This window comes from Pseudomonas delhiensis (genome assembly GCF_900187975.1).
GTDB classification, from domain to species: domain Bacteria; phylum Pseudomonadota; class Gammaproteobacteria; order Pseudomonadales; family Pseudomonadaceae; genus Pseudomonas; species Pseudomonas delhiensis.
Window position 1 is genome coordinate 1 of record NZ_FZPC01000019.1, and the last position, 54,065, is coordinate 54,065.

Here is a 54,065-nt window from a genome sequence, read left to right on the forward strand (position 1 = left end):
GCTTTTTCATGGCCTCACCCTCACTGTCGCTGGCCTCTTAGAATGCCACCGTGGCGCCTCGACGCCTCGGTGAGGGTGAGTCCATCCAATTACAGGGGGCGGCGGGTTCAGCCGCCCTTGGCCTTGTCCAGCTTGCGCAGGAACACGGTCATTTCCTTCTCCGCCTGCTTGTCGCCGTGGGCCTGGGCCGCGGCCAGGCCGTCGGTCCAGGCGGCGCGGGCGCCGTCCAGGTCGCCCTGGGCCTGCAGGGCCTTGCCCAGCAGCTTCCAGGCGGCGGAATACTTCGCGTCCTGCTCCACGCAGCGGCGCAGGTGTTCCGCCGCCTTGGCGGCATCGCCGGCGTCCAGGTAACCCTTGCCCAGGCCGAAGCGCAGCAGCGGGTTGTCCATGCCTTTGGCGAGCATTTTTTCCAGGCCTTCGAGCATCGCCCGGCCTCCTTCAGAAGAACGTCAGACCGGCCTGGAACAGCCGTTCGACGTCGCGGATTCGCTTCTTGTCGACCACGAAGAGGATCACGTGGTCGCCGGATTCCACCACCGTCTCGCCGTGGGCGATCAGCACTTCCTCGTCGCGGATCACCGCGCCTATGGTGGTGCCCGGCGGCAGGTGCACGTCGCTGATGCGCTTGCCGATCACCTTGCTCGACTTGGCGTCGCCGTGGGCCACCACCTCGATGGCCTCGGCCGCGCCGCGGCGCAGCGAGTGCACGCTCTCGATATCGCCGCGGCGCACGTGGGTCAGCAGGGTGCCGATGGTGGCCAGCTGCGGGCTGATGGCGATGTCGATCTCGCCGCCCTGCACCAGGTCGACGTAGGCCGGGTTGTTGATGAGGGTCATCACCTTGCGCGCGCCCAGGCGCTTGGCCAGCAGCGAGGACATGATGTTGGCTTCGTCGTCGTTGGTCAGGGCCAGGAACAGGTCGGTCTCGTTGATGTTCTCTTCCAGCAGCAGGTCGCGGTCCGAGGCGCTGCCCTGGAGCACGATGGTGCTGTCGAGGTTGTCCGACAGGTGCCGGCAGCGCGCCGGGTTCATCTCGATGATCTTCACCTGGTAGCGGTTCTCGATGGCCTCGGCCAGGCGTTCGCCGATGTTGCCGCCACCGGCGATGATGATCCGCTTGTAGTTCTCCTCCAGCCGGCGCATCTCGCCCATCACCGCGCGGATGTGGGCCTTGGCGGCGATGAAGAACACCTCGTCGTCGGCCTCGATCACGGTGTCGCCCTGGGGGATGATCGGCCGGTTGCGCCGGTAGATCGCCGCCACCCGGGTGTCCGCGTTGGGCATGTGCTCGCGCAGCTGGCGCAGCTCCTGGCCCACCAGCGGGCCGCCGTAGTGGGCCTTGATGCCCACCAGCTGGGCCTTGCCCTCGGCGAAGTCGATCACCTGCAGCGAGCCGGGGTACTCGACCAGGCGCTTGATGTAGTTGGTCACCACCTGTTCCGGGCTGATCAGCACGTCCACCGGAATGGCCTCGTTGTCGAACAGGCCGGTGCGCGTCAGGTAGGCCGCCTCGCGCACCCGGGCGATGCGCGTCGGGGTGTTGAACAGGGTGTAGGCCACCTGGCAGGCGACCATGTTCACCTCGTCGCTGTTGGTCACCGCCACCAGCATGTCGGCGTCGTCGGCGCCGGCCTGGCGCAGCACCGTGGGGAACGAGGCCTTGCCGTGCACGGTGCGGATGTCCAGGCGGTCGTTGAGGTCGCGCAGGCGCTGGCCGTCGGTGTCGACCACGGTGATGTCGTTGGCTTCGCTGGCCAGGTGCTCGGCCAGGGTGCCGCCGACCTGGCCGGCACCGAGGATGATGATCTTCATGGGGTCGCGCTCGTCCGGGCTCTAGCGGGCGGATATCTTGATGAGCTTGGCATAGTAGAAGCCGTCGTGTCCGCCTTCTTGCGGCAGCAGCTGGCGCCCGTGGTCCTGCTTCAGGCCCCAGGGCCCGGCCAGGTCCAGTTCGCGGGCGCCGGGGGTGCGGGCGAGGAAGGCGGCGATCGACTCGCGGTTCTCCTGTGGCATCACCGAGCAGGTGGCGTAGAGCAGGATGCCGCCGACCTCCAGGGTCGGCCACAGCGCGTCGAGCAGTTCGCCCTGCAGCTGCGCCAGCGCCGGGATGTCCTCGGCGGCGCGGGTCAGCTTGATGTCCGGGTGCCGGCGGATCACCCCGGTGGCCGAGCAGGGCGCGTCCAGCAGGATGCGCTGGAACGGCTTGCCGTCCCACCAGGCGGCGGTATCGCGGCCGTCGGCGGCGACCAGGCTGGCGTCCAGCCGCAGGCGCTGCAGGTTCTCGCGCACGCGCACCAGGCGCGTTTCTTCCAGGTCCACGCCGAGCACGCCGGCCAGGCCGGGTTCGGCCTCCAGCAGGTGGCAGGTCTTGCCGCCAGGGGCGCAGCAGGCGTCGAGCACGCGTTGGCCGGGGGCCAGTTCGAGCAGGTCGGCGGCCAGTTGCGCGGCCTCGTCCTGCACGCTCACGCGGCCTTCGGCGAAGCCGGGCAGCTCGCGCACGTCGCAGGGCTGGGCGAGCTGGATGCCGTCGCGGCTGTAGGTGCAGGGCACGGCCTCGATGCCGGCGGCCTGCAGTTCGGCCAGGTAGGCGTCGCGGCTGCCCTGGCGGCGGTTCACCCGCAGGGTCATCGGCGGGTGGGCGTTGTTCGCCGCGCAGATGGCCTCGAACTGCTCCGGCCAGGCCTGCTTCAGGGCCTTCTGCAGCCAGCGCGGGTGGGCCAGGCGCGCCGCCGGGTCGCGGTCGACGTCGGCCAGCAGCACCTCGCCCTCGCGCTGGGCGCGGCGCAGCACGGCGTTGAGCAGGCCCTTGGCCCAGGTCTTCTTCAGCTTGTCGGCGCAGCCAACGGTCTCGCCGATGGCTGCGTGCGGCGGAATACGGGTGTAGAGCAACTGGTACAGGCCGACCAGCAGCAGCGCCTCGACGTCGCGGTCGCCGGCCTTGAACGGCTTCTGCAGCAGGCGCGCGGCCAGGGCTGCCAGGCGCGGCTGCCAGCGCGCGGCGCCGAAGGCCAGTTCCTGGGTCAGGCCGCGGTCGCGCGGGGCGACCAGCTCCAGTTGCGGCGGCAGCGAACTGCCCAGCGAGGCGCGGCCGGCGAGCACCGCGGCCAATGCACGGGCCGCGGCGAGGCGCGGGCTGGTGCTCATTGGCCGAGCACCAGGCCGGCGGCGAACTGCTCGCGGCGGCTGTTGAACAGGTCGGCGAAGGCCAGCGGCTTGCCGCCGGGCAACTGCACGCGGGTCAGCAGCAGGCTGCCTTCGCCGCAGCCGACCAGCAGGCCGTCGCGGCTGGCGCCGAGGACCTTGCCCGGCTCGCCCCCGCCCTCGCCCAGGCGCGCGGCCCAGACCTTCAGCGGCTCGCCGTTCAGCGTGGTGTGGCACACCGGCCAGGGATCGAAGGCGCGCACGGCGCGCTCCAGTTCCACGGCCGGGAGGCTCCAGTCCAGGCGCGCCTCATCCTTGCTCAGCTTGTGCGCGTAAGTGGCCAGGGCGTCGTCCTGCACCTCGCCCTCCAGCGTGCCGGCGGCCAGCCCGGCGATGGCCTCGACCACCGCCGGCGGGCCCAGGCGCGCCAGGCGGTCGTGCAGGCTGCCGCCGGTGTCTTCGCTGGAAATCGGCGTGCTCACCTTGAGCAGCATCGGCCCGGTATCCAGGCCCGCTTCCATCTGCATCACGGTCACCCCGCTTTCCGCGTCGCCGGCCTGCACCGCGCGCTGGATCGGCGCGGCGCCGCGCCAGCGCGGCAGCAGCGAGGCGTGGCTGTTGATGCAGCCCAGGCGCGGGATGTCCAGCACCGCCTGGGGCAGGATCAGGCCGTAGGCGACCACCACCATCAGGTCCGGCCGCAGCGCCGCCAGTTCGGCCTGGGCCGCGGCGTCGCGCAGCGTCGGCGGCTGCAGCACCGGCAGGCCGTGCTGCGCGGCGAGCTGCTTGACCGGGCTGGGCATCAGCTTCTGGCCGCGGCCGGCCGGGCGGTCCGGCTGGGTGTAGACGGCGACGATCTCATGCGGCGTGTCGAGCAGGGCCTTGAGGTGCTCGGCGGCGAATTCCGGGGTCCCGGCGAAGACGATGCGCAATGCTTGGCTCATGGGTGGGCTCGCTAAAGAAAAAAGGCTTGCCGGGGCAAGCCTTTGGGGAGGAGGGTGTCAGGCGCGCTGGCGGTGCTGCTTTTCCAGCTTCTTCTTGATCCGGTCGCGCTTGAGGTTGGACAGGTAGTCGACGAACAGCTTGCCGTTGAGGTGGTCGCATTCGTGCTGGATGCACACCGCCAGCAGGCCCTCGGCGATTTCCTCGAAGGCCTTGCCGTCGCGGTCCAGCGCCTTGACGCGCACCCGCAGCGGGCGGTCGACGTTCTCGTAGAAGCCGGGCACCGACAGGCAACCTTCCTGGTACTCGCCCATTTCGTCGGTGAGGGTTTCCAGTTCCGGGTTGATGAACACGCGCGGCTCGGACTTGTCCTCGGACAGGTCCATCACCACGATGCGCTGGTGCACGTTGATCTGGGTGGCGGCCAGGCCGATGCCGGGGGCCTCGTACATGGTTTCGAACATGTCGTCGACCAGTTGGCGCACGCTATCGTCGACCACCTCGACCGGCTTGGCGATCGTGCGCAGGCGCGGATCGGGGAATTCGAGGATGTTCAGAATGGCCATATGCGTTTGTGATGCACTTGTGGAATAAAGTAAAAATCGGCTGCTAATATGCTGAGCAGCATCGAAAAACGCTGGAAAGCCCGGTAGGGGCGGCTTTCCGGTGTTTCATGTGTATACATAATAAAGGGATTCACCGCATGAGGAAAACACTACTCGCCGTGCTGCTGCTGGCGGCAGGAAGCATGGCGCAGGGTGCCGTGGAACTCAGGGATGGCCACCCCGACCGCTATACGGTGGTCAAGGGCGACACCCTCTGGGACATCTCCGGCAAGTTCCTGAGCAAGCCCTGGAAGTGGCCGGAGATCTGGCAGGTGAATCCGCAGATCCGCAACCCGCACCTGATCTACCCCGGCGACGTCCTGAGCCTGGTGTACGTCGACGGCCAGCCGCGCCTGGTGCTCAACCGCGGCGCCTCCCACGGCACCATCAAGCTGTCGCCCAAGGTGCGCAGCACGCCGATGGCCGAGGCGGTGCCGACCATCCCGCTGGACAAGATCAACGCCTTCCTGCTGTCCAACCGCATCGTCGACAGCGAGGGCGACTTCAGCAACGCCCCCTACATGGTCGCCGGTGATGCCGAGCGCGTGGTCAGCGGCGCCGGCGACCGCGCCTACGCCCGCGGCGACTCCCTGGCCGAGGAAGGCAGCTACGGCATCTTCCGCCAGGGCAAGATCTACACCGACCCGGACACCAAGGAAGTCCTCGGCGTCGACGCCATGGACGTCGGCAGCGCCCGGGTGACCGCCAAGGAAGACGACATCGCCACCCTCAACCTGACGCGCACCACCCAGGAAGTGCGGCCGGGCGACCGCCTGTTCCCCACCGAGGAACGCGCGGTGACCTCCCTCTTCATGCCCAGCGAGCCGAAGACGCCGATCAAGGGCAGCATCATCGACGTGCCGCGCGGCGTCACCCAGATCGGCAAGTACGACGTGGTGACCATCGACAAGGGCTCCCGCGACGGCCTCGAGGAAGGCAACGTACTGGCCATCTACAAGCTCGGCGAGACGGTGCGCGACCGCGTCAGCGGCGACCTGGTGAAGATCCCCGACGAGCGCTCCGGCCTGGTGATGATCTTCCGCACCTACAACCGCCTCAGCTACGGCCTGGTGCTCACCGCCAACCGCTCGCTGGAAGTGCAGGACAAGGTGCGCAACCCCTGATCCCCACGCCTGTACGAAGAACCCCGCCGCGGCGGGGTTCTTCGTTTCTGCCGGCCGCATCTTCCGAAGCGTCCGGCAGGCGGCGGCCGGCGGACGCGGCATAGTCGGGCTTCCCGCCCACGCGCCAAGGACTGCCGCCATGCCCCGCCAAGCCTCCCCCGCCGAACTGGAAGCCCGCCTGCGCCTGCACGCCCTGCCCGAACTGGGGCCGCGGCGCTTTGCGGCCCTGTTGGCGGCCTTCGGCAGCGCTTCCGCCGCCCTCAGCGCGCCCGCCGCGGCCTGGCGCTCCCTCGGCCTGCCGGCGGCCAGCGCCGAGGCGCGGCGCAGCGAAGCCACCCGCCAGACGGCGGCCGAGGCCCTGCGCTGGCTGGAAGGGCCCGACCGGCACCTGCTGATGTGGGACAGCGAGGACTACCCCGCACTACTGGCGGAACTGGCCGATGCGCCGCCGCTGCTGTTCGTCGAGGGCGCCCGCGGCGTGCTGGGGCAGCCGCAACTGGCGGTGGTCGGCAGCCGCCGCGCCAGCCGCCCGGGGCTGGACACCGCCCGCGCCTTCGCCCGCAGCCTGGCCGGCGGCGGCTTCGCCATCACCAGCGGGCTGGCCCTGGGCATCGACGGCGCCGCCCACGAGGGCGCCCTGGAGGCCGGCGGGCCGACCCTGGCGGTGCTCGGCACCGGGCTGTGCCGGCTCTACCCGCGCCGCCACCTGGGGCTGGCGCGGCGCATCGTCGAGGGCGGCGGCGCGCTGCTGTCCGAACTGCCGCTGGACTGCCCGCCGCGGCCGGACAACTTCCCGCGGCGCAACCGCATCATCAGCGGCCTGTCCCTGGGCGTGCTGGTGGTCGAGGCCAGCCCGGCCAGCGGCTCGCTGATCACCGCGCGGCTGGCCGCCGAGCAGGGCCGCGAGGTCTACGCCATCCCCGGCTCCATCCACCATCCCGGCGCGCGGGGCTGCCACGAGCTGATCCGCCAGGGCGCCACCCTGGTGGAGCGCATCGACGACATCCTCGAAGGCCTGAGCGGCTGGACCGCCGGGGCTCCGGCCGGCGAGCCGGCCCCGCCGCCGCAGGCGCACCCGCTGCTGGAATTGCTGCGCGCCGCGCCGCTGGGCAGCGAGGCGCTGGCCGCGGGCTCCGGCTGGGCGCTGCCGCAGGTGCTGGCGGCGCTGACCGAGCTGGAGCTGGAGGGCAAGGTGGCCTGCGAGGCCGGCGTCTGGGTGCATCGCGGCGGCTGAGCACGTAAACTGCCGCGCAATCGTTATTTCCCCGGAGTTTGCCGATGATCAGCAGCTGGCGTGTGCAGCGTGTGGCCAGGATAGTGCGCGAGGGCGGCGTCATCGCCTACCCGACCGAAGCCGTCTGGGGCCTGGGCTGCGACCCCTGGAACGAGGACGCCGTCTACCGCCTGCTGGCCATCAAGGCGCGGCCGGTGGAGAAGGGCCTGATCCTGGTGGCCGACAACATCCGCCAGTTCGACTTCCTGCTGGCCGACCTGCCGCAGGAATGGCAGGACCGCCTGGGCGCCACCTGGCCGGGCCCGAACACCTGGCTGGTGCCGCACCAGGAGCGCCTGCCGGAATGGATCACCGGCCAGCACGACAGCGTGGCCCTGCGCGTCAGCGAACACCCGCTGGTGCGCGAGCTGTGCGCGCTCACCGGCCCGCTGGTGTCCACCTCGGCCAACCCCGCCGGGCGCCCGGCGGCGCGCTCGCGGCTGCGGGTGGAGCAGTACTTCCGCGGCGAACTGGACGGCGTGCTCGACGGCAGGCTCGGCGGCCGGCGCAACCCCAGCGTGATCCGCGACCTGGTCACCGGCCGGACCGTACGCCCGGCCTGAGGGGGCTCTTCGTAGGAGCGAGCTTGCTCGCGAACCGAATTTGCCGGGGACAGTGGATGTTGGCGTTCAGAGCGCCCTCTCCCTAACCCTCTCCCGCTTGCGGGAGAGGGTTAGGGAGAGGGGACGGAGCCAAACTAAAACACCGAAGTCACAGCTGAGCACTGTTCGCGAGCAAGCTCGCTCCTACGAGAAGCCGTGCCGTTTCCCTCAAGGCAGCAGGATGGTCGACCCGGTAGTCCGCCGCGCCGCCAGCTCGGTCTGGGCCTTGGCCGCGTCGGCCAGGGCGTAGCGCTGGTTGATCTCCACCTTGACCTTGCCCGAGACGAGCATGCCGAACAGGTCCTCGGCCATCGCCTGCAGGCGCTCGGGGGTGTTGGCGTAGCCGAACAGCGTCGGCCGGGTGACGAACAGCGAGCCCTTCTGCGCCAGGATGCCCAGGTTCACCCCGTCCACCGGCCCCGAGGCGTTGCCGAAGCTGACGATCAGCCCGCGCGGGGCAGCGCAGTCCAGGGAGATCGGCCAGGTGTCCTTGCCCACCGAGTCGTAGACCACCGGGCACTTCTTGCCGTCGGTGAGCTGCAGCACGCGCTCCGCCACGTTCTCGTGGCTGTAGTCGATGGTCGCCCAGGCGCCATGGGCCTTGGCCAGCTCGGCCTTGGCCGCCGAGCCGACGGTGCCGATCAGCCTCACCCCCAGGGCCTTGGCCCACTGGCAGGCGATCAGCCCGACGCCGCCGGCGGCCGCGTGCCAGAGCACGGTCTGGCCGGGCTGGGCGTTGTAGGTCTGGCGCAGCAGGTACTGCACGGTCAGGCCCTTGAGCATGACCGCGGCGGCGGTCTCGAAGTCGATGGCGTCGGGCAGCTTCACCAGGTTCGCCGCCGGCAGCACGTGCAGCTCGCTGTAGGCGCCCAGCGGGCCGGTGGCGTAACCCACGCGGTCGCCGACCTTGACGCTGGTGACCTCGCTGCCCACCGCCTCCACCTCGCCGGCGCCCTCGGTGCCCAGCCCGGAGGGCAGCGCCGGGGCCGGGTAGAGGCCGCTGCGGAAGTAGGTGTCGATGAAGTTCAGGCCGATGGCGCGGTTGCGCACGCGGACTTCCTTCGGGCCCGGCTCGGCCGGGGTGTAGTCGAGGTACTCGAGGACTTCGGGGCCGCCGGTGCGGGCGAACTGGATGCGCTTGGCCATGTGGATCTCCTGCTGCATGCGCCGCCGGGCTGGCCGGCAACGCTTTGGGAAAAGTCTTTCATCCAAGCCGGCCTGTTGATCGCCGTCAAGCATTGGTTGTCCATCGGCAATGCTATGCTTGGCGCCCTCTCTCCGACCTGCGGCCCAAGCGCCGCGCGGCTTTCCGCTCCAAGGGGTGTCCCGTGACCGACCGTATCCAGGCCGTGAAGGCCTACCTGCTCGACCTCCAAGACCGCATCTGCGCCGCACTCGAAGCCGAGGACGGCGCCGCCCGCTTCGCCGAAGACGCCTGGGAGCGCCCGGCCGGCGGCGGTGGCCGCACCCGGGTGATCGGCGATGGCGCGGTGATCGAGAAGGGCGGGGTGAACTTCTCCCACGTGTTCGGCGCCGGCCTGCCGCCGTCGGCCAGCGCCCACCGCCCGGAACTGGCCGGACGCGGCTTCCAGGCCCTGGGCGTGTCGCTGGTGATCCACCCGCGCAACCCCCACGTGCCGACCTCCCACGCCAACGTGCGCTTCTTCATCGCCGAGAAGGAGGGCGAGGAGCCGGTATGGTGGTTCGGCGGCGGCTTCGACCTGACGCCCTACTACGCCCACGAGGAAGACTGCGTGCTCTGGCACCAGGTCGCCCGCGAGGCCTGCGCGCCCTTCGGCGAGGACGTCTACCCGCGCTACAAGGAATGGTGCGACCGCTACTTCCACCTCAAGCACCGCAACGAGCCGCGCGGCATCGGCGGCCTGTTCTTCGACGACCTGAACCAGTGGGACTTCGACACCTGCTTCGCCTTCCTGCGGGCCATCGGCGACGCCTACATCCAGGCCTACCTGCCCATCGTGCGCAAGCGCAAGGACACCCCCTGGACCGAGCAGCAGCGCCAGTTCCAGGAGTTCCGCCGCGGCCGCTACGTGGAGTTCAACCTGGTCTACGACCGCGGCACCCTGTTCGGCCTGCAGTCCGGCGGGCGCACCGAGTCCATCCTCATGTCGCTGCCGCCGCAGGTGCGCTGGGGCTACGACTGGAAGCCCGAGCCGGGCAGCGAAGAGGCGCGGCTGACCGAGTATTTCCTGCAGGACCGCGATTGGCTGGGCCTGAAGCCTGAAGCCTGAAGCTGGAAGCGGGAAGCAAAAAGCTTCAAGCTTGCGGCTTTCAGCTTGCAGCTCAGGAAACCCATGGACCGCTATTGCGTCTTCGGCAACCCCATCGGCCACAGCAAGTCGCCGCTGATCCACCGCCTGTTCGCCGAGCAGACCGGCCAGGCGCTCACCTATGACGCGCTCCTGGCGCCGCTGGACGACTTCGCCGGGGCCGCCCGCGCCTTCTTCGCCGAAGGCCTGGGCGCCAACGTCACGGTGCCGTTCAAGGAAGACGCCTACCGCCTGTGCAGCGAGCTCACCGAGCGCGCCCGCCGCGCCGGCGCGGTGAACACCCTGAAGAAGCTCGCCGGCGGCGGCCTGCTGGGCGACAACACCGATGGCGCCGGGCTGACCCGCGACCTGGTGGTGAACAACGGCGTGGCGCTCAAGGGCCGCCGCGTGCTGGTGCTGGGCGCCGGCGGCGCGGTGCGCGGCATCCTCGAACCCTTCCTGGCCGAAGGCCCGGCGGCGCTGGTGGTGCTCAACCGCACCGCGGCCAAGGCCGAGCAACTGGCCCGCGAGTTCGCCGACCTGGGCCAGGTGCGCGCCGGCGGCTTCGACCTGCGCGACGGGCCCTTCGACCTGATCGTCAACGGCACCTCGGCCAGCCTGGCCGGCGAGCTGCCGCCCATCGACCCGGCGCTGATCCGCCCGGGGCACACCGTCTGCTACGACATGATGTACGGCAAGGAAACCACCGCGTTCAACCGCTGGGCCGCCGAACAGGGCGCGGCGCGCTGCATCGACGGCCTGGGCATGCTGGTGGAGCAGGCGGCGGAAGCCTTCGTGCTGTGGCGCGGCGTGCGGCCGGATTCGCGGCCGGTGCTGGATGAGTTGCGGCGGCAGTTGGCGGGTTGACCATCGGTGCGGTGATGGGGCGATCGCGGACGGAGTCCTACCCCGCCACCGCTGTCCCACCTGTAGGAGCGCGCCCTGCGCGCGATTCGCGCGGGCAGGGCCCGCTTACGACCGTGCCTCCCGAGGGCAATGGCGGATAACGCCGTAGGCGTTATGCGCCCTACGGGCCGGCCGGCGTTGCCGGTTACGTAGGGCGAATAACCGTTCGCGGTTATCCGCCCTACTCCACCTGCAAAACCGCGCCTTCGCCGATCTGCTTCGCCAGTTCCTCGCGCACCCGCGGGCGGGCGTGGCGCAGCACCAGGTGGCGGCCCTCCCCGGCCAGCCTTCGGGCTTCCTGCTGGAGCATGTGCGCGCCGGCGAAGTCGATGAAGTTCACGTGCCTGGCGTCCAGCACCAGGCGCCGGCCCTGGCTGGCCTGGATCAGGCGCTGCAGGTAGTCGCAGGCGCCGAAGAAGATCGAGCCCTCCACCCGCAGCACTTCCTCCTCGCTGGCCTGCCAGCGTTCCACCCGTGGCTGCGAGGTGCGCCGCAGGTAGAGCAGCAGCGAGGCCAGCACGCCCAGGTAGATGGCGTTCTGCAGCGGCAGCAGCAGGGTCGCCGCGGCGGTCAGGGCCATCACCGCGAACTCGCTGCGGCTGCCGCGCCACAGGGCGCGCAGCGCCGGGCGGTCGACCAGGCCCCAGGCGATCAGCAGAATGCCGCCGGCCATGGCCGGCAGCGGGATGTGGGTGATCAGCCCGGCGCCGGCCACGGCCAGCACCGCGACCCAGGCGGCGGAGAACACCCCGGCCAGCGGCGTGCGCGCGCCGGCTTCGAGGTTCAGCCCGGAGCGGGTGAAGGAGCCCGCCGAGAGGCTGGCGGAGAACCAGGGGCCGAGCAGGTTGGACAGGCCCTGGGCGCGGATTTCCCGGTTGGCGTTCAGCACCTGCTGGCTGCGCGCGGCCAGGGCGCGGGCGATGGACAGGCTGGTGACCAGGCCCAGCAGGCCGCAGGCCAGGGCCCCGGGCAGCAGCGCGGCGATGCTCGCCGCGTCGGCCTGCAGCGGGCTGAACGGCGGCAGCGCGCTGGCGAAGGCCTGCACCCGCGCCACGCCGCCGAACCAGGCGGGCAGCGCCCAGACCGCCAGGCTGGCCAGCAGCAGGCCGAGCATCAGCGCCGGCCAGCGCGGCCGCAGCCAGCGGCACAGCAGGCTCGCCGCCAGGCTCAGCAGGCCGATGGCCAGGGATGCCGGGTCGCACTCGCCCAGCCGCGCCAGCAGCAGGCGCGTGCCGTCCAGGGCGCTGCCGCGGCTGTGTACTTCCACGCCCAGCAGGTAGGGCAACTGGCCCAGGGCGATGACCAGCGCCGCGCCCAGGGTGAAGCCGAGCATCACCGAGTGCGAGACGAAGTTCAGCAGCACCCCGGCGCGCATCGCGCCCAGGGCCCATTGCAGGAGGCCGGCGAGGAAGGTCAGCAGCAGCACGTAGTGGATGAACAGCTCGCTGCCCGGCGGCGCCAGGGGCGCCACCGTGGCGTAGAGCACCACCGAGATGGCCGCGGTGGGCCCGCCCACCATGTGCCTCGACGAGCCCCACAGGCAGGCCACCGCCACCGGCAGCATGGCCGCGTAGAGCCCGTACTGCGGCGGCAGCCCGGCGATCAGCGCGTAGGCGATGGACTGCGGCAGGGCCAGCACCGCGCCGGCCAGGCCGACCCAGGCCTCGCGCGCCACCCCGCGCGGGCCGAGGCCCGGCAGCCAGGCGAGGAACGGCAGCAGGCGATACAGGCGCTCCATCGGCGGTCAGAGCTTGGCCTGCACGGCGGCCAGGGCGTCGCCGCCGTCGCGGGTCTTCACGCCGTCCAGCCATTTGCCCAGGACCTGCGGGTTGGCCTTGATCCAGGCTTTCACCGCTTGCTGGTTGGCGACGTTCTTCTCCAGCACCTCGGCCATGATGGCGTTCTCCATCTTCAGGTCGAAGCTCAGGTTGGCCAGCAGCCTGGCGCTGTTCGGGCACTGTTTGGCGTAGCCGTTGCGGGTGATGGTGTAGACGCTGCCGGTGCTGCCGAAGTACTTGTCGCCGCCGGCCAGGTACTTCATGTCGTACTTCACGTTCATCGGGTGCGGCGTCCAGCCGAGGAAGACGATCCAGCGGTCGCGCTTCACCGCCCGGCCCACCTCGGCGAGCATGGCCTGCTCGCTGGACTCCACCAGCTTCCAGTCGCCCAGGCCGAACTCGTTGCCGCCGATCATCTTCTGGAGCGACTGGTTGGCCGGCGCGCCCGAGCCGATGCCGTAGACCTTGTGGTTGAACTGGTCGGCATGCTTCTGCAGGTCGGCGAAGTTCTTCACCCCGGCGTTATAGACGTAGGTCGGCACGGCCAGGGTGAACTCGGTGCCTTCCAGGTTCTTCGCCAGTTGCGTGACCTGGCCGCTGGCGATGAACTGGTCGTGGAAGCCCTGCTGCGCCGGCATCCAGTTGCCGAGGAAGGCGTCCACCTGGCCGTCGCGCAGGCCGCCGTAGGTGATCGGCACCGAAAGGGTGTCGACCTTGGCCTGGTAGCCCAGGGCGTCGAGCAGGAAGCTGGCGACGCCGTTGGTCACGGCGATGTCGGTCCAGCCCGGGTCGGCCAGTTTCACCGTGGCGCAGGCTTCGTCCTCGGCCTGCGCGGCCTGGCCGGCCAGCGCCACGGTGGTGGCCAGCAGCAATGCACGTAACTTGGTCATGCTCATCTCCCCTCGGCTTTTCTGGTTGTGGTTATCAGGGTTTGGGATAGCGGGCGCGGCGCTCCAGGTCGTCCAGGTCGATGTGGTTGCGCATGTACTGCTGGCTGGCATCGACGAAGGGCTGGTGGTCCCAGCTGGTCAGCTTGCCGCGCTGCAAGGCGTCGGCGACGAAGCGCCGGCGGCGCTGGCTGGCCAGCACGCGGGCGGTGATCGCCGGGATGTCCCAACGCTGCCGGGCTTCGGCCAGGAAGGCGTCGAACAGCTCGCGGTGCGCCGCCGAGCCGGCCAGGTTCTCCAGCTCGCGCGGGTCGTTCTTCAGGTCGTAGAGCAGGCACGGGTCCTGTTCGGAGTAGACGAACTTGTAGTCGCCGCGGCGGATCATCATCAGCGGGCTGAGGGTGCCTTCGGCGGTGTACTCGCCGATCACCTCGTCGTGCCCGCCCCGGCCCTGCAGGTGCGGCAGCAGCGAGCGGCCGTCCAGCTCCAGGTCCTGCGGCAGCTCGCCGCCGGCCAGTTCCACCAGGGTCGGCAGCAGGTCGAGGGTGGACACCGACTCGGCCACATGGCGCGCTGCGAAGCGGCCCGGGGCGTGGATCAGCATGGGCACGCGGGCGGCCATCTCGAACCAGTGCATCTTGTACCAGAGGCCGCGCTCGCCCAGCATGTCGCCGTGGTCGCCGGAGAACACCACCAGGGTGTCCTCGGCCAGGTCGCATTCCTCCAGGGTCCTGAGCAGCGCGCCTATCTGCGCGTCGACGTAGCTGCAGGCGCCGAAGTAGGCGCGGCGGGCGTCGCGGATCTTCTCCGGCGGCAGCGGCTTGCCCCACAGGTCGATGACCTTGAGCAGGCGCTGGGAGTGCGGGTCCTGCTCGTGCTGCGCCAGCTCCACGGTGGGCATGGGGATGTCCTCGTCGCGGTACATATCCCAGTACTCGCGGGGGATGGTGTAGGGGTCGTGGGGGTGGGTCATGGAGACGGTCAGGCAGAACGGCTGCTCGGCGTGTTCGCGGACGTGGTCGTAGAGGTACTGGCGCGCCTTGAACACCACCTCGTCGTCGAAGTCCAGCTGGTTGGTGCGTACGCAGGGCCCGGCCTGCAGCACCGAGGACATGTTGTGGTACCAGCTCGGGCGCACCTGCGGCTCGTCCCAGTTCACCGCCCAGCCGTAGTCGGCGGGGTAGATGTCGCAGGTCAAGCGTTCCTCGTAGCCGTGCAGCTGGTCCGGGCCGCAGAAGTGCATCTTGCCCGACAGCGCCGTGCGGTAGCCCAGGCGGCGCAGGTGGTGGGCGTAGGTGGGGACGTCGGCGGCGAAGTCGGCGGCGTTGTCCCAGGCGCCGATCTTCGTCGGCAGCTGGCCGCTCACCAGGGTGAAGCGCGAGGGCGCGCACAGCGGGCTGTTGCAGTAGGCCGAGTCGAACACCACGGCCCGCTCGGCCAGGCGCATCAGGTTGGGCATGCGGATGGGCGAGGCGGCGTCGTGGAGGGGCAGCAGCGGCGCGGCCATCTGGTCGGCCATGATGAAGAGAATGTTCGGGCGTGGCATGGCGGGACTTATCCTATGCACGGTTGTTATGGAATAGTGCGTGACAGCAGTGTCACGCCGCGCCGGCAGGGGGTAAACCGCATGGCCATACATGCTTCGGATAACGCCAGCTTATGGGTGGCGCAGCCATGAGCCTGCCCCTGGAACTGCTCCGCGTATTCGAGTGCGCCGCCCGCGAGCAGGGCTTCACCGCGGCGGCCGCCGAACTGGGCAGCAGCCAGCCGGCGGTGAGCCAGCAGATCAAGCGCCTGGAGAAGCTGCTGGGCGCGCGTCTGTTCGACCGCGTGCACCGCGGCATCGTTCTGACGGAAAGCGGCCAGTTGCTGCTGCGCCACGTGCAGGCCGGGCTGGCGGAGCTGGAGGCCGGGGTCGAGGCGGTCAGCGCCCGGCGCACCCAGGAGGTGCTGCAGGTGGCCACCGACTTCGCCTTCGCCGCCTACTGGCTGATGCCGCGCCTGCCGCGCTTCCGCCAGCGGCACCCGGAGCTGGACGTCAGCCTGCTGAGCAGCGAGCGCAGCCCCAGCAGCCTGCGCAGCGACGTGGACGTGGCCATCGCCTTCGGCGACGGGCGCTTCAAGCATGGCGAGCCGTTGCTGCTGTTCGGCGAGGAAGTCTTCCCGGTGTGCAGCCCGCGCCTGCTCGGCGAGCGCCAGGCGCCGCTGCCCCTGGAGGAGCTGCAGCGCCTGCCATTGCTGCACCTGAAGCCCGAGGCCCACAGCCGCTGGTTTGACTGGCCGGGGCTGTTCCGCGCCCTGGAGCTGCCGCGCCCGCCGGAGGCTTCCGGGCTACGCTTCGACAACTACACGCTGCTGGTGCAGGCGGCCATCGCCGGCCAGGGCGTGGCCATCGGCTGGCGCCACCTGGTCGACGAACTGCTGGAGCAGGGGTTACTGTGCCGGCCCATCCGCGAGAGCGCGGCGTCGCGCTACGGCTATTACGCCGTGCTGCCCGAGCGCAAGCGCCGCGCCCGCCTGCTGCAGCCCTTCGTCGACTGGCTGCGCGCCGAACTGGAACAGGACCGATGAACGAAGCGCAGATCCACGGCTACCACGCCCACGTCTACTACGACGCCGACAGCCTCGAACAGGCCCGCCAGCTGTGCGAGGAGGCGGTGCGCCGCTTCGGCGTGCAGATGGGCCGCATGCACCAGCGCCCGGTGGGCCCGCACCCGGACTGGAGCTGCCAGCTGGCCTTCGGCAGCGAAGCCTTCGCCGCCGTGGTGCCCTGGCTGGCGCTGCACCGCGATGGCCTGGTGGTATTCATCCACCCGGACACCGGCGACGACCTGCGCGACCACCGCGACCACGCCATCTGGATGGGCGCGGTGCGGCCGCTGGACCTGTCGCAGTTCGGCTGAATTCGATAATGATTCTCGATTCGTTGTATGCTTGCCCGCTTTACCGGCGGCCCGCCCGCGGCGGGCCGGTATTCCAGGGTATCGCGGTCATCATGCGGCGTTTCGCCTCCTCCAGCCTCCTGCAGAGCTTCCAGGCGCACTATGCGGACCTGCTGCGCTTCCTCGCCCGCCGCCTGGGCGACAACCAGCGCGCCGCCGACGTGGCCCAGGACACCTGGCTGCGCCTGGCCGACCAGAACCCCGACACCGAGGTGCAGGACCCCCGCGCCTATCTGTTCCGCGTCGCCGGCAACCTGGCCATCGACAACCTGCGCCGCGAGGGCCGGCTGGCCGAGTTGCACGTCGAGGAAACGGCGGCCAACGAAGTCAGCGACCCCGGCGCCGGCCTGGAATCGCGCCTGCTCGCCCGCGAGGCCCTGGAACAGCTCGACGCCGCCCTCGACCAACTGCCGTCCAAGGCCCGCCAGGCGCTGCTGATGAACCGCCTGGACGGCCTGACCCACGCGCAGATCGCCCGTCGCCTCGGCGTCTCCGAGAGCATGGTGGGCAAGTACATCGTCCAGGCCATGCGCCATTGCCGCGACCACCTGCAACAGCAGGAGGCCCAGCCATGAGCCGCATCGACCTGGAGAACCAGGCCCTCGACTGGCTGGTGGAGCTGCACTCCGGCCGCGTCGAGGCCGGCCGCCGCCGCGAATTCGCCCAGTGGCGTGCGCAAAGCCCCGCGCACGAAAGCGCCGCGCGCAGCGCCGAAGCCCTGTGGGGCGCCCTGCCGGCCACCCGCGCGGCCCGCCGCCACCGCCTGCTGCGCCCGCGCCGCCTGGCTGTCGTGGCGGCGGCCGCTTGCGTCGCCGCGTTGGCCGTGGCGGTGGCCCTGCCCACGCCCGTGGCCGGGATTTACGCCGACTACGCCACCCGCACCGGCGAACGCCGGCTGGTCGAGCTGGCCGACGGCAGCCGCGTCTGGCTGAACAGCGCCAGCGCGCTGTCGGTGGACTTCTCCGCCAGCCGTCGGAGCCTGCATCTGTATGGCGGCGAGGCGCTGTTCGAGGTGGCCAGGGACGCCCAGCGGCCCTTCGTGGTGCACGCGGGCGATGGCGAGGTGACCGCCGTGGGCACCCGCTTCGACGTCGACAGCCGCGGGCCGGGCGTGCAGGTGGCGGTGACCGAGGGGGTGGTGCGGGTGGAGGCCGGCGGCCAACCGGCGGTGCGTCTGGCCGCCGGCGAGCGCCTGGCCTACCAGGCCGCCCCCGGCCCGGTGCAGCCGCTGGACCTGGACAGCGCCAGCGCCTGGCAGCGCGGCAAGCTGATCTTCAACCAGCGCCCGCTGGGCGAGGTGCTGGCGGAGCTGGAGCGCTACCTGCCGGGGCGCATCCTGCTGACTGACGAGGTGCTGCGTCGGCACAAGGTCAGCGGGGTGTTCGATTTGGATGATCCTGATGCGTTGCTGCAGACGTTGCAGCGATTGCAGCCGGTGCGGGTGACGCGGTTGCCTTGGTTGGTGGTGGTTAGGCCGGTTTCTTCGTAGGGGCTGAAGAGCACCCTCTCCCCAGCCCTCTCCCTGAAGGGAGAGGGCTGGGGAGAGGGTGCGGCGCCAAACCAACACACCGAAGCTGCCGGTAAGCGCTGTTCGCGAGCAAGCTCGCTCCTACAGCCGTCCCCTGCAAATGAAAATTTTTTCGATCCCCCACTGCAAGGTCAGCCACCCCGTTTCGTCGTAGGCATGAACGCGAAGAATTCCCAACAAACGCGCCCACGCCCACAAGAACGGAAACCCCCGCATGCATCACCGCCTCTCCCTGCTGTACCGCGCCCTGGCCCTGGCCACCCTGCTCGGCGGCGCCAGCCCCCTGGCCCTGGCCGCCGGGGACCTCGAGCTGCACATCGCGCCGCGCAGCCTGGACAGCGCCCTGACTCAGTTCGCCGACCAGGCCGGCCTGCACCTGCTGTTCAACTCCGAGGACGTCCAGGGCCTGAAGAGCCCCGGCCTGGATGGCCGCTACAGCCGCGAGGAAGCGCTGGACAGGCTGCTTTCCGGCAGCGGCATGCGCTGGAGCTTCAGCGACGAGCGCACCGTCGTGCTGCAGCGCGAGAAGGCCGCCGGCGGCGAGCCGCTGAGCATGGCGCCGACGCAGATCAGCGTGGCCGCGCGCACCCCCACCGACATCAGCTCCATCCCCGGCACCGTCTGGGTGGTCGACCAGGCCCAGCTGCGCGAACAGCTGGACACCGGCGTCAGCCTCAAGGAAGCGGTGGGCAAGCTGGTCCCCGGCCTCGACCTGGCGCCGGAAGGCCGCACCAACTACGGCCAGAACATGCGCGGGCGCAACGTGCTGGTGATGATCGACGGCGTCAGCCAGAACAGCTCCCGCGGCCTGTCGCGGCAGTTCGACAGCATCTCGCCGTTCAACGTCGAGCGCATCGAGGTGCTCTCCGGCGCCAGCGCCATCTACGGCGGCGGCGCCACCGGCGGCATCATCAACATCATCACCAGGAAGGGCGCGCCCGGCGGCGCCCGCTTCGAAAGCCAGCTCGGCGCCAGTAGCGGCTTCAACAACAGCGACGACCTCTCCACCCGCCTGGCCCAGTCGGTCAGCGGCGGCACCGACCGCCTGAGCGGCCGCCTGGGCGTTTCGGCGGAGAAGAACGAGGCCTTCTACGATGGCGCCGGCAACCAGATCTTCATCGACAACACCCAGACCGACCTGCAGTACAACCGCACCGTCGACGTCATGGGCAACCTCACCGCGCAGTTCACCGACGAGCAGAGCCTGGACCTGCTGGCCCAGTACTACGACTCGGGCAACGACGGCAGCACCGGCATCTACTTTCCGCACCTGAACTACAAGGCCCCGTCGGACCTGGACGACGCGCAGATCCGCAGCGGCATGGACACCGACCTGGAGCCGCAGACCCGCCGCCTGCTGCTCAACGCCAACTACCACCACGCCAACCTGCTGGACCAGGACTTCTACCTGCAGGCCTACTACCGCAAGGAAGACGACAACTTCTACCCCTTCCCCTACTACAACGCCGGCAAGCCGGCCGGGGTGAACGGGGTGTACTTCGCCGCCTCGCAGCAGAACTTCGAGGTCAGCGGCCTCAAGGGCCTGTTCAGCAAGCAGTGGGACGCCTTCAAGTTCACCTACGGCGTGGACCTGGACCACGAGCGCTTCAACGCCGAGCAGAAGACCTTCGACCAGCTGGTCTCCTCGCAGAGCGGCGGCCTCGACCTGAGCACCGCCAGCAGCGCGCCGCGCTACCCCAGCTACGTGGTCGACGGCCTGTCGTTCTACGGCCAGCTGGACTGGAAGCTGACCGACGACCTGACCCTCTCCGGCGGCGCGCGGCACCAGAAGATGGACGTCGAGGTCGACGACTTCAAGGGCGTGCCCGGCGGCAGCAACGACTACCAGGTCAACCTGTTCAACCTCGGCGCCATCTACGACTTCCACAACGGCCACCAGCTGTGGGGCAACTACAGCGAGGGCTTCGACCTGCCCGACCCGGCCAAGTACTACGGCAAGCCCGGGCTGTCGGTGGACGACAACCCGCTGGCCGGCATCAAGAGCCGCCAGGTCGAGCTGGGCTGGCGCTACGCGGACATGAACTGGCAGGCGCAGACCGCGCTGTACTACATCTGGTCGGACAAGGTCATCACCACCGACCAGGCCACCCTGACCATCGACGTGGTCGACCAGAAGAGCCGCGACTTCGGCTTCGAGGGCGCGCTGACGCGCTACTTCGAGAACGGCTGGCAGGGCGGCACCACCCTGCACCTGGTGCGTTCCGAGGAAGAGGACGCCGACGGCGACTGGATCAAGCGCGACGCGCGCTACGCCTCGCTGTCCAAGGCCACCGCCTTCGTCGGCTGGAACGACGAGCTCAACAGCGCGCGGCTGCAGGCCAACCACGCCATGAACCTGAAGGACGACGCCGACCACGAGATCGACGGCTACACCACCTTCGACCTGATGGGGGAACGCAAGACGGGGTTCGGCACCTTCAGCGCGGGCATCCAGAACCTGCTGGACCGCGAGTACAGCACCGTGTGGGGGCAGCGGGCGACGCTGTTCTATTCGCCGACCTACGGGCCGGCCTACCTCTACGACTACCAGGGCCGCGGGCGCACCTTCACCCTGGGCTGGCGCATGGAGTACTGAAGGGGCTCAGGCCGCGCGGGAATCCTCGCGCGGCGCGTCCAGGTGGGTGTGCAGGCTCAGGGCGTGGTGCTGGAGGATTTCCCCCAGCAGCTGTTGCAGCGGCAGTTCCAGGTAGGCCTGCAGGCTTTCGGCGTCGGCCCAGCGGCCGCGCAGGCGCCAGAAGTCGCTGCTGGTGGCCGGCAGCAGCACCTCGTAGGACTGGCAGCCGGGCACCTGGTGCGCGGCGCTGATCAGGCGGTCCAGCAACTGCGCCAGCTTGGCCTCGTGGCCGGGGCGGGACCGGATCAGCAGGTGGTGTTCGAGCGGTTGGCGAATGGCCATGGGCGATTTCCTCCTGTCCCGGGCACTGGAATGGGGGCTCGGCCCGGTTGTGCCAGAGTAGGGGCGGGGCCCTGGCCAGCGGTAGACGGATGCTGCCGGCTTCTTGCCTGATCCTGCGTCATCCGCGCCGCCTTGCCCGAAGCGGCGGATTCCCCGGCCTGGCTGGCATGATGGGGGCTTCCCACGCAGGCCGGCTTGTACGATCCTGCCGATTGCTTGCCCGATCCTCCAGCGCCCGTCGCCCTGTCACACTTCCCGCGCCCGCCCGGGCGTAAGCTGGACGCCGCCACTTTCGGAGGCCCCCGTATGTCGCAGCCCCACGACCTCGTCACCGCCAGCCGCCAGGAACTGGCCGATATCATCGAGCGCCACTGCAACAGCCTCTCCGGCGTCCACGACACCGCCATCGAGGCGCTGTCGCTGGCGCGCATGGAGCAGCCCAGCGAAGGCCGCATGCCCACCCTGTACCGCCCGGCGCTGTGCGTCATCGCCCAGGGCAGCAAGGAAATCCGCGTCGGCCCGGAAATCTACCGCTACGACGAACTCAACCTGCTGGTGGTCTCGGTGACCCTGCCGGTGTGCGGCCAGGTGGTCGACGCCTCGCCGGAAAAACCCTACCTGTCGCTGCGCCTGGACATCGACCCGGGCGAGCTGACGCGGCTGATCGCCGACGCCGGCCTGGCCGGCAGCACCCCGCGCCCGGCCGGCCGCGGCATCTACCTGCAGCGCCTGGACACCTCGGTGCTCGACGCCCTGCTGCGGCTGATGCGCCTGCTCGACAGCCCGCGCGACATCGCCATGCTGGCGCCGCTGTACACCCGCGAGATCCTCTACCGCCTGCTGCGCGGGCCCCAGGGCCACCTGCTGCACGACCTGGCGATGACCGACAGCCAGACGCACCGGGTGACCCGCGCCATCGAATGGCTCAACCGCAACTTCGACAAGGCCCTGCGCATCGAGGACCTGGCCCGCGAGGTCAACCTCAGCGCCTCCACCCTGCACCACCGCTTCAAGGAAGTCACCGCGCTCAGCCCGCTGCAGTACCAGAAGCAGCTGCGCCTGCAGGAGGCGCGCCGGCTGATGCTCTCCGAGGGCCTGGAAGTGGCGGTGGCCGGCCACCGCGTGGGCTACGAGAGCCCCTCGCAGTTCAGCCGCGAATACAGCCGCCTGTTCGGCGCCCCGCCGCTGCGCGACCTGGCCAGCCTGCGCAACGCCCTGGGCGACGCGGCGATGCCGGCTTGAATTGTCCATGGGGTTCCCGCGAACGCGGGACGCGGCTCCATCGCGAACAGCGCTTGCGCTGGCCCGAAGGGGAATAACCCAGAGACGTAGGGCGTATAACCGTTCGCGGTTATACGCCGCCTGACCTTGAACGCTCCTCGCGCCATGGCGACCCGTTCGCGGCTCTCCGCCATGGCGATGGGTATCGCTTCGCTCAACGCCATCCTACGAGAAGCCGTGCCTGTCCGTACGGAGGCGATTCTCAGCTGCTGGCTGGAGGATCGGTGTCAGGTCTAAGAGCCCCTCTCCCCAGCCCTCTCCCTGAAGGGAGAGGGGGCTAGTCCGTGCCGAGAAGGGATATGGTTTCTGCTGGATACCACCGAGCTTGCCGGCGAGCGTCGAGATAACAGCGCATGCCGAACGGTCCCCTCTCCCTTCAGGGAGAGGGTTAGGGAGAGGGTGCTCTAAAGCCCAACCCCAAAGTCCCAGGCAAGCACCATTCGCGAATAAGCCGTGCCTGCCTGTAAGGTAGGAGCGGATTCATCCGCGATCCGGCCGACAGGCCGGCGGCCTGTCCATCAACGCTCGTACAACTCCAACGGCAACCCGTCCGGGTCGGCGAAGAAGGTGAAGCGCTTGCCGGTCAGCCCATCGCAACGGATCGGCTCGCAACGCACGCCCTGGCCTTCCAGCTCGGCCACGGCGGCGTCCAGGTCCTCCACGGCGAACGCCAGGTGGCGCAAGCCCTGGGCCTCGGGGTAGGACGGCCGCGGCGGCGCGCCGGGGAAGGAGAAGAGTTCCAGCTGCACCTCGCCCAGGGCCAGGTCGAGCTTCCAGGAGTCGCGCTCGGCGCGGTAGGTCTCGGCGATCACCCGCAGGCCCAGGACTTCGCTGTAGAAGCGCCTGGAGCGCGGATAGTCGGAGCAGATCAGGGCGACGTGGTGGAGGCTGTGCAGGTTCATGGGCATGGGGCCGCTGCGGGAAACACGCGGCCCATTATGCAACCTGTTCGCCGGCGCCTCGTAGGCGCGAGCTTGCTCGCGAACCCGGCCTGTCAGCGCGCCTTGCGCACGCCCTCGGCCAGTTCGCGGCACAGGCCCAGCACGCCTTCGACGGCGTCGGCGGAGCTTTGCGCGCTGGCGATCTTGTCCACCAGCGCCGAGCCCACCACCACGCCGTCGGCCAGGCGGGCGACGCTGGCGGCGTGTTTCGGGGTGCGGATGCCGAAGCCGATGGCCACCGGCAGCTCGGTGTGGCGGCGCAGGCGCGCCACGGCCTGCTCGACGTGCTCCAGGGTCGCAGCTCCGGCGCCGGTCACGCCGGCCACCGAGACGTAGTAGACGAAGCCCGAGCTGCCTTCCAGCACGGTGGGCAGGCGCTTGTCGTCGGTGGTCGGGGTGGTCAGGCGGATGAAGTCCAGCCCCGCGGCCTGGGCCGGCTGGCACAGGTCCTCGTTATGCTCCGGCGGCAGGTCGACGATGATCAGGCCGTCGACGCCGGCTTCCTTGGCATCGGCGATGAAGCGCTCCACGCCATAGAAGTGGATGGGGTTGAAGTAGCCCATCAGCACCAGCGGGGTGCTGTCGTTGCCGGCGCGGAACTCGCGGACCATCTTCAGCGTCCTGGCCAGGTTCTGGCCGTTGCCCAGGGCGCGGATGTTGGCCAGCTGGATCGCCGGGCCGTCGGCCATGGGGTCGGTGAACGGCATGCCCAGCTCGATCACGTCGGCGCCGGCCTCGGGCAGGCCCTTGAGGATGTCCAGCGAGGTGGAGTAGCCCGGGTCGCCGGCGGTGATGAAGGTCACCAGGGCGGCGCGGTTCTGCTGTTTCAGTTCGGCGAAGCGGGTCTGCAGGCGGCTCATGCTTTCTGCTCCTGTTGCATGTGGTGCATGACGGTCTGCATGTCCTTGTCGCCACGACCGGACAGGTTCACCACCATGATGTGGTCCTTGGGCAGGTTCGGCGCGCGCTTGAACACCTCGGCCAGGGCGTGGGAGGACTCCAGCGCCGGGATGATGCCTTCCAGGCGGCAGCAGGTATGGAAGGCCTGCAGCGCCTCGTGGTCGGTGATCGAGGTGTACTCGACGCGGCCGATGTCGTGCAGCCAGGCGTGTTCCGGGCCGATGCCGGGGTAGTCCAGGCCGGCGGAGATGGAGTGGGCGTCGATGATCTGGCCGTCCTCGTCCTGCAGCAGGAAGGTGCGGTTGCCGTGCAGCACGCCGGGCACGCCGCCGTTCAGGCTGGCCGCGTGCTTGCCGGTCTCGATGCCGTGGCCGGCGGCTTCCACGCCGACGATCTTGACGCTGGCGTCATCCAGGAACGGGTGGAACAGGCCCATGGCGTTGGAGCCGCCGCCGATGCAGGCGACCAGGGAGTCGGGCAGGCGGCCTTCCTTCTCGGCCAGTTGCTCGCGGGTTTCCTTGCCGATCACCGCCTGGAAGTCGCGGACCATCGCCGGGTAGGGGTGCGGGCCGGCCACGGTGCCGATCAGGTAGAAGGTGTCGTGGACGTTGGTCACCCAGTCGCGCAGGGCTTCGTTCATGGCGTCCTTGAGGGTGCCGGTGCCGGCGGTGACCGGGATCACCTCGGCGCCCAGCAGGCGCATGCGGAAGACGTTGGCCTGCTGGCGGTCGATGTCGGTGGTGCCCATGTAGACCACGCACTTCATGCCGAAGCGCGCCGCCACGGTGGCGGTGGCCACGCCGTGCATGCCGGCGCCGGTCTCGGCGATGATGCGCTGCTTGCCCATGCGCCTGGCCAGGAGAATCTGGCCGATGCAGTTGTTGATCTTGTGCGCGCCGGTGTGGTTGAGCTCTTCGCGCTTCAAGTAGATCTTCGCCCCGCCGCAGTGCTCGGTCAGGCGCTCGGCGAAGTACAGCGGGCTCGGGCGGCCGACGTAGTCGCGCTGGAAGTAGGCCAGTTCCTTGTGGAACTCCGGATCCTCCTTGGCCTTGTCGTACTCGCGGGCCAGGTCGTGGATCAGCGGCATCAGGGTCTCGGCGACGTACTGGCCGCCGAAGCTGCCGAACAGGCCCTTGGCGTCGGGACCGGTGCGCAATGTGGACATGGGAAGGTTCCTCTGGTGTCGGTAGGTAGGAGCGCCCCTGGGCGCGATCGCGGGCAGGGCCCGCTCCTACACCTCCAGGGAAGCACGGCTTTTCGTAGGATGGTGTTGAGCGAAGCGATACCCATCAGCGCAACCGCATGGGTTTCGCAAGCTCAACCCATCCTACGAAGAGCACCTCGGCGCAAGACCGTTGCTCCTACGGAATGTGCCGAGGATACGACTGCCGGGCGGGCGGGAAAAGCGATAAGATCGCCCAGGCATGTCAGGAAAACTCACAGGTTGAACGCCATGAGCCGCGACCTTCCCCCGCTCAACGCCCTGCGCGCCTTCGACGCCGTGGCCCGCCTTGGCGGCGTAAGCCAGGCGGCAGCCGAGCTGCACGTCACCCACGGCGCGGTGAGCCGGCAGCTGCGGCAACTGGAGGAAGACCTCGGCGTGGCCCTGCTGGCCAAGGACGGGCGCGGCGTAAAACTCACCGATGCCGGCCGCCGCCTGGGCGAGGCCAGCGGCGATGCCTTCGAGCGCTTGCGCCGCGTCTGCGCCGAACTGCGCCAGGCCGGCGGCGAGGCGCCCTTCGTGCTCGGTTGCCCGGGCAGCCTGCTGGCCCGCTGGTTCATCCCGCGCCTGGACCGCCTCAACCGCGAGCTGCCGGAGCTGCGCCTGCAACTGTCGGCCAGCGAGGGCGAGCAGGACCCGCGGCGCGGCGGCGTCGACGCCACCCTGCTGTTCGCCGAGCCGCCGTGGCCGGCGGACATGCAGGTGTTCGAGCTGGCCGCCGAGCGCATCGGCCCGGTGCTCAGCCCACGCCACCCGCGCTTCGCCGAGCTGCAGCGGGCCGCGCCCCGGGCGCTGCTGGGCGAGGCACTGCTGCACACCACCTCGCGGCCCCAGGCCTGGCCGCAGTGGGCGCTCGCCCAGGGCCTGGACGCCGGCGCGCTGCGCCTGGGCCAGGGCTTCGAGCACCTGTACTACCTGCTGGAAGCGGCGGTGGCCGGCCTGGGCGTGGCCATCGCCCCCCAGGCGCTGGTGGCCGACGACCTCGCCGCCGGCCGCCTGGCCGCGCCCTGGGGCTTCGTCGAAACCGCCGCGCGCCTGGCGCTGTGGGCCCCGGCGCGACGCACCGACGCCCGCGCCGAACGCCTGGCCCGCTGGCTGCGGGGCGAGCTGGGCTGACCTGGCCGCGCCCTGGCGCGTGGCCATTGGCCGCTGGCGGCAATTTGCTGCACTTCCAGGGCTCGGCTAGTGTCCTACGAGGACATTCAGCACTGTGCGCCGCCAGGCGCGCCAAGGAGCACCCGATGTCGAACCATCACACCTACAAGAAGATCGAGCTGGTCGGTTCCTCGCGCACCAGCATCGAGGACGCCATCAACAACGCCCTGGCCGAGGCCTCGAAGTCGTTGCGGGACCTGGAATGGTTCGAGGTGGTGGACACCCGCGGGCATATCGAGAACGGTGCGGTGGGGCATTACCAGGTGACGCTGAAGGTTGGCTTCAAGATCGCCGACAGCTGACCGGCATTCGCCGCCGGGCGCCCGCGGGCCGGGGCGCCGGGGGCTTGCATGGCCGCCGTGGCGCGGCCGTTCACACGGGCCCAGCGGGCCCTTCGTCCATTCGTTCAGCGAAGGAGCATCAGCCATGAAGAAAGTGTTGTTGGCCGCCGGCCTGCTGGCCCTGGCGGGAAGCGCCCTGGCCGCCGGCAAGCCGTGCGAGGAGCTCAAGGCCGAGATCGACGCCAAGCTCCAGGCCAAGGGCGTCTCGGGCTACACCCTGGAGATCGTCGACAAGGGCGCGGGCGGCGGGCGCCAGGTGGTCGGCACCTGCGAGGGCGGCAGCAAGGAGATCGTCTACTCGCGGCACTGAAGCCGCCGCGGGACCGCGAAAGGGGCGCCAGTGGCGCCCCTCTTGCTGTCGGGCACTCTGTCGCCGCCGCGCTGTCTCTCGTTAGGATAGGGCGCCCCGTGGTGGGGCTGACGAGGGAATGCCATGACCGTGAGCAAGTTCGCCGTGCTGATGCTGGCCCTGGCCTGCGCGGCTGCCGCCCAGGCGAAGACCAAGCCGTGCGAGGAACTCAAGGCGGAGATCGAGACCAAGATCCAGTCCGCCGGGGTGACCTCCTACACCCTGGAGATAGTCACCAACGCCGAGGTGAAGGACCCCAGCATGGTGGTCGGCAGCTGCGAGGGCGGCACGCGCAAGATCATCTACCAGAAGAACGACGACTGAGCCGCCCGGCTCAGAACAGCCCGCAGTTCATCCGCCCCTGGAAGTCGGTCTTGGCCACCAGTTGGCCGTTGGCGTCGGTGAGCAGGGCCAGGGCCTTGCGCAGCTGCGGGCGCACTTCCAGGCGGTAGCGCTGGCCGGGGGCGAAGTTGTCGTAGGTCAGCCACACGCGGCAGGTGATCTGCGTGGTGTTGTCGCTCATCGCCAGCCCGCCGCCGCCTCCCCCGGGGATCTCGTACTGGTAGCGCACCTCCAGCTCGTGCTTGCCCGGCGGCACCTGGAAGAAGCGGCCGTCGCGCAGCACCTGGTTGTCCAGGCGCTCGGCGAGCAGGGTGTTGGCCGGCTGGGTGTAGAGGTCGACCCAGGCCAGCTGCGGGTCGTGGGCCGGCAGCGGGCCGGCGCAGGCACACAGCAGGGCCGGCAGGAACAGCAGCGGAAGTTTGCGCATGGCGGTGTCGCTCGAAGCGGGGAATCCTTCCAGCATACCCCCTGGGCGGCGCCGCGGCGCGTGGCTCAGACCTTCTCGCAGCGCCCGGTGCGGCCGCGGGCGATTTCGTTGGCCTGGTCGTCGTAGAGCCGCGCCCAGGGGTAGAAGCCGATGCTGCCGGTCTCCAGGCGGTAGCGCTGGCCGGCGCCGAAGTCCTTGTACTTGAGGGTCAGCTGGCAGTCGCGCCACATCGCCTCGGAAACCGCGGCCTCGGAGCCGATGTTCTGCGGCTCGACCTGGAACTGGTAGCGCACGCGCAACTCGTGCTGGCCGGGGTCGACCTCGAAGTAGCGGGTGCTGTGCCAGGGCTTGTCGTCCACCTCCAGGGCCGAGAGGTCGCTCTGGCCGGTGGTGTCGAGGTCGATCCAGGCACGGTTGGGGTCGGGTTGCGGCAGGATCAGCGAGCAACCGCTCAGGACGAGCAGGCCGGTGGCGAGCAGCAGCGGGCGCATGGGTACACTCCAGGGCAGTCTTGTTGTGCGAGGCAGCGGCGGTGAGGGGCCTGTGCTAATGTGCCGCGCATGCCCGCCCGCCCGTGTATTGCGTTTCTCGACCGCCGATTGCCCCGCTGGGTTCCCTGCCTGGCGTTCTTCCTGCTGGGCGGTTGTTCCAGCGCCGGCTACTACGGCCAGCTGGGCAGCGGCCAGCTGCAGTTGCTGGCGGCCCGCGAACCGGTGGCCGAGGTGGTCGCCGACCCCGCCCGCGACGCCAGGCTGCGCCAGCGCCTGGCGTTGTCGCAGGAGGCCCGCGCCTTCGCCAGCGCCGAGCTGGCCCTGCCGGACAACCGCAGCTACCGCCTGTACAGCGATATCCGCAGGCCCTACGTGGTGTGGAACGTGTTCGCCGCGCCGGAACTGTCGCTGCAGCCGCTCACCCACTGCTTCCCCATCGCCGGCTGCGTGGCCTACCGCGGCTACTATGCCGAGGCCGGGGCGAAGGCCGAGGCGCAGCGCCTGAAGGCGCAGGGCTGGGACGTCTACGTCGGCGGCGTGGAGGCCTACTCCACCCTCGGCTGGTTCGATGACCCGATCCTCAGCAGCATGCTGCGCTGGGACGACCAGCGCCTGGCCGAGACGCTGTTCCACGAGCTGGCCCACCAGCGCTTCTACCTGCCCGGCGACACCGCCTTCAACGAGTCCTATGCCAGCTTCGTCGAGCAGGAGGGCGGCCGCCGCTGGCGCGCCTTCCGCGGCCTGCCGCCGGAGCAGGCGAGCCGCGTGCGCCAGCGCGAAGGCTTCACCCGCCTGGTGCTGGATACCCGCGAGCGTCTGAAGGAACTCTATGCCCGCGACCTGCCCGAAGCCGACAAGCGCGCCGCCAAGGCCGCCGAATTCGAGCGCCTGCGCCGCGACTACCGCGCGCTGTGCCAGCGCGAATGGGCCGGCAAGTGCCCCTACGACGCCTGGGTGAACGGCCCGCTGAACAACGCCAAGCTGCTGCCCTTCGGCCTCTACGACCAGTGGGTGCCGGCCTTCGCCACCCTGCTGCGCCAGGTGGGCGGCAACTGGCCGGCGTTCTATGCGCGGGTCGAAAAGCTCGGTGCCCTGCCCGCGCAGCAGCGCCAGGTGGCCCTGGTGCGACTGAAAACCGGCGAATTCGTCAGCCTGCGCTAATCTCACCCGTAGATAGTCGTTTTTTTGACTTTCCGCGGGCCCTCATGGCCCCCCTGCCCCGGGTCAACGGGCATGGAGGTGCGCCATGGGCTTCGTCCCCTGCACCTTGGCCTGCCTGTGCCTGCCGTTGCTGATGGCCTGCGCCGCCGAGAGCTACCAGGAGCAGTTGCACCAGGGCCAGCGGGAAGTGCTGGCCAACGCCCTGCCGGTGGCCGAGGTGTTGGCCGACCCCGGCACCGACCCGCGCACCCGGCGCCTGCTCGCCGCCGCCGTGGCCGCCCGCGACTTCGCCAGCCGCCGCCTGGACCTGCCGGACAACGCCAGCTACCGCCGCTACGCCGACCTGGGCCGGGACTACGCGGTGTGGAACCTGTTCGCCACCGACGAGTTCTCCCTGCGGCCGCGCGATCGCTGCTTTCCCCGCGCCGGCTGCGTCAGCTACCTGGGCTTCTACGATCCCCACGCCGCCCGCCGCGCGGCGGCCGAGCTGCAGCGCCAGGGCCTGGACACCTGCATAGGCGCGGCCGCGGCCTTCACCATCCCCGGGCGCGAGGACGCGCCCATCCTCAGCACCATGCTCGGCGACGAGGCGCACCAGGCCGAGCTGATCTTCCACGAGCTGGCCCACCAGCGCCTGTACCTGCCCGGCGACACCGCCTTCAACGAGTCCCTGGCGGTCTTCGTGCAGCGCGAGGGGCTGCGCCAGTGGCTGGCTTCCCGCGGCCGACCGCTGCCGGCGGACACGGGGCCGCGGCAGCGCGAGGCGCTGGCGGCCCTGGTGCTGGCGACCCGGGCGCGGTTGCAGGCGCTCTACGCCAGCGGCCTGCCGCCGGAGGCCATGCGGGCGCGCAAGGCCGCCGAGTTCGAGCGCCTGCGTAGCGAATACCGGCAGTTGGTGGCCCGGCGCTGGGGCGGCAAGGGTTTGTTCGATGGCTGGATCGACGGGCCGCTGAACAACGCCACGCTGCTGCCCTTCGCGCTCTACGACCAGTGGGTGCCGGCCTTCGCCGCGCTGTACCGCCAGGTCGACGGCGACTGGCCGGCGTTCTACGCCCAGGCCGCAAGGCTCGGCGCCCTGCCCGCGGCGCAGCGCCAGGCGGCGTTGGAGCAGCTTGCGGATGGGCGGTTCCGGTGGTTGTGAAGCATGTCTCCCGGAGCGGATTTATCCGCGATTTCGCCGGCAGGGCCAGCGCTGGGCCTATCGCGGACGGAGTCCGCTCCTACGCCATCCCCACCTGCGTAGTTTCCCTGTAGGAGCGCGCCCTGCGCGCGAATCGCGGGCAGGGCCCGCTCCTACAAGGGGCTCCGGGGTCAGTCCGCGGCATCCGGGGCGTGCAGCGGCAGGTCCAGCTGCACGCGGCGGCGCAGCCAGGGGCTGGGGCGGTAGCGCGGTTCGCCGTAGCAGGCCTGCAGGCCCTGGAGGATGGTGAGGATGCGCGCGGCGCCATAGTGCTCGCCGAAGGCCAGCGGGCCGAAGGGGTAGCCCAGGGCCAGTTGCACCGCGCGGTCGAGGGTCACCGGGGTGGCGATGCCGCGCTGGGCGATCTCGCAGCCCAGGTTGACGATGCTGGCGATCACCCGCTGGGTGACGAAGCCGGCGGAGTCGTTGATCACCTCCACCGGCACGCCGTCGGCGCCCAGGGCCTGGCGCGCCTGGGCCTCCAGCTGCGGGTCGAGGGCCGGCTGGCGCATCAGTACGCGGCGCTTGTCGAGGTCGCCGAAGCTTTCCAGGGCCAGGCTGCGCTCCGGCGGCAGGCCGAGGGCGTCGATGCGGGTGCTGGCGTCTTCGCCCAGCGGGGTGACCAGGCAGATGGCCCGGGCCGAGGGCGCCTCGGCGCTCTCCAGCACCAGTCCGGCCTGGATCAGCAGCTGGCCGACGTGGTGGCGCAGTTCCGGGTCCTGGCTGTCGAGCCAGAACGGGCGGTCCAGCAGCACCGGTTCGGCTTGCGGCTCGGCCTCGCGGATCGGCTGGCCATCCTGGTAGCGGTAGAAGCCCTCGCCGCTCTTGCGCCCCAGCAGGCCGGCGGCCACCCGCTGCGCCGCCAGGGGCGAGGGCAGGTAGCGCGGGTCCTGGTAGAACTGCTGGTACAGCGATTCCATCACCGCGTGGGAAACGTCCAGCCCGGTCAGGTCGAACAGCTCGAAGGGGCCCATGCGGAAGCCCGCGCCGTCGCGCAGGATGCGGTCGATCTGCGCGGCGCTGGCGATGCCCTCGCCGAGGATGCGCAGGGCCTCGGTGCTGTAGGCGCGGCCGGCGTGGTTGACGATGAAGCCGGGGCTGTCCGGGCTCACCGCCGGGAAGTGCCCGGCCTGCTCGGCGAGGCGCGACAGGCGCGTCACCACCGCCTCGGCGGTGCGCTGGCCGCGCACCACCTCGACGATGCGCATCAAGGGCGCCGGGTTGAAGAAGTGGAAGCCGGCGACCCGCTCGGGGTGGTGGCAGCGCGCGGCGATGCGGGTGATCGACAGCGACGAGGTGTTGCTGGCCAGCACCGCGTCCCCGGCCACCCGCGCCTCCAGCTCGGCGAACAGCGCCTGCTTGGCGCCCAGGTCCTCGACTATGGCCTCGATCAGCAGGTCGCAGCCGGCCAGCTCGTCCAGGCCGTGGGCCGGGCGCAGGCGCTGCAGGGTGGCGGCCAGGGCATCGGCGTCGAGCCTGCCCTTGGCGGCGGCGCGTTCGAGCAGCTCGCGGTTGAACGCCAGGGCCTGCTGGATGCTCTCGGCGCGGCTGTCGTAGAGCTGCACCGGCACCCCGGCGCTGGCGAACAGCTGGGCGATGCCGCGGCCCATGGCACCGGCGCCGATCACGCCGATGCGCCGGAACGCGGGAAGGTTGCTCTCTGGCATGGGCTGGTGGCCCCCGTCTGACTGGCTTGTCTTCACCTTAGTCGCTGGGGTCACGCCGTGGGGTTCCGTTGTTTTTCCAGGTCGCGCAGCTGGCGGCGGAGCATCTTGCCCACCGAGGTCTTGGGCAGCTCGTCGAGAATCTCGACGAAGCTCGGCACCTTGTAGCCGGTGAGGTGCTCGCGGCAGTGGGCGATGATGGCGGCGGCGTCCAGGGCCGGGTCGCGCAGGCTGACGAACAGCTTCACCGACTCGCCCTTGCGCAGGTCCGGCACGCCGATGGCGATGCACTCGCGCACGCCGGGGTGGCGCATCACCGCGTCCTCCACCTCGTTGGGGAAGACGTTGAAGCCCGACACCAGGATCATGTCCTTCTTGCGGTCGACGATCTTCAGCAGGCCGTTGGCGTCCTGCAGGGCGATGTCGCCGGTGCGCAGCCAGCCGTCGGCGTCCAGCACCTGGGCGGTCTCCTCCGGGCGCTGCCAGTAGCCGAGCATCACCTGCGGGCCGCGCAGGCACAGCTCGCCGGGCACCTCGGGCGGGCAGTCGTTGCCGTCCTCGTCGAGGATGCGCACCTGGGTATCGATCAGCGGCTGGCCGACGAAGCCTTCGCGGTAGGGCGTCAGCCGGGTGTTGGTGCACACCACGGGCGATGCCTCGGTCAGGCCGAAACCCTCCAGCACCGGGGCGCCGGTGAGCGCCTGCCAGCGCCGGCCGACTTCCAGGTTCAGCGGCGCGCCGCCGCTGGTCACCCACTTCAGGTGGCTGAAGTCGAGGCTTTCGAAGGCCGGGTGGTTCATCAGCCCGACGAACAGGCTGTTCAGCCCGCTGAGCAGGCTGAAGGGGTAGCGGCGCATGGCCTCGATGATCTCGTCGAGGTTGCGGCCGTCGCGGATCACCACGGTGTGCAGGCCCATGGCCACGGAGCTCAGGCAGTTCGTGGAGAAGGCCATGATGTGGTACAGCGGCAGCGGCGCGATGCGCACGTCGGTGGCCGGGTCGAGCAGGCCCGGGCGCATGAACAGCTCCAGGGTCTGGATGACGTTGGCCAGCAGGTTGTAGTGGGTCAGCATGGCGCCCTTGGAGAGGCCGGTGGTGCCGCCGGTGTACTGCAGCAGGGCCAGGCGCTCCAGGCCCTGCTCGGCGTCCAGCGGCGGGGCCTCGGCGCCCAGGCGCAGGGCCTGCATGAAGCGGCTGGCGTCGGGTTCGTCGCAGGCGTACCGCGGGGCTTCCAGGTCTTCCACCGAGGTCAGCAGCACCTGGCGCACCGCGCTTTCGCCCTGGACCTTGCGCAGCAGCGGCAGCAGGCGGTCGAGCAGCAGGATGGCCACCGCGCCCGAGTCGCGCAGCTGGTGGCTCAGCTCGCCGGCGGTGTACTGCGGGTTGGTGTTGACCAGCACCAGCCCGGCCTTGAGCGCGCCGAAGGCGGCGATGGGGTACTGCAGGGAATTGGGCAGCATCAGCGCCAGGCGTTCGCCGGGCTGCAGGCCGGCGCAGTGGCGCAGGTAGCGGGCGAAGGCGTCGGCCTGGCGTTCCAGCCCGGCGAAGTCCAGGCTGCCGCCGGCGCAGGAAAAGGCCGGGCGCCCGGGGTGTTCGCGGCTGGCGTCGCGCAGCAGGTCGTGGACGTTGCGGTAACCGCGCGCGGCGAATTGCGCGGCGACATGACTTTCGGCAGTGACGGGCATCGGCGCCCTCCATCAGTGAATTGTTGTTCTGCTCTGCGAAACATGATGTCGAAATCGATGGTATGCGATAGCCTTTGGGCATGCAATGGCGTGCCGCCCCTGCTGTCCGCGGCATGCCGATCTGCTATCGTTCGCCCGCGCCGGACGCCGCTCCGGCCCCCCTTTCCCGATGCCGAGGCAGCATGAGCGACGATTTCGAAGACCCCAGCGCACCCAAGGACCGCAAGTTCGTCGAGGCCCTGGCCCGCGGCCTGGACGTGCTGCGCGCCTTCACCCACGGCTCGGTGGTGCTGGGCAACCAGGAGATCGCGCGGATCACCGGGCTGCCCAAGCCGACCGTGTCGCGCATGACGTACACGCTGACCAGGCTCGGCTACCTCAGCTACTCGCAGCAGCACGAGAAGTACCAGCTGGATTCCGGCGTGCTCGCCCTGGGCTACGCCTACGTGTCGAACCTGCGCGTGCGCCAGCTGGCCAAGCCGTACATGGAGGTCTTCGCCCGCCGCACCAACACCACCGTGGGCCTGACCTGCCGCGACTGGCTGTCGATGATCTACGTGGAGAACTGCCGCCCGCCGGAAGCCACCTCCCTGCGCATGGACGCCGGCGTGCGCCTGCCGCTGGCCACCACCGCCGCCGGCCGCGCCTACCTGGCGGCGACCCCGGAGCAGGAGCGCGAGCACCTGCTGCAGGCCCTGGAGGCCCGCCACGAGGGCGACTGGCAGGCGTTGCGCGCCTCGCTGGAGCACTCCTTCGAGGAATACCGCGAGCACGGCTTCTGCCTCTCCCTCGGCGACTGGGACCGCAACGTGCGCGCCGCCGGCGTGCCGCTGCGCCTGGCCGACGGCGGGCTGATGGCGCTGACCTGCGGCGCGCCCTCCTTCCAGCTCAGCGAGGAGACGCTCAAGGGCACCCTGGCCCACGAGCTGGAGATGCTGGCGCGGGATATCGAGAGCCTCGGCGCCTGATTCGCTTCGTGAGCATGTCGTAGGGCGTATGACGCGGAGCGTTATACGCCGCCTGGCCAGGGTTTCAGGGCGTTGCGAGTTCGACCTTGGCGTCGGCCTTCAGGTGCGGTGTAGCGGCGTATAACCGCGAACGGTTATACGCCCTACGTCACTTCGTGAGCACGCCGCTTCCCCCACCCCAACCCTCTCCTGGAGGGTTGAGGTGGGGGGCCGCAGGCCTGCCTCAGGCCACCTCCATCAACCCCGCATAGGCCTTTAGGTGATGGTCGTCGTCGCCCAACTGGTGGCCGAGCATCACCAGGCGCTTGGCGTGGTGCGCCAGCACGTACTCCCAGGTCATGCCGATGCCGCCGTGCAGCTGGATCGCCTGTTCGGCGATGTAGCGCCCGGCGCGGGTGACGATGAACTTGGCCGCCGCCAGGGTGCGGCTGCGCTCGGCGCCGTCTTCCTGGTCGGCCACGCAGGCGGCGAGGATGGCCATGGACGTGGCCTGTTCCAGCTCGCTACGCATGTCCACCATGCGGTGCTGCAGCACCTGGAACTTGCCGATGGGCACGCCGAACTGCTTGCGCGTCTTCAGGTAGTCGAGGGTCAGGGCACAGGCTTCCTGCATGCTGCCCAGGGCCTCGGCGCACTGCGCGGCGATGGCGCGGCCCTGCTGGTAGCGCAGCGCCGGCAAGGCTTCGCCGGGCGTGCCGACGGCTTCGGCGACGGCGCCGTCGAGGAACAGCTCGCAGGCCTTCTGCCCGTCGAGGGTCGGGTAGGCGCGGCGCTGCACACCGGGTTGTTGCGGATCGACCAGGAACAGGCCGATGCCCGCCTCGTCCCGCGCGTTGCCGGATACCCGCGCCGAAACCAGGATCGCCGTGGCGCTCTGCCCGCCGATCACCACGGCCTTGCGGCCGCCGAGCTTCCAGCCGTCGCCGGCCTGTTCCGCGCGGGTCTGCACGTCGTGCAGCTGGTAGTGGCTCTGCGGTTCTTCCAGGGCCACCGCGAGCTGCGCCTCGGCGCTGGCGATGCGCGGCAGCCAGCTTGCCTTCTGCGCCTCGCTGCCCAGCTGGGCGAGCAGCCCGCCGGCGTGCACCACCGATTGCAGGTAGGGCTCCAGGCACAGGCCGCGGCCCAGTTCGGTGAGCACCAGCATGCTGTCCACGCCGCCGCCGAAGCCGCCGTAGGCCTCGGGCAGCGACACCGAGGTCAGCCCCAGCTCGCCCAGCTGGCGCCAGAAGCCGGCGCTGTAGCCCAGCTCGCTGGCGGTGAAGGCCTCGCGCCTGTCGAAGGCGTATTCGTCGCGCACCAGGCGCGCCGCGGTGTCCTGCAGCATCTGCTGCTCTTCGCTGAGTTTGAAGTCCATGCTCACGCCCTCACAGCTCGAGAATCATCTTCGAGACGATGTTCTTCTGGATTTCGTTGGAGCCGCCGAAGATCGACAGCTTGCGCAGGTTGAAGTACTGGCTGGCCGGCGCCGCCGCGTAGTCGGCGTGCAGCGGCTCGGCGCCCAGCTCGAATTCCTCCTCGATGAAGGGCAGCGCGTAGGGGCCGATGACCTTGCGCAGCAGGTGGCTGATGGCCTGGCGGATCTCGGTGCCCTTGACCTTGAGGATCGAGCTTTCCGCCCCCGGCACGCCGCCTTCGCGGGCCGCGGCGAGGATGCGCAGGGTGCTCATCTCGATGGCCATCAGCTGCATCTCCACCTCGGCCACCTGGGCGCGGAACAGCGGGTCGTCGAGCATCGGCTTGCCGTCGCACAGTTCGCGGCTGGCCACGCGTTTCAGGTGCGCCAGCACCGCCTTGGATGCGCCTATGCCGGCCAGGCCGGTGCGCTCGTAGGTGAGCAGGTACTTGGCGCAGGTCCAGCCTTCGTTCTCGCGGCCCACCAGGTTCTGCACCGGCACCTTCACGTTGTCGAAGAAGACCTCGTTGACCTCGTGCTCGCCGTCCAGGGTGATGATCGGCCGCACGGTGATGCCCGGCGACTGCATGTCGATCAGCAGGAAGCTGATGCCGCGCTGCTGCTGGGCTTCCGGGTCGGTGCGCACCAGGCAGAAGATCCAGTCGGCATGCTGGCCGAGGGTGGTCCAGGTCTTCTGGCCGTTGACGATGTAGTGGTCGCCGTCGCGCACCGCGCGGGTCTTCAGCGAGGCCAGGTCGGAGCCGGCGCCCGGCTCGGAATAGCCCTGGCACCACCAGTCGGTGCCGTCGAGGATGCGCGGCAGGTAGTGGGCCTGCTGCTCGGGCGTGCCGAATTTGATGATCACCGGCGCCACCATGTTCACGCCGAAGGGGATGGTGCGCGGCGCGCCGAAGGCGGCGCATTCCTCCTCGAAGATGTGCTTCTGCACGGCGTTCCAGCCGGTGCCGCCGAATTCCACCGGCCAGTGGGTGGCGTACCAGCCCTGTTCGCTGAGCAGGCGCTGCCAGCGCTGGTGGTCCTGCTTGGTCAGGTGCTTGCCCAGGCGCACCTTGCTGGCGATGTCCGCGGGCAGCTTGGCGCGCAGGAAGGCGCGCACCTCGTCGCGGAAGGCCAGTTCGTCGGGGGTGAAGTGGATGTCCATGGCGGGTCCTCAGAGGTCGGCGAAGCGGCGGCCTTCGGCCACCAGGCGTTCGAGCAGGGGGGCCGGCTCCCACCAGGCGCCGAAGCGCTGGTGGAACTCGCGGATGCGTTGCAGTACCTGGTCCAGCCCCAGGCTGTCGGCGTGGAACAGCGGGCCGCCGCGCCAGGCCGGGAAGCCGTAGCCGTTGAGGAAGATCAGGTCGATGTCGCTGGCGCGCTGGGCGATGCCCTCGTCGAGGATGCGCGCGGCCTCGTTGACCAGGGCGAAGATGCAGCGCTCGACGATGTGTTCGGCGCTCACCGGCTGGCGGGCGATGCCGCGCGCGGCGGCGGCCTGCTCCAGCATGGCCGGCAGCGCCGGGTTGTCCTGCGGGGTGCGCGAGCCTTGCGGGTAGAGGTAGAAGCCGGCGCCGCTCTTCTGCCCGAGCATGCCGGCGGCGTACAGGTGGTCGAGCACCGTGGGCAGGGTCTGCCCGGGCTTCAGGCCGGGGCGCTGGCGCTCGCGGATGGCGTGGCTGATGTCCAGCCCGGAGAGGTCGCGCACCGCCAGCGGGCCCATGGCCATGCCGAAGTCGCGCAGGGCACTGTCCACCTGCGCCGGGCTGGCGCCCTCTTCCAGCAGGAACTCGGCCTGGCGGCCGTACTGGAAGATCATGCGGTTGCCGACGAAGCCGTCGCACACGCCCACCGCCACCGCGACCTTCTTCAGCCGCTTGCCCAGCTGCATGGCGCTGGCCAGCACCTCGGCGCTGGTCTCGCGGCCGCGCACCACTTCCAGCAGGCGCATGACGTTGGCCGGGCTGAAGAAGTGCAGGCCGACCACGTCCTGCGGGCGCCGGGTGAAGGCGGCGATGGCGTCGAGGTCCAGCGACGAGGTGTTGCTGGCGAGGATGGCGCCGGGCTTGCACACGGCGTCCAGGCGTTCGAACACCTGGCGCTTCACGTCCAGGCTTTCGAATACCGCCTCGATCACCAGGTCCACTTCGGCGAGCGCGGCGTAGTCGAGCACGCCCTGGATCAGGCCCAGGCGCTTCTCCATGGCTTCGGCCGTCAGGCTGCCGCGCTCGACGCTGGCCTGGCAGGTGGCGCGGGCGCGCTGCAGGGCGCGGTCGAGGGCGGCGTCGTCGACTTCCAGCAGCTTCACCGGGATGCCGACGTTGGCGAAGCACAGGGCGATGCCCACGCCCATGGTGCCGCCGCCGATCACAGCGGCCGTGCGCACTTCGCGCACCGGGGTGTCGGCGGGCAGGCCGGCGATCTTCGCCGCTTCGCGCTCGGCGAAGAAGGCGTGGATGAGGGCGGCGCGCTGGGGCGACGCCAGGCATTCCTGGAACAGCTCGCGCTCGCGCTTCAGGCCCTCGGCCAGGGGCAGGCGGGTGGCGGCCTCCACCGCGGCGACGCAGTGCAGCGGGGAGAACAGGCCGGGCATGCGCTTCTGCACCTCGGCGTGCCTGGCGGCGATCAGCGCGGCGTCGCCTTCCACCTGGCGCTCGCCGGTGCGGCGCGGGCCACGGCCTTCGTCGAGCAGGCGGCGGGCATAGGCCAGGCCGGCCTCGGCCAGGTCGCCTTCGACGATCGCATCGAGGATGCCGTATTCCAGGGCCTGCGGGGCCTTGACCGGGTTGCCGGAGACGATCATGTCCAGCGCCCGCCCCACGCCGACCAGGCGCGGCAGGCGCTGGGTGCCGCCGGCGCCGGGCAGCAGGCCGATCTTCACTTCCGGCAGGCCGACCTGGGCGTCGGCCCGGGCGATGCGGTAGTGGCAGGCCAGCGCCACTTCCAGGCCACCGCCCAAGGCCGTGCCGTGGATCACCGTCACGCTGGGCTTGGCGGACGCCTCGATGGCCTCGACCACCTCGGGCAGCGAGGGCGCCCGCGGCGGCTTGCCGAACTCCTTGATGTCGGCCCCGGCCATGAAGGTGCGCCCCGCGCAGACCAGCACCACCGCCCGCACCGCGGCATCCGCCTCGGCCTCGCGCAAGGCCCGCAGCAACCCGGCGCGCACGGCCAGGCCCAGGGCGTTGACCGGGGGATTGTCGACCTTGATCAGGGCCACGTCGCCATGACGTTCGACCTGCACTACCTCGGACATGCTTTGCGTCTCCGTTGTAATTGTGGTTTTTAACGGAATTATGTTTCGCTGTGCAGAATATAAAGATCACTGGGGGTTGTCGAGGGGGCTTTTGTGGGGGCGAGCTTGCTCGCGAACGGATGTCCAGACGGGCCTCTGTGTTTGTTCGAAGAGCGCCCTCTCCCCAGCCCTCGGCTGCGCGCCCCGCCCTGAAGGGAGAGGGGGCAGTCTGTGCCGAGAAGGGATTTGGTGTTAGTCGGACACTCGGTGCGAGCCGGCTAATGCCGAAACATCAGCGCACACCGAACGGTCCCCTCTCCCTTCAGGGAGAGGGTTAGGGAGAGGGAACGGAGTCAAGCCATGGCGCCGAAGCAGCCGGGAGGCACCGTTCGCGAGCAAGCTCGCTCCTACGAGAGCCGAGGGCGCTGGCGTGAATCGCAGGCAAAAAAAGACCGCTCTCCCCTGCCTGAATCTGGAAAAGCGGTCTGTTAAGCGAAAAAGAAGTCGTGGAAAGGTCGTTATAGGCCCCCGCCGTTGCAGCTTGTTTACAGGCAAGAAAAAAGCCGCGCCCTTGCGGGGCGCGGCTTCTTCAAAGGTGCGGTCGGCTATCAGAAGGCCGGAACCACGGCGCCCTTGTACTTCTCGAGGATGAACTGCTTCACCTCGGGGCTGTGCAGGGCGGCGGCCAGTTTCTTCATGGCGTCGCTGTCCTTGTTGTCCGGGCGGGCGACCAGGATGTTCACGTAGGGCGAGTCGGAACCCTCGATGGCCAGGGCGTCCTTGGTCGGGTTCAGCTTGGCTTCCAGGGCGTAGTTGGTGTTGATCAGGGCCAGGTCGACCTGGTTCAGCACGCGCGGCAGGGTCGCGGCTTCCAGTTCACGCACCTTGATGTTCTTCGGGTTGTCGGTGATGTCCTTCGGGGTGGCGGTGATGCTCTTCTCGTCCTTGAGCTTGATCAGGCCGGTCTTGGCCAGCAGCAGCAGGGCGCGGCCGCCGTTGGTGGCGTCGTTGGGGATCACCACGGTGGCGCCGGAGGGCAGCTCGTCGAGCTTCTTGTACTTGCTGGAGTAGGCGCCCAGCGGCTCGATGTGCACGCCGGTGACGGCCACCAGGCTGGTGCCCTTGGACTTGTTGAACTCGTCCAGGTACGGCTGGTGCTGGAAGAAGTTGGCGTCCAGGCGCTTCTCGGCGACCTGGGTGTTGGGCTGCACGTAGTCGGTGAATTCCTTGACCTTCAGCTCCACCCCTTCCTTGGCCAGGATGGGTTTGACGAAGTTGAGGATTTCCGCGTGCGGCACCGGGGTGGCGGCCACGCTGAGGGTTTCGGCCGCGTGGGCGCCGGTGATCGACAGCGCCGCGGTGGCGGCGAAGGCGGCAAGCAGTTTCTTCATGGATCGCTCCTTTTGGGATTTTCCTGTGGCCCGCGGGCCTTGTGGTTATTTGCGCGAGAAGTGGACCACCAGCTTGTCGCCGACGGTCTGCAGGATCTGCACCAGCACCAGCAGCATGATCACGGTGACCACCATGACGTCGGTCTGGAAGCGCTGGTAGCCGAAACGGATGGCCAGGTCGCCGAGGCCGCCGGCGCCGACCACGCCGGCCATGGCGGTGTAGGACACCAGGGTGATGGCGGTGACCGTGACGGCGGCGATGATGCCCGGGCGGGCCTCCGGCAGCAGGGCGTTCCAGATGATCTGCCGGGTGCTGGCGCCCATGGCCTGGGTGGCCTCGATGATGCCCTTGTCCACCTCGCGCAGGGCGGTTTCCACCAGGCGCGCGAAGAACGGCGTGGCGCCCACCACCAGCGGCGGAATGGCCCCGGCGACGCCCAGGGAGGTGCCGGTGATCAGCACGGTGAAGGGGATCATCACGATCAGCAGGATGATGAACGGCAGCGAGCGCAGCACGTTGACCACGAAGGACAGCAGGGCGTAGACCGCGCGGTTCTGGAACATCTGCCGGGGCCCGGTGAGGAACAGCAGCACGCCCAGGGGCAGGCCGAGGATGACGGTGAACAGCAGCGAGCCGCCGAGCATCCAGAAGGTGTCGATGCTGGCCTGGAGGATTTCCGACCAGTCGATATTGATGAAGAAGTCGTTCATGCGCGCAGCACCTCCACATGCACCTCGGCCGCGTTCAGCTGGGCCATGGCCGCCTCCATGTCACCGCCCACCAGGGCCAGGGTCAGCTGGCCGTAGGGCTGGTCCTTGATGCGGTCGATGCGCCCGGCGAGGATGCTGTAGTCCACCCCGGTCTGCCGCGCCACGGTGCCCAGCAACGGGGCGTAGGTGGCCTCGCCGCGGAAGGTCAGGCGCAGGATGCGCCCCGGCACGTGGGCGAAGTCGTCGTGCTGCTCGTCCTCGTCGACGCGCTCGGCCTCGAAGACGAAGCGGCGGGTGGTTTCGTGCTGCGGGTGGAGGAAGACGTCGGCCACCTCGCCCTGCTCGACGATGCGCCCGGCGTCCATCACCGCCACGCGGTCGCAGACGCGGCGGATCACGTCCATCTCGTGGGTGATCAGCACGATGGTCAGGTTCAGCTCGCGGTTGATTTCCGCCAGCAGCTGCAGGACCTGGCCGGTGGTCTGCGGGTCCAGCGCGCTGGTGGCCTCGTCGCAGAGCAGCAGCTTGGGCCCGCAGGCCAGGGCGCGGGCGATGCCGACGCGCTGCTTCTGGCCGCCGGAAAGCTGCGCCGGGTACTTGCGGGCGTGGTCCTGCAGGCCCACGCGCTTGAGCAGTTCGTCCACCCGCGCGGCGATCTGCGCGGCGCTGAAGGTGCCGGCCAGCTTCATCGGCATGGCGATGTTCTCGGCCACGGTCCTGGAGGCCAGCAGGTTGAAGTGCTGGAAGATCATCCCGACGCGCTGGCGGAAGCGCCGCAGGCCGTCGGCGTCGAGGGCGGTGACGTCCTCGCCGTCGATGACGATGCGCCCGCCGCTGGGCTCTTCCAGGCGGTTGATCAGGCGCAGCAGGGTGCTCTTGCCGGCCCCGGAGTGGCCGATCAGGCCGAACACCTGGCCGGCGCCGATGCTCAGGCTCGTCGGCTGCAGGGCCGGGATGTCGCGGCCGGCGACGCGGTAGGTCTTGTGGACGTCGTGGAATTCGATCACGTGGCGAACCTTGTGGGTACGGCGAAGTGTGGGAATGGCGCGCTCTGCCGGGGTGTCCTGGCAAACGAGCGTAGGCGCTCGGCAAAAACCGCGCATTTTACCCTGCTTTCCTATAGCCGATTAATCCTTGTTCGGATAAGGGCCGAGCGAAAGGGAATAAGACGGGCGGACGCGGTTTTCAGGGCTCGCACTTGACCGGGGCGGGCGCCTTGGGCTGGCCGATGTCCTTGACGTCGGCGGCCAGCGCCGGGGCGCGCGGCATCAGCGAGCGGGCGCGGGCCAGGGCGTTGCTGGCGCCGTTGACGTCGCCGGCCTGCAGGGCCTCGCGGCTGCGTTGCAGGTAGGCGTCGGCCAGGCGCTGGCGGCGTTCGGCCAGTTGCGCGGCGTCCTCGTGCTCCTGGCCCAGCTGCAGCTGCGCGGCTTCCAACTGGCCGGCGGCCAGGCGGGCCTCGAAGCCGGAACCGCCCGGCGCCTGGCCGAGCAGGCTCTGGCAGGCGCCCAGCAGCAGGGCGAGGGAGAGGACGGAAAGCAGACGGAGGGCAAGGGACTTCATGCCAGTCATTCTCGATTGATCAAAAAATCGACAAATTCTACACCGTCCGCCGCGGCAGGACAAAACTCAGCAGGAACAGCGCCGCCGCGCTGACCACGATGGACGGCCCGGCCGGGGTGTCCTTGAACCAGGACAGCGCAAGCCCCGCGCATACCGCCACCAGGCCCACCAGGGTGGCGCCGGCGGCCATCTGCTCGGGGCTGCGGGCGTGGCGCTGGGCCGCGGCGGCGGGGATGATCAGCAGCGAGGTGATCAGCAGCACGCCGACGATCTTCATGGCCACGGCGATGACGATGGCGATCAGCAGCATCAGCGCCAGGCGGATGGCGGTGACCGGCAAGCCCTCGACCCGCGCCAGCTCCTCGTGCACGGTGATCGCCAGCAGCGGCCGCCACAGCCCGCAGATCAGCCCCAGCACCAGGGCGCTGCCGGCGACTATCCACAGCAGGTCGGCCTGGCTCACCGCCAGCAGGTCGCCGAACAGGTAGGCCATCAGGTCCACCCGCACTTCCTTCATGAAGCTCAGGGTCACCAGGCCCAGGGACAGGGTGCTGTGGGCGAGTATGCCCAGCAGGGTGTCGGCGGCCAGCGGCTGGCGCTGCTGCAGGGTCACCAGCAGCACGGCCAGCAGCACGCAGCCGACGGTCACCGCGAGGGTCGGGCTGACGTCCAGCAGGAAGCCCAGGGCCACGCCGAGCAGCGCGGCGTGGGACAGGGTGTCGCCGAAATAGGCCATGCGCCGCCAGACCACGAAGGAGCCCAGGGGGCCGGCGACCAGCGCCAGGGACAGCCCGGCCAGCAGCGCGTAGAGAAGGAAATCAGCCATGGTTGCAGTCGGGGCCGTGCTTGTGGACCTGCCCTTGTAGAGGGCGCAGCTTGCCCTGGATGGCCAGGCCGGTGCGCTGCGGCACCACCTCGCCATGCAGGTCGTGGGAATGGTCGTGGTGGTGGTGGTAGACCGCCAGGCTGCGGGCGTCCTGGCCGAACAGCTCGACGAAGGCCGGGTCGCCGCTGACCTGCTCGGGGTGGCCGTGGCAGCACACGTGGCGGTTCAGGCAGACCACCTGGTCGGTGGTGCTCATCACCAGGTGCAGGTCATGGGAGACCATCAGCACGCCGCAACCCAGGCGGTCGCGCAGGCGGGTGATCAGCCGGTACAGCTCGGCCTGGCCGGCCACGTCGACGCCCTGCACGGGTTCGTCCAGCACCAGCAGCTGCGGCTTGCGCAGCAGCGCGCGGGCCAGCAGCACGCGCTGCAGTTCGCCGCCGGAGACGGTCTGCAGCGGGCTTTCCAGCACGTGCGCGGCGCCCACTTCCTTGAGCGCGGCCAGGGCCTGCTCGCGGCCCACGCCCGGCACCAGGCGCAGGAAGCGCAGCACCGAGAGCGGCAGGGTGGGGTCGACGTGGAGCTTCTGCGGCATGTAGCCGATGGTCAGCTTCGGCTGGCGCCACACCGTGCCGCTGTCAGGCCTGAGCAGGCCCAGCACGCTGCGCACCAGGGTGGTCTTGCCGGCGCCGTTGGGGCCGATCAGGGTGACGATCTCGCCGGCGGCGATGCTCAGGCTGACGTTCTGCAGCACCGCCTGGCCGGCATAGCGCACGCCCACCCCTTCGAGGCGGACCAGGGGCTGGCTCATCAGGCCTCCCGCTGCTTGGGCGCGCAAGCGGCGCAGAGCCCGACCACTTCGACGGTCTGCGTCTCCACCACGAAGCCGACGCCCTCGGCGCCGGCGACTATCGCCTGGCTGATGGCCGGCTGCTCCAGCTCGATGGCGGTGTGGCAGGCGCGGCAGATGAGGAACTGGCCCTCGTGGGCGTGCTCGGGGTTGTTGCAGCCGACGAAGGCGTTGAGCGAGGCGATGCGGTGCACCAGGCCGTTTTCCAGGAGGAAGTCCAGCGCCCGGTAGACGGTGGGCGGCGCGGCGCGGCGGCCGTCCGCCTCGCTGAGCACGGCGAGGATGTCGTAGGCGCCCAGCGGCTTGTGGCTCTGCCAGACCAGCTCCAGCACGCGCCGGCGCAGCTCGGTCAGGCGTACGCCCTGGCGCGCGCAGAGCGCGTCGGCCTCGGCCAGGGCGCCGGCCACGCAGTTGGCGTGGTCGTGCGGGCGGCAGGCTAGCGGGGTGGTGGGCATCAACTTGTACATGCGGCGACGACGCTCGGGTACGGAGACGTTATTATATTACCCTTTACCTCCCTTCCCGTGTGAGTCCGCCGTGTCCCTGCGCCCTTCCGCCCTGCTCCTCGCCTGCTGCACCCTGCTCCCCAGCCTCGGCGCCAGCGCCGAGGTCAAGGTGCTGACCAGCATCAAGCCGCTGCAACTGATCGCCGCCGCCGTCCAGGACGGCGAAGGCAGCCCCGACGTGCTGCTGCCGCCCGGTGCCTCGCCGCACAGCTACGCCCTGCGCCCCTCGGACGTGCGCCGCCTGCGCGAGGCCCAGCTGTTCTACTGGATAGGCCCGGACATGGAGGTGTTCCTCGACAAGCCGCTGCAGGCCCGCCAGGCGCCCAGCGTGGCGGTGCAGGAGCTGCCGGGCATGCACCTGCGCAAGTTCGTCAACTTCGAGAACATGGGCCACGCGGACTACGAGGACCATGATCACGACCACCGCCCCGGCACCGTGGACGCCCACCTCTGGCTGCTGCCGGCCAACGCCCAGGCCATCGCCGCGCGCATGGCCGAGGACCTGGCCATCGCCGACCCGCTCAACGCCGGGCGCTACCAGGCCAACCTCAAGGCCTTCGACGAGCGCATGGAGCAGCTCGACGCGCGCCTGAAGCAGCGCCTGGCGCCGCTGGTGGGCAAGCCCTACTTCGTCTTCCACGAGGCCTTCGACTACTTCGAGGAAGCCTACGGCCTGCGCCACACCGGGGTCTTCGCCCTGTCCGCGGACGTGCAGCCGGGCGCCCGCCACGTCGCCGCCATGCGCGCGCAGCTGCAGAAGGCCGGCCCGTCGTGCATCTTCAGCGAACCGCCGATCCGCCCGCGCCTGGCCGATACCCTCAGCGCCGGCCTGCCGGTGCAACTGGCCGAGCTGGACGACCTGGGCGTGGCGGTCAAGGTCGACGCCAATGGCTATGAGAGGCTGCTGGGTAACCTGGCTGATGAGTTCGCCGGGTGCCTGGAGAAGCTCTAGGGGCCATATGGTCGTTCGCGGCCATCCGCTTCGGGGGCAACGGCGGATAACGCCGTAGGCGTTATGCGCCCTACGGCTGCACCGAGACGCTCTTCGCGGGGATGACGAAGGTGCGAGGATGACTCCGGCGTTCCCTCCTGCAGAGGACAGCCCCCTCTCCCGCTTGCGGGAGAGGGTTGGGGTGAGGGTGCTCTTGACCCCACGCCTACGTCACCGGGACACGCCTTCCGCGAGCAGGAACCAGGCCCCCCTCGATCCTGCGAAAAGCAACGCACCCCGTTCAGCAGATATCCGCCCCGCCCTTCCACGAATCCCGCGTCCCGTCCGCCCAGCTCCTACACTTTCCACCTGCGTCCCATCGCCTCATAGGCAAATACTCCTTTTGGGGACTAGTCTCCTGCTGGGCTAAATACACAATATGTGGTTTCGTGTATTTACTGGATAACTAGATGTTGCGGTTGGGCTGAGCCGGCCGCGCACCAAACGGGAGGATCTTCAGCGGATGGCCAAGACCGATGCTCGCCCGCAGGGCATAGACCAGGCGGCACTCGAACTGCAGCCGGCGTCCCAGGACATCTGGGACAGCAAGTACCGGCTCAAGCAGAAGGACGGCACGCCCATCGACGCCACCGTCGACGCGACCTGGCAGCGGGTGGCCCGCGCCCTGGCCGAGGTCGAGCCCGACGCCGCCACCCGCGAGCACTGGTACGAACGCTTCCTCTGGGCCCTGCGCCACGGCGCCATCCCGGCCGGGCGGATCATCTCCAACGCCGGCGCCCAGGGGCACAAGCCGGCCACCTCGACCATCAACTGCACCGTCTCCGGGATCATCCACGACTCCATGGACGACATCCTGCAGAAGGTCCACGAGGCCGGGCTGACGCTCAAGGCCGGCTGCGGCATCGGCTACGAGTTCAGCACCCTGCGCCCGCGCGGCGCCTACGTGTCCGGCGCCGGCGCGCACACCAGCGGGCCGCTGTCGTTCATGGATATCTTCGACAAGATGTGCTTCACCGTGAGCTCCGCCGGCGGCCGCCGCGGCGCGCAGATGGGCACCTTCGACGTCGCCCACCCGGACGTGCGCGAGTTCATCCGCGCCAAGCGCGAGGACGGCCGGCTGCGCCAGTTCAACCTCAGCCTGCTGGTCACCGACGACTTCATGCAGGCGGTGCAGGCCGACGCCGACTGGCCGCTGGTGTTCCCGGTGCACCACAAGGAGGTCGACGAGGTCGACCTGGACGACCCGGCCCAGGTGCTCTGGCGCGACTGGCCGGTGCACGACGACTACCTGGTCGGCGACGACGGCCGCGTCGCCTGCCGCATCTACGGGCGCGTCAAGGCACGGCACCTGTGGGACATGATCATGGTGTCCACCTACGACTACGCCGAGCCGGGCTTCATCCTCATCGACCGCGTCAACGAACTGAACAACAACTGGTGGTGCGAGGCCATCCGCGCCACCAACCCCTGCGGCGAGCAGCCGCTGCCGCCCTACGGCTCCTGCCTGCTGGGCTCGGTGAACCTCACCGGCTTCGTCGTCGACGCCTTCGGCGAGGAGCCGCACTTCGACTGGGAGCGCTACCGCGAGGTGGTGCGGGTGTTCACCCGCATGCTCGACAACGTGGTGGAGGTCAACGGCCTGCCGCTGGCCCAGCAGCGCGAGGAAATCCTCGGCAAGCGCCGCCACGGCATGGGCTTCCTCGGCCTGGGCTCGACGCTGACCATGCTCAAGCTGCGCTACGGCAGCCCCGAGGCCTGCGTGTTCACCGAGGAAGTGGCGCGCGAGATGGCCCTGGTGGGCTGGGAAGTGGCCCTCGACCTGGCCCTGGAGAAAGGTCCGGCGCCGGTGCTGGCGCAGGACTACGAAGTGACCGCGGAAATGCTGCGCAAGCGCCCGGAAATGGCCGCCGACGGCCTGAAAGTGGGCGACCGTGTGCCCGGGCGCGTGCTCCACGCCAAGTACTCGCGCTACATGCAGCGCATCGCCGAGCACGCCCCGCAGCTGGTCGAGGCCCTGGCCCGGCACGGCGCGCGCTTCACCCACCACAGCTCCATCGCGCCCACCGGCACCATCAGCCTGAGCCTGGCCAACAACGCCTCCAACGGCATCGAGCCGAGCTTCGCCCACCACTACTCGCGCAACCTGATCCGCGCCGGGCGCAAGACCAAGGAAAAGATCTCGGTGTTCAGCTACGAGCTGCTGGCCTACCGCGCCAGGGTCGACGCCAAGGCCGTGCCCGACGCCGAGGACGGCAAGCATCGCCTGCCGGAGTACTTCGTCACCGCCGACGACATCACCCCGCAGCAGCACGTGGACATCCAGGCGGCGGCGCAGAAGTGGATCGACTCGTCCATCTCCAAGACCGCCAACGTGCCCACCGACTACCCCTTCGAGCAGTTCAAGGACATCTACCTCTACGCCTGGCGCCAGGGCCTGAAGGGCTGCACCACCTTCCGCTTCAACCCGGCGGCGTTCCAGGGCGTGCTGGTCAAGGACGCCGACCTGGAGAAGACCCTCTACCGCTTCGAGCTGGAAGACGGCAGCACGGTGGAACTCAAGGGCAACGAGGAAGTCGAGTACGACGGCGAGGTGCACAGCGCCGCGAACCTGTTCGACGCCTTGAAAGAAGGCTACTACGGCAAGTTCTGAGCCGCGGAGATCGCAGATGACAGTGAAAATCGCCCAGAAGATCAAGGGCTTCGAAGTGGTCGACGTGGCCGAGGAAAAGGCCCGCGCCGAAGCCGCGGCGGCGGCCGCCGTGGTGAAAATGGACGAAACCCTGCAGCGCCCGGAAATGCTGGTGGGCGCCACCTACAAGGTGAAGTCGCCGCTGTTCGAGCACGCGCTCTACGTGACCATCAACGACGTGGTGCTCAACCCGGGCACCCCCTACGAGCAGCGCCGGCCCTTCGAGATCTTCATCAACTCGAAGAACATGGACCACTTCCAGTGGATAGTCGCCCTCACCCGCATCATGTCGGCGGTGTTCCGCAAGGGCGGCGACTGCACCTTCCTGGTCGAGGAAATGAAGGCCGTGTTCGACCCGCGCGGCGGCTACCTCAAGCGCGGCGGCATCTACATGCCCTCCATCGTCGCCGAGATAGGCGCGGTGGTGGAACGCCACCTAGTGGCCATCGGCCTGATGCAGGGCCTGGAGATCGACGAGGAACAGCGCCTGTACCTGGCCGAGAAACGCGCGGCCTACGAAGCGGCCCAGGGCACCAACAAGGCCGAACCCGGCGAAGGCTTCCCCGCCGGCGCCCAGCTGTGCGGCAAGTGCAACACCATGGCGGTGGTACAGATGGACGGCTGCGCGACCTGCCTGAACTGCGGATATTCGAAATGTGGGTGAGCCGGAGTCTTTGCGAAGCATGCTTCGCCCGGCGAACGACCGGCCAAGGATGGCCGGGCCGGGGTTGACCTTGGGCAGAGGAGTATCGACAGGGATGTCTGCTCAAGATCGGATCTTCACTCCATAAGAGCATGCTTCGCCCGGCGAACGACCGGCCAAGGATGGCCGGGCCGGGGCTGACCTTGGGCAGAGGAGTATCGACAGGGATGTCTGCTCAAGATCGGATCTTCACTCCATAAGAGCATGCGTCGCGCCGGCACGTCCCCTGTAGGAGCGAGCTTGCTCGCGAACTGGAGTCCGTGCCGATGCGGGTTCGCGAGCAAGCTCGCTCCTACGAAAAGCCGTGCCATTCGGCCATTCATGAACGCCGGCGTATAACCGCGAAGGGGGTTATACGCCCTGCATTGCACCGGGGGATCCCGCTATCGCGGACAAGGTCCTGCAACCATGCTCGACCGTAGGGCAATAACCGTTCGCGGTTATCCGCTGCCGGCCGGAACAGCGGTGTCCGGGACCATTGGCGGATAACGCCGTAGGCGTTATGCGCCCTACGGGTTGCAAGGGTGCGGCGTAGGATGGGTTGAGCGAAGCGATACCCATCGCCATGGCCGCATGGGTTTCGCCAAGGCTCGACCCATCCTACGAAGAGCATATCGGCGCGGGGCGCAAGACAGTTGCCCCTACGCCCGAGCTTCCTGGAACCGCAGGAGCGGAGTCATCCTGAAATACCAATCCTGGGACGCTCCATTCGCAAGCAACCTCGCCTCCACTGCGGCACAATATCCCCCTCCGCCACCGCCCGGAAGCCTTCGCGTGCCCACCCTCGCCCTCCAGGAACTCCCCCTAGACCAGGCCCCCTGGCCCCTGTTGCTGCTCGCCGACCCCAGCCGCGGGCAGGTCGAGCGCTACCTGCCGCAGTCGCGTCTGCTGGCTTTGCTCGATGGCGATGCGGTGCGTGGCGTGCTGGCGCTGACGCCGGTGAGCTGGGGCGTGCTGGAGGTCACCAACCTGGCGGTGGACGAGGCCTGGCAGGGCCGTGGGCTGGGCAAGCGGCTGCTGGGGGCGGCCATCGAGGCGGCGCGGGCGGCCGGGGCGCTGCGGCTGGATATCGCCACCGGCAATTCCAGCCTGGCGCAGCTGGGGCTCTACCAGCGCATGGGCTTTCGCATCTGCGCGGTGGAGCCCGACTACTTCCGCCTCAACTATCCCGAGCCCATCGTCGAGAACGGCATTCCCTGCCGCGACCGCCTGCGCCTGAGCCTGGTGCTCTAGTCGCCCAGCGCCTGGTACAGGGTGTCGACGTTGCTGCGGTACAGGCCCAGGTAGGTGCTGGCCGGGCCTTCGCTGGCCAGGGCGTCGGAATGCAGGGTGCCGCCGATCTTCGCGCCGCTTTCCTCGGCGATCTGCCGCATCAGCCGCGGGTCCTTGATGTTCTCCACGAAGACCGCGCGGATGTGCTGCTCGCGGATCTGCCGGATCAGCTCGGCGACTTCCGTGGCCGAGGCCTCGCGCTCGGTGGACAGGCCCTGGGGCGCCAGCAGCTTCAGGCCGTAGGCCTGGCCGAGGTAGCCGAAGGCGTCGTGGGAGGTGACCAGGGTGCGGCGGTCGGCGGGCAGCTTGCCGAGCCTGTCCTTGGCGTAGGCCAGCAGCGCGTGGGCCTGCTCCAGGTAGGCCTTGGCGTTGCGCTGGTAGTCGGCGGCGTTGGCCGGGTCGATCTGCGCCAGGGCCCTGGCGATGTTGCCGACGTAGAGGTCGGCGTTGGCCAGGTTGTTCCAGGCGTGCGGGTCGGGGATGGTCCGGCCGTCCTCCTCCAGGCTGCGCGGGATCACCCCGTGGCTGGCCTGGATGACCCTGGCGCCGGTCTCGGTGCTCTTCACCAGGCGGTCGAGCCAGGGCTCGAAGCCCAGGCCGTTCTCCACCACCAGCTGCGCCTGGCGCACGGCGCGGGCGTCGTCCGGGGTGGTCTCGTAGGTGTGGGCGTCGCTGTCGGGGCCGACCAGGTTGTTCAGCTGGATGTGCTCGCCGCCGACCGCGCGGGTCATGTCGGCGAGGATGCTGAAGCTGGTCACCACCCTCGGCTTTTCGGCGGCGGGCAGCGACAGGGGCAGGCAGAGCGCGAGCAGGAGCAGCAGGACACGCATGGTGGTTTTCCTCGAAGGGGACGTCATTGCGGGATGGGCAGCAGGCCGCGGCGCAACAGGCCGTGCACCGGGCCGAACAGCACGGAGAACAGGTAGAACAGGCCGGCGAGCAGGACGATGGCCGGCCCGCTGGGCAGCGACCAGGCGTAGGACGCCGCCAGGCCCAGCCACACCGAGAGCGCGCCGATGCCCGCGGCCAGGGCCAGCAGCGCCGGCAGGCGGCGGCTCCAGAAGCGCGCGGCGGCGGCCGGCAGCATCATCAGGCCGACCATCATCAATGCGCCCAGGGCCTGGAAGCCGATCACCAGGTTGAGCACCACCAGGCCCAGGAACAGCCCGTGGGCGAAGGGCCCGAGGCGGCTGACGCTGCGCAGGAACAGCGGGTCGAGGCTGTCCAGCAGCAGGCTGCGGTAGATCAGCGCGAGCACGCCGAGGCTGAGCGCGGCCACGCCGAGCATGCCCAGCAGGGTCGTGCGGTCCACCGCCAGGGCCGAGCCGAACAGCAGCTCCAGCAGGTTCAGGCGCTTGCCGGCCAGGCCCAGCAGGAGCACGCCGCTGGCCAGGGAGATGGGGTAGACCGCGGCCAGGCTGGCGTCCTCGCGCAGACCGGTGTGGCGCGTCACCCAGGCCGCCAGGCCGGCCACCGCCAGGCCGGCGCCGAGGCCGCCGAGGGTCAGCGCCGGCAATGACAGCCCGGCCAGCCAGAAGCCGATGGCGGCGCCGGGGAGGATGCCGTGGGCGATGGCGTCGCCGACCAGGCTCATGCGCCGCAGGATGAGGAATACGCCCAGCGGCGCGGCGCTCAGCGCCAGGACCACGCCGCCGAGCAGCGCGCGGCGCATGAAGGCGAATTCGACGAAGGGCTGCCAGAGCGCGTGCAGGGCCATCATGCCACCCGTGCCAGGCCGCCCGGGCCCAGGAGGTCGCGGCAGCGGCCGTGGCGGCAGCCCTCGGCGGCCACGCGCAGGCAGTCGGGCACGCGCTCGCGCACCAGCGCCAGGTCGTGGCAGACCAGCAGCAGGGTGCGGCCCTCGCGGTGCCAGGCCTGTATGCGTTGCCAGAGCAGCGCCTGGCCGGCTTCGTCGAGGCAGGCGTCGGGCTCGTCGAGCAGCAGCAGCGGGCTGTCCAGCAGCCCCAGGCGGGCCAGCAGGGCGCGTTGCAACTGGCCGCCGGAGAGCGCCGCCAGCGGGCGCTGCTCCAGGCCTTCCAGCTGCCACTCGGCCAGCGCCCGGCGCAGCTGTTCGCGGCGCCCGGCGCTGGGCAGGCGGCTGTTCCAGAAGCCGGCGCCGACCAGCTCGCCGAGGCTGATGGGGAACTGCCGGTCGAGGGCCTGCTGCTGCACCAGGTAGCCGATTTCCCGCGGCCGCAATTCCACCCGCACGCGCCCGGCCAGGGGCTTCTGCAGGCCGGCGATGACCTTCAGCAGGCTGCTCTTGCCGCAGCCGTTGGCGCCGACCACGGCGGTCAGGCTGCCGGCGGCCAGGTCGAGGTTCAGCGGCGGTGTCAGCGGCAGGCGCGGCGGGCCCCACTGCAGGGCCTGGCAATGGATCATGGGGCCTCCCGGCGCCACTGGCTGCGGGCCACGGCATCATGGGCGTGGAGGCTTTCGGCATGCACCACGGTCAGCCCGAAGGCGTCCAGTTCGTCGCGTTGCGCCAGGGCGCGGTGCAGGCGGCGGGCGGCGTCCTCGCAGAACATCAGGTTCTGCCCGTTGGCCAGGGCGAAGGCCTGCTCGTCGGCGCGCTTCACCGCGGTCTGCACGGCGGTGCCCAGGGCGGCTTCGGCGCAGTCGAGCAGCTCGCGCAGCGGCAGGCTGTCCAGGCCCTCGCGCAGGTGCAGGCGCAGGTCGGCGAAGCTGCGCTGGCTGTGGGGCGTGGCGACAATGCCGGCGCTGCTGCCGAGCCAGGTGTGGACGTCCCGGTGGCTCGGTTCGCCGCCGGCGAAGTCCGCGGCGAAGCGCTGCTGGATCAACTGGCGGGCCAGGGCCGCCGAGCAGGGGCAGGTGGAGGAATAGGCCAGGCGCAGGCGCAGTTCCAGGCGCAGGCCTTGCTCGTCCAGCTGCGCGTGGACCTCGCAGGGGTAGCGCTTCCAGCCGCTGAGCGGGCTGACCAGCGCCGGGCGTTCGAGC

At 69.8% G+C, this 54,065-nt stretch carries 53 protein-coding genes (1 of these 53 running past the window's edge); 22 read left to right on the top strand and 31 right to left on the bottom strand.

The genetic code is table 11. The features are described from left to right. Positions 1–107 precede the first annotated feature (107 nt). The 5 genes from CHC02_RS17540 to def are packed head-to-tail and all read right to left on the bottom strand — an operon-like array spanning position 108 to position 4,649. Positions 108–425 (bottom strand): tetratricopeptide repeat protein, encoded by a 318-nt coding sequence (locus CHC02_RS17540; protein ID WP_089392732.1) that lies wholly within the window; start codon positions 423–425, stop codon positions 108–110. Between the two features lie 13 nt (positions 426–438). Beyond that, positions 439–1,812, bottom strand: coding sequence for a Trk system potassium transporter TrkA (gene trkA, locus CHC02_RS17545; protein ID WP_089392733.1), 1,374 nt, complete (start codon positions 1,810–1,812; stop codon positions 439–441). A 21-nt stretch (positions 1,813–1,833) separates the two neighbouring features. Then, on the bottom strand, positions 1,834–3,144 hold the full coding sequence (gene rsmB / locus CHC02_RS17550) for a 16S rRNA (cytosine(967)-C(5))-methyltransferase RsmB (protein WP_089392734.1): 1,311 nt from the start codon (positions 3,142–3,144) through the stop codon (positions 1,834–1,836). After that, on the bottom strand, positions 3,141–4,085 hold the full coding sequence (fmt, locus tag CHC02_RS17555; protein WP_089392735.1) for a methionyl-tRNA formyltransferase: 945 nt from the start codon (positions 4,083–4,085) through the stop codon (positions 3,141–3,143). Before fmt ends, rsmB begins: the two co-directional genes overlap by 4 nt. Positions 4,086–4,142: 57 nt before the next feature. Continuing rightward, positions 4,143–4,649 carry a peptide deformylase gene (gene def / locus CHC02_RS17560; protein ID WP_089392736.1) on the bottom strand — a complete coding sequence of 169 codons (507 nt, stop codon included), beginning with the start codon at positions 4,647–4,649 and terminating at the stop codon, positions 4,143–4,145. Between the two features lie 137 nt (positions 4,650–4,786). Here def and CHC02_RS17565 point away from each other — a divergent pair, with 137 nt between their 5' ends. The 3 genes from CHC02_RS17565 to tsaC all read left to right on the top strand — a co-directional run bounded on the left by CHC02_RS17565 (position 4,787) and on the right by tsaC (position 7,648). Beyond that, positions 4,787–5,812, top strand: a complete 1,026-nt coding sequence (locus tag CHC02_RS17565; protein WP_089392737.1) for a LysM peptidoglycan-binding domain-containing protein — start codon at positions 4,787–4,789, stop codon at positions 5,810–5,812. Between the two features lie 139 nt (positions 5,813–5,951). Beyond that, a complete protein-coding gene (dprA, locus tag CHC02_RS17570) occupies positions 5,952–7,046 on the top strand; it encodes a DNA-processing protein DprA (protein WP_089392738.1) in 1,095 nt (364 codons plus the stop codon). A gap of 44 nt (positions 7,047–7,090) precedes the next feature. Beyond that, the gene (tsaC, locus tag CHC02_RS17575) at positions 7,091–7,648 is read left to right on the top strand and encodes an L-threonylcarbamoyladenylate synthase type 1 TsaC (protein ID WP_089392739.1); all 558 of its coding nucleotides are present in this window, start codon (positions 7,091–7,093) and stop codon (positions 7,646–7,648) included. A gap of 207 nt (positions 7,649–7,855) precedes the next feature. On the opposite strand, the gene CHC02_RS17580 is transcribed toward tsaC, so the two are convergent. Beyond that, positions 7,856–8,833, bottom strand: coding sequence for a quinone oxidoreductase family protein (locus CHC02_RS17580; protein ID WP_089392740.1), 978 nt, complete (start codon positions 8,831–8,833; stop codon positions 7,856–7,858). 182 nt (positions 8,834–9,015) lie between these two features. On the opposite strand from CHC02_RS17580, the gene hemF reads away from it, so the two are divergent. Further along, positions 9,016–9,939 carry an oxygen-dependent coproporphyrinogen oxidase gene (gene hemF, locus CHC02_RS17585; protein ID WP_089392741.1) on the top strand — a complete coding sequence of 308 codons (924 nt, stop codon included), beginning with the start codon at positions 9,016–9,018 and terminating at the stop codon, positions 9,937–9,939. Positions 9,940–10,002: 63 nt separating this feature from the next. After that, positions 10,003–10,824, top strand: a complete 822-nt coding sequence (gene aroE, locus CHC02_RS17590) for a shikimate dehydrogenase (RefSeq protein ID WP_089392742.1) — start codon at positions 10,003–10,005, stop codon at positions 10,822–10,824. Positions 10,825–11,044: 220 nt separating this feature from the next. Here the strand turns inward: aroE and CHC02_RS17595 are convergent, their stop codons facing one another. Genes CHC02_RS17595 through betC form a run of 3 tightly spaced genes read right to left on the bottom strand, consistent with a single transcriptional unit; the run spans position 11,045 to position 15,074 of the window. After that, complete coding sequence (locus CHC02_RS17595) at positions 11,045–12,601, bottom strand: SulP family inorganic anion transporter (RefSeq protein WP_089392743.1); 1,557 nt, start codon at positions 12,599–12,601, stop codon at positions 11,045–11,047. Between the two features lie 6 nt (positions 12,602–12,607). Continuing rightward, entirely contained in the window at positions 12,608–13,531 is a 924-nt protein-coding gene (choX, locus tag CHC02_RS17600) for a choline ABC transporter substrate-binding protein (protein WP_089392868.1), read from the bottom strand. 34 nt (positions 13,532–13,565) lie between these two features. Further along, a complete protein-coding gene (betC, locus tag CHC02_RS17605) occupies positions 13,566–15,074 on the bottom strand; it encodes a choline-sulfatase (protein ID WP_089392744.1) in 1,509 nt (502 codons plus the stop codon). A gap of 128 nt (positions 15,075–15,202) precedes the next feature. Here betC and CHC02_RS17610 point away from each other — a divergent pair, with 128 nt between their 5' ends. From CHC02_RS17610 to CHC02_RS17630, 5 genes are all read left to right on the top strand, one after another. Then, positions 15,203–16,099 carry a choline sulfate utilization transcriptional regulator gene (locus CHC02_RS17610; RefSeq protein ID WP_089392745.1) on the top strand — a complete coding sequence of 299 codons (897 nt, stop codon included), beginning with the start codon at positions 15,203–15,205 and terminating at the stop codon, positions 16,097–16,099. Next, positions 16,096–16,431, top strand: coding sequence for a DOPA 4,5-dioxygenase family protein (locus tag CHC02_RS17615; RefSeq protein ID WP_089392746.1), 336 nt, complete (start codon positions 16,096–16,098; stop codon positions 16,429–16,431). The genes CHC02_RS17610 and CHC02_RS17615 overlap by 4 nt, the downstream gene beginning before the upstream one ends. A gap of 92 nt (positions 16,432–16,523) precedes the next feature. After that, positions 16,524–17,045: a sigma-70 family RNA polymerase sigma factor gene (locus CHC02_RS17620; protein WP_089392747.1), complete on the top strand. Its 522-nt coding sequence runs from the start codon at positions 16,524–16,526 to the stop codon at positions 17,043–17,045. After that, positions 17,042–17,959 (top strand): FecR family protein, encoded by a 918-nt coding sequence (locus tag CHC02_RS17625; RefSeq protein WP_089392748.1) that lies wholly within the window; start codon positions 17,042–17,044, stop codon positions 17,957–17,959. The genes CHC02_RS17620 and CHC02_RS17625 overlap by 4 nt, the downstream gene beginning before the upstream one ends. Before the next feature lie 253 nt (positions 17,960–18,212). Further along, entirely contained in the window at positions 18,213–20,594 is a 2,382-nt protein-coding gene (locus CHC02_RS17630; protein WP_089392749.1) for a TonB-dependent receptor, read from the top strand. Between the two features lie 6 nt (positions 20,595–20,600). Here CHC02_RS17630 and CHC02_RS17635 read toward each other — a convergent pair whose 3' ends face one another. Beyond that, entirely contained in the window at positions 20,601–20,915 is a 315-nt protein-coding gene (locus CHC02_RS17635) for an antibiotic biosynthesis monooxygenase family protein (RefSeq protein WP_089392750.1), read from the bottom strand. Positions 20,916–21,221: 306 nt separating this feature from the next. On the opposite strand from CHC02_RS17635, the gene CHC02_RS17640 reads away from it, so the two are divergent. Then, entirely contained in the window at positions 21,222–22,157 is a 936-nt protein-coding gene (locus tag CHC02_RS17640; RefSeq protein WP_089392751.1) for an AraC family transcriptional regulator, read from the top strand. A 557-nt stretch (positions 22,158–22,714) separates the two neighbouring features. Here the strand turns inward: CHC02_RS17640 and gloA2 are convergent. The 3 genes from gloA2 to trpB form a co-directional block, all read right to left on the bottom strand. Beyond that, positions 22,715–23,098 carry an SMU1112c/YaeR family gloxylase I-like metalloprotein gene (gene gloA2 / locus CHC02_RS17645; RefSeq protein WP_089392869.1) on the bottom strand — a complete coding sequence of 128 codons (384 nt, stop codon included), beginning with the start codon at positions 23,096–23,098 and terminating at the stop codon, positions 22,715–22,717. A 92-nt stretch (positions 23,099–23,190) separates the two neighbouring features. Continuing rightward, positions 23,191–23,997 (bottom strand): tryptophan synthase subunit alpha, encoded by an 807-nt coding sequence (trpA, locus tag CHC02_RS17650; protein ID WP_089392752.1) that lies wholly within the window; start codon positions 23,995–23,997, stop codon positions 23,191–23,193. Next, positions 23,994–25,202 carry a tryptophan synthase subunit beta gene (trpB, locus tag CHC02_RS17655; RefSeq protein WP_089392753.1) on the bottom strand — a complete coding sequence of 403 codons (1,209 nt, stop codon included), beginning with the start codon at positions 25,200–25,202 and terminating at the stop codon, positions 23,994–23,996. Before trpB ends, trpA begins: the two co-directional genes overlap by 4 nt. Before the next feature lie 288 nt (positions 25,203–25,490). On the opposite strand from trpB, the gene CHC02_RS17660 reads away from it, so the two are divergent. The 4 genes from CHC02_RS17660 to CHC02_RS17675 all read left to right on the top strand — a co-directional run bounded on the left by CHC02_RS17660 (position 25,491) and on the right by CHC02_RS17675 (position 27,428). Next, on the top strand, positions 25,491–26,375 hold the full coding sequence (locus tag CHC02_RS17660; protein ID WP_089392754.1) for a LysR family transcriptional regulator: 885 nt from the start codon (positions 25,491–25,493) through the stop codon (positions 26,373–26,375). Between the two features lie 125 nt (positions 26,376–26,500). Further along, complete coding sequence (locus tag CHC02_RS17665) at positions 26,501–26,716, top strand: dodecin (RefSeq protein WP_089392755.1); 216 nt, start codon at positions 26,501–26,503, stop codon at positions 26,714–26,716. Between the two features lie 124 nt (positions 26,717–26,840). After that, complete coding sequence (locus tag CHC02_RS17670; RefSeq protein ID WP_089392756.1) at positions 26,841–27,065, top strand: DUF1161 domain-containing protein; 225 nt, start codon at positions 26,841–26,843, stop codon at positions 27,063–27,065. A gap of 150 nt (positions 27,066–27,215) precedes the next feature. Further along, positions 27,216–27,428, top strand: a complete 213-nt coding sequence (locus tag CHC02_RS17675) for a DUF1161 domain-containing protein (RefSeq protein WP_244161008.1) — start codon at positions 27,216–27,218, stop codon at positions 27,426–27,428. A 10-nt stretch (positions 27,429–27,438) separates the two neighbouring features. On the opposite strand, the gene CHC02_RS17680 is transcribed toward CHC02_RS17675, so the two are convergent. Beyond that, a complete protein-coding gene (locus tag CHC02_RS17680) occupies positions 27,439–27,873 on the bottom strand; it encodes a PA0061/PA0062 family lipoprotein (protein WP_089392757.1) in 435 nt (144 codons plus the stop codon). 65 nt (positions 27,874–27,938) lie between these two features. Continuing rightward, positions 27,939–28,364 (bottom strand): PA0061/PA0062 family lipoprotein, encoded by a 426-nt coding sequence (locus tag CHC02_RS17685; protein ID WP_089392758.1) that lies wholly within the window; start codon positions 28,362–28,364, stop codon positions 27,939–27,941. Positions 28,365–28,433: 69 nt separating this feature from the next. Between CHC02_RS17685 and CHC02_RS17690 the strand changes: the two genes are divergently transcribed. Both CHC02_RS17690 and CHC02_RS17695 read left to right on the top strand, forming a co-directional pair. Beyond that, positions 28,434–29,525 carry an aminopeptidase gene (locus CHC02_RS17690; RefSeq protein WP_089392759.1) on the top strand — a complete coding sequence of 364 codons (1,092 nt, stop codon included), beginning with the start codon at positions 28,434–28,436 and terminating at the stop codon, positions 29,523–29,525. Between the two features lie 85 nt (positions 29,526–29,610). Continuing rightward, positions 29,611–30,666 carry an aminopeptidase gene (locus CHC02_RS17695; RefSeq protein WP_089392760.1) on the top strand — a complete coding sequence of 352 codons (1,056 nt, stop codon included), beginning with the start codon at positions 29,611–29,613 and terminating at the stop codon, positions 30,664–30,666. Positions 30,667–30,836: 170 nt separating this feature from the next. Here the strand turns inward: CHC02_RS17695 and CHC02_RS17700 are convergent, their stop codons facing one another. Continuing rightward, complete coding sequence (locus CHC02_RS17700) at positions 30,837–32,372, bottom strand: 3-hydroxyacyl-CoA dehydrogenase (RefSeq protein ID WP_089392761.1); 1,536 nt, start codon at positions 32,370–32,372, stop codon at positions 30,837–30,839. 50 nt (positions 32,373–32,422) lie between these two features. Further along, positions 32,423–34,054 (bottom strand): AMP-binding protein, encoded by a 1,632-nt coding sequence (locus CHC02_RS17705; RefSeq protein WP_089392762.1) that lies wholly within the window; start codon positions 34,052–34,054, stop codon positions 32,423–32,425. Between the two features lie 182 nt (positions 34,055–34,236). Between CHC02_RS17705 and CHC02_RS17710 the strand changes: the two genes are divergently transcribed. Then, positions 34,237–35,022: an IclR family transcriptional regulator gene (locus tag CHC02_RS17710; RefSeq protein WP_089392763.1), complete on the top strand. Its 786-nt coding sequence runs from the start codon at positions 34,237–34,239 to the stop codon at positions 35,020–35,022. 223 nt (positions 35,023–35,245) lie between these two features. Here CHC02_RS17710 and CHC02_RS17715 read toward each other — a convergent pair whose 3' ends face one another. The 10 genes from CHC02_RS17715 to zur all read right to left on the bottom strand — a co-directional run bounded on the left by CHC02_RS17715 (position 35,246) and on the right by zur (position 45,452). Further along, positions 35,246–36,376, bottom strand: coding sequence for an acyl-CoA dehydrogenase family protein (locus CHC02_RS17715; RefSeq protein ID WP_089392764.1), 1,131 nt, complete (start codon positions 36,374–36,376; stop codon positions 35,246–35,248). A 10-nt stretch (positions 36,377–36,386) separates the two neighbouring features. Beyond that, on the bottom strand, positions 36,387–37,577 hold the full coding sequence (locus CHC02_RS17720) for an acyl-CoA dehydrogenase family protein (protein WP_089392765.1): 1,191 nt from the start codon (positions 37,575–37,577) through the stop codon (positions 36,387–36,389). Positions 37,578–37,586: 9 nt separating this feature from the next. Beyond that, complete coding sequence (locus tag CHC02_RS17725; protein ID WP_089392766.1) at positions 37,587–39,668, bottom strand: 3-hydroxyacyl-CoA dehydrogenase NAD-binding domain-containing protein; 2,082 nt, start codon at positions 39,666–39,668, stop codon at positions 37,587–37,589. Between the two features lie 587 nt (positions 39,669–40,255). Further along, positions 40,256–41,038, bottom strand: a complete 783-nt coding sequence (locus CHC02_RS17730; RefSeq protein ID WP_089392767.1) for a MetQ/NlpA family ABC transporter substrate-binding protein — start codon at positions 41,036–41,038, stop codon at positions 40,256–40,258. A 45-nt stretch (positions 41,039–41,083) separates the two neighbouring features. Beyond that, complete coding sequence (locus tag CHC02_RS17735) at positions 41,084–41,749, bottom strand: methionine ABC transporter permease (RefSeq protein WP_089392768.1); 666 nt, start codon at positions 41,747–41,749, stop codon at positions 41,084–41,086. Beyond that, positions 41,746–42,756, bottom strand: coding sequence for a methionine ABC transporter ATP-binding protein (locus CHC02_RS17740; RefSeq protein ID WP_089392769.1), 1,011 nt, complete (start codon positions 42,754–42,756; stop codon positions 41,746–41,748). Before CHC02_RS17740 ends, CHC02_RS17735 begins: the two co-directional genes overlap by 4 nt. A gap of 178 nt (positions 42,757–42,934) precedes the next feature. Then, complete coding sequence (locus CHC02_RS17745; RefSeq protein WP_089392770.1) at positions 42,935–43,309, bottom strand: hypothetical protein; 375 nt, start codon at positions 43,307–43,309, stop codon at positions 42,935–42,937. Positions 43,310–43,346: 37 nt separating this feature from the next. Next, the gene (znuB, locus tag CHC02_RS17750) at positions 43,347–44,135 is read right to left on the bottom strand and encodes a zinc ABC transporter permease subunit ZnuB (protein ID WP_089392771.1); all 789 of its coding nucleotides are present in this window, start codon (positions 44,133–44,135) and stop codon (positions 43,347–43,349) included. Then, positions 44,128–44,946, bottom strand: coding sequence for a zinc ABC transporter ATP-binding protein ZnuC (znuC, locus tag CHC02_RS17755; protein ID WP_089392772.1), 819 nt, complete (start codon positions 44,944–44,946; stop codon positions 44,128–44,130). Before znuC ends, znuB begins: the two co-directional genes overlap by 8 nt. Continuing rightward, on the bottom strand, positions 44,946–45,452 hold the full coding sequence (gene zur / locus CHC02_RS17760) for a zinc uptake transcriptional repressor Zur (protein WP_089392773.1): 507 nt from the start codon (positions 45,450–45,452) through the stop codon (positions 44,946–44,948). Before zur ends, znuC begins: the two co-directional genes overlap by 1 nt. A gap of 70 nt (positions 45,453–45,522) precedes the next feature. On the opposite strand from zur, the gene CHC02_RS17765 reads away from it, so the two are divergent. The 4 genes from CHC02_RS17765 (at position 45,523) to CHC02_RS17780 (ending at position 51,068) form a co-directional block, all read left to right on the top strand. After that, the gene (locus CHC02_RS17765) at positions 45,523–46,443 is read left to right on the top strand and encodes a zinc ABC transporter substrate-binding protein ZnuA (RefSeq protein ID WP_089392774.1); all 921 of its coding nucleotides are present in this window, start codon (positions 45,523–45,525) and stop codon (positions 46,441–46,443) included. 502 nt (positions 46,444–46,945) lie between these two features. After that, positions 46,946–49,093, top strand: a complete 2,148-nt coding sequence (locus tag CHC02_RS17770; RefSeq protein ID WP_089392775.1) for an adenosylcobalamin-dependent ribonucleoside-diphosphate reductase — start codon at positions 46,946–46,948, stop codon at positions 49,091–49,093. A 16-nt stretch (positions 49,094–49,109) separates the two neighbouring features. Beyond that, positions 49,110–49,796, top strand: a complete 687-nt coding sequence (locus CHC02_RS17775; protein WP_089392776.1) for a TSCPD domain-containing protein — start codon at positions 49,110–49,112, stop codon at positions 49,794–49,796. 813 nt (positions 49,797–50,609) lie between these two features. Further along, positions 50,610–51,068, top strand: a complete 459-nt coding sequence (locus CHC02_RS17780) for a GNAT family N-acetyltransferase (RefSeq protein ID WP_089392777.1) — start codon at positions 50,610–50,612, stop codon at positions 51,066–51,068. Here CHC02_RS17780 and CHC02_RS17785 read toward each other — a convergent pair. The 4 genes in view from CHC02_RS17785 to folE2 are tightly spaced (at most 23 nt apart) and all read right to left on the bottom strand, a layout consistent with a single transcriptional unit that may run on beyond the window. Further along, positions 51,065–51,937, bottom strand: coding sequence for a metal ABC transporter substrate-binding protein (locus CHC02_RS17785; protein WP_089392778.1), 873 nt, complete (start codon positions 51,935–51,937; stop codon positions 51,065–51,067). The genes CHC02_RS17780 and CHC02_RS17785 overlap by 4 nt on opposite strands. Before the next feature lie 23 nt (positions 51,938–51,960). Then, positions 51,961–52,827: a metal ABC transporter permease gene (locus CHC02_RS17790; protein ID WP_089392779.1), complete on the bottom strand. Its 867-nt coding sequence runs from the start codon at positions 52,825–52,827 to the stop codon at positions 51,961–51,963. Beyond that, positions 52,824–53,489: a metal ABC transporter ATP-binding protein gene (locus CHC02_RS17795; protein WP_089392780.1), complete on the bottom strand. Its 666-nt coding sequence runs from the start codon at positions 53,487–53,489 to the stop codon at positions 52,824–52,826. Before CHC02_RS17795 ends, CHC02_RS17790 begins: the two co-directional genes overlap by 4 nt. Beyond that, positions 53,486–54,065: the 3' portion of a GTP cyclohydrolase FolE2 gene (gene folE2 / locus CHC02_RS17800; protein WP_089392781.1), read on the bottom strand. The gene runs 314 nt beyond the window's last position; 580 of the gene's 894 nt are visible here — the last part of the coding sequence; its start codon lies off the right edge, out of view; the stop codon is at positions 53,486–53,488. The genes CHC02_RS17795 and folE2 overlap by 4 nt, the downstream gene beginning before the upstream one ends.

Bases quoted from the DNA above. Each gene is read 5' to 3' on its own strand.
- CHC02_RS17540 (WP_089392732.1), bottom strand. From the start codon at position 425: ATGCTCGAAGGCCTGGAAAAAATGCTCGCCAAAGGCATGGACAACCCG.
- trkA (WP_089392733.1), bottom strand. From the start codon at position 1,812: ATGAAGATCATCATCCTCGGTGCCGGCCAGGTCGGCGGCACCCTGGCC.
- rsmB (WP_089392734.1), bottom strand. From the start codon at position 3,144: ATGAGCACCAGCCCGCGCCTCGCCGCGGCCCGTGCATTGGCCGCGGTG.
- fmt (WP_089392735.1), bottom strand. From the start codon at position 4,085: ATGAGCCAAGCATTGCGCATCGTCTTCGCCGGGACCCCGGAATTCGCC.
- def (WP_089392736.1), bottom strand. From the start codon at position 4,649: ATGGCCATTCTGAACATCCTCGAATTCCCCGATCCGCGCCTGCGCACG.
- CHC02_RS17565 (WP_089392737.1), top strand. From the start codon at position 4,787: ATGAGGAAAACACTACTCGCCGTGCTGCTGCTGGCGGCAGGAAGCATG.
- dprA (WP_089392738.1), top strand. From the start codon at position 5,952: ATGCCCCGCCAAGCCTCCCCCGCCGAACTGGAAGCCCGCCTGCGCCTG.
- tsaC (WP_089392739.1), top strand. From the start codon at position 7,091: ATGATCAGCAGCTGGCGTGTGCAGCGTGTGGCCAGGATAGTGCGCGAG.
- CHC02_RS17580 (WP_089392740.1), bottom strand. From the start codon at position 8,833: ATGGCCAAGCGCATCCAGTTCGCCCGCACCGGCGGCCCCGAAGTCCTC.
- aroE (WP_089392742.1), top strand. From the start codon at position 10,003: ATGGACCGCTATTGCGTCTTCGGCAACCCCATCGGCCACAGCAAGTCG.
- CHC02_RS17595 (WP_089392743.1), bottom strand. From the start codon at position 12,601: ATGGAGCGCCTGTATCGCCTGCTGCCGTTCCTCGCCTGGCTGCCGGGC.
- choX (WP_089392868.1), bottom strand. From the start codon at position 13,531: ATGACCAAGTTACGTGCATTGCTGCTGGCCACCACCGTGGCGCTGGCC.
- betC (WP_089392744.1), bottom strand. From the start codon at position 15,074: ATGCCACGCCCGAACATTCTCTTCATCATGGCCGACCAGATGGCCGCG.
- CHC02_RS17610 (WP_089392745.1), top strand. From the start codon at position 15,203: ATGAGCCTGCCCCTGGAACTGCTCCGCGTATTCGAGTGCGCCGCCCGC.
- CHC02_RS17615 (WP_089392746.1), top strand. From the start codon at position 16,096: ATGAACGAAGCGCAGATCCACGGCTACCACGCCCACGTCTACTACGAC.
- CHC02_RS17620 (WP_089392747.1), top strand. From the start codon at position 16,524: ATGCGGCGTTTCGCCTCCTCCAGCCTCCTGCAGAGCTTCCAGGCGCAC.
- CHC02_RS17625 (WP_089392748.1), top strand. From the start codon at position 17,042: ATGAGCCGCATCGACCTGGAGAACCAGGCCCTCGACTGGCTGGTGGAG.
- CHC02_RS17630 (WP_089392749.1), top strand. From the start codon at position 18,213: ATGCATCACCGCCTCTCCCTGCTGTACCGCGCCCTGGCCCTGGCCACC.
- CHC02_RS17635 (WP_089392750.1), bottom strand. From the start codon at position 20,915: ATGGCCATTCGCCAACCGCTCGAACACCACCTGCTGATCCGGTCCCGC.
- CHC02_RS17640 (WP_089392751.1), top strand. From the start codon at position 21,222: ATGTCGCAGCCCCACGACCTCGTCACCGCCAGCCGCCAGGAACTGGCC.
- gloA2 (WP_089392869.1), bottom strand. From the start codon at position 23,098: ATGAACCTGCACAGCCTCCACCACGTCGCCCTGATCTGCTCCGACTAT.
- trpA (WP_089392752.1), bottom strand. From the start codon at position 23,997: ATGAGCCGCCTGCAGACCCGCTTCGCCGAACTGAAACAGCAGAACCGC.
- trpB (WP_089392753.1), bottom strand. From the start codon at position 25,202: ATGTCCACATTGCGCACCGGTCCCGACGCCAAGGGCCTGTTCGGCAGC.
- CHC02_RS17660 (WP_089392754.1), top strand. From the start codon at position 25,491: ATGAGCCGCGACCTTCCCCCGCTCAACGCCCTGCGCGCCTTCGACGCC.
- CHC02_RS17665 (WP_089392755.1), top strand. From the start codon at position 26,501: ATGTCGAACCATCACACCTACAAGAAGATCGAGCTGGTCGGTTCCTCG.
- CHC02_RS17670 (WP_089392756.1), top strand. From the start codon at position 26,841: ATGAAGAAAGTGTTGTTGGCCGCCGGCCTGCTGGCCCTGGCGGGAAGC.
- CHC02_RS17675 (WP_244161008.1), top strand. From the start codon at position 27,216: ATGCTGGCCCTGGCCTGCGCGGCTGCCGCCCAGGCGAAGACCAAGCCG.
- CHC02_RS17680 (WP_089392757.1), bottom strand. From the start codon at position 27,873: ATGCGCAAACTTCCGCTGCTGTTCCTGCCGGCCCTGCTGTGTGCCTGC.
- CHC02_RS17685 (WP_089392758.1), bottom strand. From the start codon at position 28,364: ATGCGCCCGCTGCTGCTCGCCACCGGCCTGCTCGTCCTGAGCGGTTGC.
- CHC02_RS17690 (WP_089392759.1), top strand. From the start codon at position 28,434: ATGCCCGCCCGCCCGTGTATTGCGTTTCTCGACCGCCGATTGCCCCGC.
- CHC02_RS17695 (WP_089392760.1), top strand. From the start codon at position 29,611: ATGGGCTTCGTCCCCTGCACCTTGGCCTGCCTGTGCCTGCCGTTGCTG.
- CHC02_RS17700 (WP_089392761.1), bottom strand. From the start codon at position 32,372: ATGCCAGAGAGCAACCTTCCCGCGTTCCGGCGCATCGGCGTGATCGGC.
- CHC02_RS17705 (WP_089392762.1), bottom strand. From the start codon at position 34,054: ATGCCCGTCACTGCCGAAAGTCATGTCGCCGCGCAATTCGCCGCGCGC.
- CHC02_RS17710 (WP_089392763.1), top strand. From the start codon at position 34,237: ATGAGCGACGATTTCGAAGACCCCAGCGCACCCAAGGACCGCAAGTTC.
- CHC02_RS17715 (WP_089392764.1), bottom strand. From the start codon at position 36,376: ATGGACTTCAAACTCAGCGAAGAGCAGCAGATGCTGCAGGACACCGCG.
- CHC02_RS17720 (WP_089392765.1), bottom strand. From the start codon at position 37,577: ATGGACATCCACTTCACCCCCGACGAACTGGCCTTCCGCGACGAGGTG.
- CHC02_RS17725 (WP_089392766.1), bottom strand. From the start codon at position 39,668: ATGTCCGAGGTAGTGCAGGTCGAACGTCATGGCGACGTGGCCCTGATC.
- CHC02_RS17730 (WP_089392767.1), bottom strand. From the start codon at position 41,038: ATGAAGAAACTGCTTGCCGCCTTCGCCGCCACCGCGGCGCTGTCGATC.
- CHC02_RS17735 (WP_089392768.1), bottom strand. From the start codon at position 41,749: ATGAACGACTTCTTCATCAATATCGACTGGTCGGAAATCCTCCAGGCC.
- CHC02_RS17745 (WP_089392770.1), bottom strand. From the start codon at position 43,309: ATGAAGTCCCTTGCCCTCCGTCTGCTTTCCGTCCTCTCCCTCGCCCTG.
- znuB (WP_089392771.1), bottom strand. From the start codon at position 44,135: ATGGCTGATTTCCTTCTCTACGCGCTGCTGGCCGGGCTGTCCCTGGCG.
- znuC (WP_089392772.1), bottom strand. From the start codon at position 44,946: ATGAGCCAGCCCCTGGTCCGCCTCGAAGGGGTGGGCGTGCGCTATGCC.
- zur (WP_089392773.1), bottom strand. From the start codon at position 45,452: ATGTACAAGTTGATGCCCACCACCCCGCTAGCCTGCCGCCCGCACGAC.
- CHC02_RS17770 (WP_089392775.1), top strand. From the start codon at position 46,946: ATGGCCAAGACCGATGCTCGCCCGCAGGGCATAGACCAGGCGGCACTC.
- CHC02_RS17775 (WP_089392776.1), top strand. From the start codon at position 49,110: ATGACAGTGAAAATCGCCCAGAAGATCAAGGGCTTCGAAGTGGTCGAC.
- CHC02_RS17785 (WP_089392778.1), bottom strand. From the start codon at position 51,937: ATGCGTGTCCTGCTGCTCCTGCTCGCGCTCTGCCTGCCCCTGTCGCTG.
- CHC02_RS17790 (WP_089392779.1), bottom strand. From the start codon at position 52,827: ATGATGGCCCTGCACGCGCTCTGGCAGCCCTTCGTCGAATTCGCCTTC.
- CHC02_RS17795 (WP_089392780.1), bottom strand. From the start codon at position 53,489: ATGATCCATTGCCAGGCCCTGCAGTGGGGCCCGCCGCGCCTGCCGCTG.